This is a genomic window from Paenibacillus sp. Dod16 (assembly GCF_049893405.1).
GTDB lineage: Bacteria > Bacillota > Bacilli > Paenibacillales > Paenibacillaceae > Paenibacillus_AQ.
Genome location: NZ_JBNDYG010000007.1, coordinates 195,490 through 253,160, shown reverse-complemented (window position 1 = coordinate 253,160; position 57,671 = coordinate 195,490). Strand labels below are relative to the sequence as shown.

The following is a 57,671-nucleotide window of genomic DNA, read 5'->3' as shown; positions in this document are numbered from 1 at the left end:
GATAATGTCCAATGATTAACTGCTTCCATATGGACAGATATAATTTTCGCCTCAGGGGCGGCTTTATAAACCTGGTAGATATCCTCTTTCCCCATTACTAGAGATCCGCCTTGAAGGAATTGATTATCTCCTCCATTTACAACAATGATTTCCGGTTTGTGTGTTTCGATGGCTTCCCCAACAGCTTCATACCAAACCGTATCTCCAGCAATATACAATGTTTTCTCGCTTGGGTGCTTCAAGACAACACCGCACACGTGTCCGGCAAGTTGTAATATTTCTCCTCTGCCGTGTTCGCCTTTAGTTTTAACTAATCGAATATCTCCAAAGGCTGAATTTTCTTGCAGCACTTCTACATTTTGAAAACCGGCGTTTCTGACTTCTGCCGCGTCTTCTTCGTTTTGTACAAACATTTTAATATCTTTTGGCAGCGCCTCTTTAGCCGTATCGTCCCAATGGTCTAAATGTAGATGAGTGACTATCACAGCATCTAAGTTGCTGATAATATGGTCAACCGAGGTTGGCAAGCCAACCAAAGGATTGTTTTGATCTTGGCGTAACGAATTAGGGAAAGGCGGATACGCATCTTTTTCTCCCAAAAAAGGGTCGATTAAAAACTTCTTCCCTGCATATTGGACAACAAGTGTCGCATTTCGAATGAGTTGTATTTTCATGGCAATAGACTCCTTTTTGATTTGGGATATAGTTTACTCAGCGGCAAAGTAACCAATACAGGTTCCCTTTGTCAACTTTGGGATAAGGGTTGCTGTATAGTAAAATGATAAAGGACATCTTGAATTTAATCGATGCTTCGATGAGACGCTTTTACATTAAATCATTTCACGGTGAAAGGATTATGGTATGCAACTTGATCAAACGGATTATCAGATCCTTCGGTTACTAACCGAAAATTCAAGGATTCAATGGAAAGACTTAGGGAAACAAATTCATATGACTGGACAAGCAGTAGGCAATCGTATCAAAAAACTTGAGGAGAGCGGTGTAATTACAGCCTATTCCCTAATCATCGATGAAATGAAATTAGGGCTTGCTTATACAGCATTTGTTATCATTCATATGAAAACAGCCAATCACGATTCGTTTATTCGTTTTATTATGGATCAACATGAGATAGTGGAAGCACATCGAATCTCGGGAGAAGGCTGTTACCATTTAACGATAAAAGTTACATCCCAAGATCAGCTGAATCTTTTTCTTAATAAACTTCTCGATTATGGGAATTACAGCTTGAATCTGTCCATACAAAAAATCAAACAACGCAGTACGTTGACCGCTGCACCAAATGAATAGCAAAAGCTTCATTCGAGGATGCCGTCATCGAAAGCTTTACGCTTACTACAGAGAATAAAAGGATTGTGTTGCAATTTCAGATAGGAAGTATAAGAGTCATGTAGGTGTTGTTCACCTATATGACTCTTTTTGTGTTCATAATGCGAAGCGGGAGAAGCGGCGACAAAGACCCTTCTGAAGACCGATACGTAAATACATCGGCTGCAGGAAGAAATATCCATGAGGCTAGATATGATGGATATAGAATGTAACTTGCGGTTAGTGAGAAACGGTAGTTTCTTCACAAGTGACCGGGGATGGCAGGAAACCCATTTCCGGAAATTCCAATACGGGGAGATGTACGAAGTGACAACGTTAATCGAATTCAAAAACGTAACCAAGGCCTATCCAATCGGCGAAGTGACGATTCAAGCCCTTGCGGGTGTTGACTTCTCCATTTTAGAGGGGGAATTCGTCGTGATTCTAGGGGCAAGCGGGGCGGGGAAAAGCACGATTTTGAACATTCTCGGCGGGATGGATACCGCTACCTCGGGACAAGTGTTGGTTGGGGATCAAGAGATTACGGGATGGAGCGAGAAGAGATTAACCGAATACCGCGGCGAGCAGGTTGGCTTCGTCTTTCAATTCTATAACCTGATTCCGAATTTGAATGCGCTGGAGAACGTGGAATTTGCGACAGAGGTATGTAAGGACCATCTGGATGCACGAGATATTTTACATAAGGTTGGACTAACGGATCGGATGAAGAACTTCCCTTCCCAGCTCTCTGGCGGCGAACAGCAAAGAGTTGCGATCGCAAGAGCGGTTGCCAAGAATCCCGCGCTTCTCCTCTGCGACGAACCCACCGGTGCTCTGGATTATGTAACAGGGAAATCGGTCTTAAAGCTGCTTCAAGATTTGAACAGGGAAACGAAGACATGCGTCGTTCTGGTCACCCATAATTCGGCATCGCGCCGATGGCGGATAAAGTGATCCGCGTCAAGAGCGGGAAGATCGAGAGCATCACGATTAACGATCACAAACAAAGCGTTGAAGGGATCGAGTGGTGATGAAGATTTTAGCGTTGAAATTATTAAGGGACATGAGACAGTCGGTAGGACAATTCATAGCCATTGTATTGGTTATTGCGGTGGGAGCCTTTTTCTACACGGGGCTGGTTACCTTAAGTGACAATCTTAGCGGCTATACGAAGGGGTATTTTCAAGAACATAATCTAAGCGACTTGAACGTTTATTACAGTCAAATTTCCGCAGAGGATGTGGCCGGTTTACGAGGCGTTGAAGGCATTCAACATATCGAAGGGCGTTATATCGTCCAGGCCGAGCAGGCTTTTGAGGATGATAAAGCTGTTTTAACGGTGCACTCGATCCCCGTACCGAATGAAATCAACACATCCAGGATGATGGAGGGCAGGATGCCAGCTGGGCGGAATGAGATCCTGTTGGACTCCCACTATGCCGAGGCGCATCATTACCGTGTCGGTGATTCCATCAGCATTCGTGTGAATGACAAGGATATGACGTTCACGATCAGCGACTTGAATGAGAATGTGGAGCATGCCAAGAAGAACGAAACCCAGGACCATCAAGCTTATGGAATCGCTTATATCTCCGAAGGGACCATTCCTGAAATTGCAGGCAGCTTGTTCTACAATGAGATCCTGATTGATGCCAAGGATGGTTACGATATTGACCAGTTAGGCCAAGCCATTGAGGCACATTCCCAGTCACTCCCTTATATAAGCCAGGTCAGCAAAGAACGAACCTTCAACTATTCCCAAACCCAGCAAACGATTCATAACAATAAGCTGATGAGCAGGGTGATCCCGATCGTTCTCTTTTTGATTGAAGCGGTGATCCTGTTTCTGATCATGTCGAGGATTATCGATTCCCAGCGAAATCAAGTGGGCATTATGAAGGCCTTAGGGGTGAAAAAAAGAAGCATCATGCTGCATTACATGGGCTACCCCGTGCTGGCAGGCGTCATCGGCTCCATCTTGGGCTATGCCATCGCCGCCGCCCTGTTCATTCCACTCATTACAACGTCAATTGGAAGAAGCTACTCCCTGCCTGACCTGACGTTCACCCTCTCGTTCTTTACACTCCTACCTCCGATGATCTGCTCCAGTGCTTTTGGCATGCTGTCCTGTTATTTCAGCGGCAAAGCGATATTACAAGAACGTGCAGCCCAGGCGATGCGTCCGAAACCGCCGAAGAAGATGAAGAAGCTGCTCATCGAGAAAGTTCCGGGCATGTGGAGTCGGCTTCCCTACAGCTACAAGATCATTCTACGAAATATATTCTTAAATAAACAAAAAGCATTCGCGAGCTCCGTTGGCGTTGTGGTCAGTACGGTTTTGCTGATCACGGCTTTTGGCACGCAGACGGCCCTGCTCAAGGTAGCCGGCCAGATTGAAGAGGTGAATACGTATGATTTACGAGTCGATTATGCGATGGGATCGTTCTCCGATATGGCAGCACTGCCGTCCGGCATAGCAGACCATTATGGGTTGTCTACCTACCCTGTGGAACTCATCCGAGGGGAAAACAAAGAAAATGCTGAGCTCGTGGTTACGGAGCAGGATAATGAGCTGATTCGCTTTTATGATGAACAAGGCAACCGGCTATCGTTAGAAGATCATGGTGTGCTGGTACCGAAATCTTACGCGGATCAGTATCAAATTGCTGAAGGGGATACAATCCAGCTTAAATTTACAGCACCGGTGCTTAACCAAACCATCGTCGATATGAAGGTTCTGGATATCTCCACACAATACTCGAATCCGTCGTTCTACAGCACACCGAATTATATGAAGAGTGTGGGTATCGACTACGATCCGACCTCGCTGTTAGTGAGCGTCCATAGCGCTGCCGATCTGGCAGGCGTTCGCAGCTTCTTCGAACAAGACCCGCAGGTGGAGGCCATAGCGGACAAGGATGATCTCAAGAAATCTGCGCAGTATATGCTGAAGCAAAACAGCTTTATTTTCATCATGTTTATCATCTGTGCCGTCATTCTGTCTTTCGGTGCCATCTACACGATTTCTTCCATCAATATTTATGAAAGGAATCGTGAGCTTGCCACCCTGAAGGTATTAGGCTATCCCAAACGTAAAATCAACCGGTTGATCTTCTCTGAGAACATGCTGTTAACCGCTTTTGCGGTCATTGTCGCCCTGCCGATCAGCGGTTATGTCTATTCCATCATCATCCAGGCGCTTTCGAGTACGCATCAGCAAATTCCGGATCAATTAAACCTTGTGATTATGCTGGCATCGGTTGTGCTGGCGTTCATTCTGACCCTCCTCTCCAACCTCATGCTTCGGAAGAAAGTGAACCGGATTCATATGATTGAGTCGTTGAAGGGGGTGGAGTGAATGGAATGCCTGCAAGAAGTACTGAGTACCCCAGACCCAAAAAATATCGGTAGTAAGGTATAAAATTAAGGGATTGGTAGAGCGTCAGCATTTATTGATGACCAGAGAAAGCGCCATGCCTGTTTTCATGAGGCGTGGCGCTTTAATAATCTTTTAGCAGCGATAAGTTTAAGAATGACATCCCCAATAATCATCGCTTTAGTAGAAATAACTACTTTGGGTGAAGCATCATCTCTACCAGCAATGAGATCTTACTGGGGGATTAACCATCAACTACACTCATTTGCGCATATCCGGTTGTGCTGTAGGTACTCGCACGAGCTCCATAAGCAGTGTTACGTTTAGGGTTCGTAAGATATATTTTTCCGCCTTGCTTAACGTTATTTACATAACCGAGGTCTGCACCAGTGTMAATATTCGTGAAACCGCCATTATAGCTTGTCCCTGGCAAAGAGTCAGCTGTCATTGTAACTCTGCTGGCGCTGGTGAAAAAGGTGTAAAACGGCAGTGTCGCTGAAGAATCGGATGGTTCAAATAGGTAGACGAACCCTACATAATTCGCGGCTAGGATCTGAAAATCATAAGCTGTCAGCTTAGCTAACTGTTGTTTGCGCACGTCCTCTTTCAATCTAGGAACGTCCCAGTCCGGAAACAGGTCCGAAAATTCAGGAAGTTCTTCAATGGTTCCATCTGGCAGCTCATACGCAACCTGGCCATCAACGGTCCAAGAAGTGCTGTAAATGATAGAATTCCTTGCGTCCAAGATTTCATCCTTCCATTCCTCGGGCGCTACGTCAATATCTTGATACGCAAGTTCCTGTTGTGACAGGGAGTTGTAGTCCTGTTGATCATTCGCAAAAGCAAGGCTCGGTGTGAGAAGAAGGAAAAGAGTCAGTACCGATAAAAATAAGAGAGCGTTCTTTTTCATAGCCGATAGCCTCCATTCTAAAATTGGGGATTTGGATTTCAAAATGCTGTATTATCAAGTGAAGTATTATGCTGTTCCACGTGAAGATCTACGTTTATGTTAATTGTCCAACGGAATCACCTCCAATTCATGAAGTGTTACATTGTGGCTTTCATTACATATATGTTCTAATGCATCGATCTGGGGACAAGTTTTTCAATTATTCAATAGCATGTTTATATCAATCCAGATTTTATCTTGATTGTTTAGGTTTGACATGTATATAAGACAAATGTAGAATATTAGGTAGACAATTGTCTTAAAGGAGTTGATCCATAGAACGATGAAAAAGCTGCCTGATGCGGAGTTTGATATTATGAAAGTGGTTTGGGCCAATGATCCCCCTGTAACGACCCATATTATTATGCAACAGCTTGGAAACGAAAGGGGATGGAAAGCGCAGACGGTCATTTCCCTAATGTTACGGCTGATGGAACGAGGTTTCATTCGAACTGAGAAAAAGGGAAGAGAGCGTATTTATTTTCCGCTCATTAGCAAGGAGGACTACCTGAAATTTGAAACAGGTGACTTTATGGAGCGTTTTCATGCGAACTCCTTCTTCAGCCTGGTTGCTACGCTGTATGCCGGTAATAAGGTAAAGGACAGCGACCTAGACCAACTGGAAAAGTGGCTGAAAGAAAAGAGGGAGTGATATGCAGGGATTTTTAGTAACCCTGATTCAATGCTCTGTTTCGATGTCGTTGATAACGCTTGTGTATACGGCAGTACGGCCCATTTTATCAAAACGATATGCCGCAAAGTGGATGTATAGGGTTTGGCTGCTGATTGCGGCAGGCTGGATAATTCCCTTTCGTCCACAGATCGACCCGTTAATTTTCCATGTGCCCATACCGGATATTCCTGTAGCCTTTGCCCAATCAATGTCGTTCATGGCTGTAAGGGATATGGAGAACAATTGGGCAACAATCCCTTTGTGGTGGTTGCTTGCAGCAATTTGGGGATGTGGCGTTGTAAGCATTGTATTGTATCATGCTCTGCGGCATGGTCGTTTCATAAAGACGATACGCCGATGGAGTGAGCCTGTTCTCGATGTGAAGGTTTTGGGAATTTTGGACCGTGTGAGATCGGAACTGGGGATAAACAAACCTGTAGGGTTAAGCGTGTGTGAGAGTATTACAAATCCAATGCTCGTTGGCTTTTTCAGGCCTGTCATTTTACTTCCGCCTATGAAACTGTCAGATGATGCATTGTCACTGATTCTAAAGCATGAGTTGATTCATTACAAACGGCACGACCTCTGGTATAAGGCCATGATTCTGATGGCAACCGCGTTTCATTGGTTTAATCCGGTTGTCTATATTATGGCAAAAGCGGCTGCGAAACAATGTGAAATTTCCTGTGATGCATTGGTTTTACAGAATGCAGATCATCAACGGCGAATGCAATACGGGGAAACCATTATTGCTGTCGTCAGGAATGGAGCGAAGCTCCAAACAGGAGTATCAAGTAATTTTTATGGAGGGAAAAAAGACTTGAACAATCGGATATCTTTAATTATGGACCCGAAAGGGAAGAAGGCGGGCATTTTACTCTTTTGTTTGGCGCTGGTGGGGATTCTATGGACCGGCTCCGCGCTGACCGATGAAGCTAATGCAGATGACCCGCAAACATCTATTGCTACTGAGACTGTTACTTGGTCTTATGATAGCGATAGTCATATTGATAACGAAGTAACCCGCCTCAAGGAGTCGCTGCGCCGCTACGCAAATAATTTAGACTCAAGTCATAAATAAAGAGAAGGCAACTTTTTTGAACTGACTACCGTAAAGTAAACCGTCATTTAAAACCATCTTCAGCAACCTGAGTCCAGTTTCGTTCGGACTTAGGTTGCTTTCATTTTTTCCTTTCGCCACCGCTTAATTCCCCATCCTGCCATTCTTGGTCATCAGCCTTTTTTCAAATTTTGAAGAAATTGTTAAATGACCCCTTTTTATCCGCTTATCAAGTAAACTATAAATACCAAATATTATGAAATTTTAAAATATATCCCTTAATTGGAGAATTGGTATGCGGGGAAGGTGGTGAGAGGATGGTTCTAAATGATGACCAACGACGTGTTATTAAAACATTATATTTAGAAATGTATTTTTTATTGTTTTCATATGCACAAAACATGTTGAGCGACCGTTCACTAGCTGAAGAAGCCGTTCAGGACACATTTAGAATTGCGTGTACTAAAGCCGACAATCTTTTATATAGCCCCAATCCGAAAGGTTGGCTATTAAATACGCTAAAGTATGTTATTAAAAACAAAGGTCGCAGTCGGGCGTACCTCATTAATTCCTTAGAGTTAGATGAAAACATGATCCCTGGGGATCCTGATGTACTAGATATTGATTTTATGTACTCTGACTTAACCAATAGTGAGGACTATAAATTACTTAAAAAGATTGCTCTGGATAAGTACTCGATGTTGGAGGCGGCTAAAGAAATGGGGATTTCTGTGGAGGCTTGTAAAAAACGAGTTCAACGAGCGAAGAAGAAATTGAAAAAGGTTCTAAAAGAATGATTTAAACAACTACCAGCATACAAAAAAAGTGTTGTGTGCTTTGAGCTAAAGAAATAACGGAACAGTAACGTTCTATATATCTGAGTGTACGGCCAGCAGCACCTTGATCTATAATAGGTGACGTGGCATTCAATGGCAAAATGCAATCGCGAATGGAATAGGAGAACAGGATGATGAAACAAAAAATAGCCGTCATCGGCTTAGGGCATATGGGCCGGCATATGATTCACCGCTTATTGCCCCAATATACGGAGCAGATCGAATTGGTCGCCATTTGCGACAGTGATGAATCCAGTCTGCACCGGGAAGTCGCAGATGCCGGGATTCGTCCAAGGCTGTACACTGACTATCGCCTGCTGCTGGACGAGGTGTCGCTTGACCTGGTATATATTGCGGTTCCGCCGTCCCTGCACTATGATGTGGCCCGAATCGCATTTGAGAAAGGCGTCCACGTCTTCTGCGAGAAGCCGCTGGCCAACAGCTTGACCGAAGCCCGGAGTCTGGTGGAGCTGGCCGAGAAGGCCGATGTGCTCCATGCGGTTCATTTCTCGCTTCCGCTCGACCCGGCTGTTCTAAAGCTGCGGGGGTTGCTAGAGGAGCAAGCGATCGGCGGGATCAAAAGCATGGAGTTGTACCTGGAGTTTCCGCAGTGGCCGAGGGCTTGGCAGCAGAATCCATGGATCACGTCAAGGCAGCAGGGCGGATACCTGTTGGAGGTTGGCATTCACTGGATCCAGATGATCCAGCAGGTATTCGGGCCGATTACGCATGTGACGAGCGAGATCGAGTTTCCGCCGGATTCGAATCAGTCCGAAAGCCGAGTCCAGGCCGTGCTCCGATTACATAATGATATCGAGATTCGTCTGTCGGGAACCGACCAACGGGAAGGGGAGGAGCGTGTCTCTCTGGTGGTCCACGGTGAGGAAGGCACCTTGGCATTGGAGAACTGGTGCAATCTGTACCGAAGCGGCAAGGATGCCGATCCACAGCCCGTACCTGTGGATGATGTCGTCAGCCCGCTGCCGATCCTGAAACAAATCATTCAGATTTTGGACGGAGAGTCCGGTTTGATCTATGATTTCCATGACGGGTATAACGCGCAGGTTGTTTTGGAAGCCCTGCGAAAGCCGGGTGAGGGCTTTGTGGATGTAAGGCCTCAGTTGATGGGGGATAAAACGGAAGGGTTTATTGTAACGACCTGATGGGTGAATGTTCTGTACGGTGCATGTGGAAATTATGGCGAGTTGGTAAGAAAGTAATACAGGTTGAAATCACTACGCGTTGAGGTGATCCATGGTGTTCGTGCAACTTAGCAGTTTCATCACGCTCGGCCTGTAGAGGATGACATAACCCTCTTGGCTCCTTTGCAGGCTGGGCCTTTTCCCAAGGGGCGTGATGGAATGAAAAGCAAAGGGAACAATCGTACTCGTTCGTATTACCGTCATCATCGACGGAGAGTGGTCCAGCGTAAGAGCAGGCTTGCTAAACAGCTTGGTTGGCATGCCAAGTTTACAGGTGAGTTTTCTAAAGGGAAGATTCATTGCTCTTGCAAATATTGCAAGGCGAAATCGAGAGAAATCGGATGGCCTAAATCTAATCTTGTAAAACTTGCACGTATGAATGAGTTTAGTAGTTTGGAGTAGAGTGTTAGGTTGAATGTGGTAAAGGCCGTAGATGGTAAAGTCTACGGCCTTTTATTTTGCCCAACCATGTTCAATAAAAAAACGGTAGGGATATACCCTGCAGCTTGATCTACTTAAGATCCTCTAGAATGTATGTGAAATAATCGTCTACAAGCTTCACGATACTGCGTATTTCCTTATCAAACGTTGAGCTGGTGATTGTTCCTTTATTGTAAGAGTCGACATTCAGCTTGACTCCGGAAGTTTTGGCTAAAGAAATTTCTTTAACTTCTCCATTGAGTTCTTTTTTCGTTTCCGCTGTTTCCTTATTGCAGACTTTCTTTGCTTCATTAAGACTTTTCTTGGCCTTATCAAGTGTTGCCTTCATCTGACTCAGTTCCGTTTTGCTGGCTTTGGACTTCTTGAGGTTGTTGTACTTGGTTGTCAGCTGCTTGGATTGATTCGTGAGGGTGGTTACATCGGAGCACACAGGAGCTTTATATGTTCGTATAGCAGACTTAACCTCCTTTAACCTCTGGTTGTAATCCTCAAAGTATATCTTATTAACTTCGGAGATCGACATTTTTTCGGAAGGTGGGGCGGCATAGGCCTGTGACGGGAGAATTAAGATAGCGAACATCAACAAAAGTGCTAAAGTCTTTTTCATTTATGTATGAACACCTCTCTATAAGTAGTAACATTATCATACCTTAATTTGGGTCCTAATCAATAGATAGAGAAAAGGATATTCACAAGCTCCCACAGAATAACATGAAGCTGCAATCATTTTGGAGATTTGAAGGGGAGAGGCCCGGCTGGTAATAGAGGGAGATGCTGACCATCGGGCTGATTATGAGGGAACCGCGTGTCTGACGGAAGAGAAATTCGGGTAGTTCCTGGGAGTCGCAGGCCCTTTTAAAGAAATATTGATGGAACCGGCTGTCAAAAAAGGAAGCTGGAACCTCTTGCCCTACCAGAAGCTGAAGAACGATACCTGCTTACAAAAGGGTGAAAAACGAAAAGACATGGCATTTCTACGCTCTGATCATCCAACTTCTATTATTAAGTATAATTTTATAAAACTATACTTATCTTTTGATGGATTATCCGGCAAACCTTGATTCCGGATTTTCGTTTCTTATGACACATTCTGAATATATTGAATGATTTTGAGCAATTGTCTCATGTAGTTCCCGGTGGCTCTCCTTCTATACTTAAGGTACGAAAAAAGGAGAGTGAATTCATGGAACGAGCAACATCTTTAGCATCCGAAATACCTGTTCGCAAAAAGCCATTTCGCAAGCGCTGGGACTCTCCCCTTGCAGGTTATCTGTTTATTTCCCCTTGGCTGATTGGATTTCTGGCGTTGACAGCCTATCCGATGCTGTTGTCCCTGTACTATTCCTTCACAAATTACACCCTCATGAAGCCGATCGAGTGGGTCGGCTTGGACAATTACGAGCGCATTATTACGGCAGACGACAAATTTGCTCAATCGCTCAAGCTCACATTTTATTATGTACTCGCCTCGGTGCCGCTGAAGCTAATTGCCGCGCTGATGGTTGCGCTCCTGTTGAAAAAGGCAGTGCGCGGAATATCCGTCTATCGAACGGCCATTTATTTCCCTTCCTTGATTGGGGCGAGCATCGCGGTTTCCCTGTTATGGAAAAATATTTTCGGCGTGGACGGCTTCTTCAACAAAGTTCTTGGATTCTTCGGAATTCCCGGAACAGGCTGGGTAACGAACCCGGATACCGCATTATGGTCTCTGATTGGGTTGTCGGTATGGCAATTCGGCTCATCGATGGTTATTTTCCTTGCCGGCTTGAAGCAGATCCCGAATGATCTGTATGAAGCCTCCGCGGTGGATGGCGCGGGCAAGGTGAAGCAATTTTTCAAAATAACACTTCCCATGCTGTCGCCTACTTTATTCTTTAATCTCATTATGGGGGTCATTAACTCCTTCCAGATGTTTACGCCTGCTTACGTCATCACCGGCGGCGGGCCGATGAACTCTACCTATGTCTATGCGTTATACCTGTATGAACGGGCATTCAGCCGCTATCAGCTGGGTTATTCCTCTTCCTTGGCCTGGATCATGCTGATATTGATTGTGGCTGCCGCCGTGATCATTAACCTGACTTCGAAATACTGGGTATTCTACGAATCCGAGAGTCAAGGAGGGAAAGGAAAATGACCAGACACAAATGGAACCCCGTGATCCGCCATTCGGTCCTCATTATGTTCAGCTTGATTATGGTTTATCCGGTCATTTGGTGGATTGGCGCTTCTCTGAAAACGAACCAGGAGCTCAGTTCTCCGTCCATCTTCCCGTCTGTGCCTCAGTGGTCCAATTACACCAACGGATGGAACTCTGTTCCGGGATTCACCTTTACCGATTTCTATTTGAATACCTTTTATTTAATTACGGCGGTGATCATTGTAACGGTGATTTCCTGTACGCTTGTTGCCTTCGGATTTGCAAGACTGGACTTTCCGCTTCGAGGCTTCTGGTTTTCTCTGCTCATGCTCACCCTGATGCTGCCGGGCCAAGTGCTCATCATTCCGCAGTATGCGATGTTCCACCAATTTGGTTGGGTCAACACCTACCTGCCGTTTATCGTGCCCCATGCATTAGCGGGGGGGGCGGGAGGAACCTTCTTCGTCTTCCTGCTCGTTCAATTCATACGCGGGATCCCGCGGGAGCTGGATGAATCGGCCAAGATCGACGGATGCAGCTGGTTCGGGATTTACTGGAGAATTGTGATGCCCTTGATGAAGCCTTCTATCGTGACGGTCATCATCTTCTGCTTCCTATGGAACTGGGATGATTTCCTTGGTCATCTCCTGTACATTAATTCCGTCGACAAATATACGGTAGGCTTGGCTCTACGGATGATTAACGATTCGCAAGGCGGCGCGGAATGGGGACAATTGCTCGCAATGTCGCTCGTATCCATTCTGCCGGCTACATTGCTGTTTATCTTTGCCCAGAAATACTTTGTGGAGGGTGTGGCTACGACAGGGCTAAAAGGGTAGTAGCTAGCCCTACCGATATATTATAAAATGAGGAAACATTGAGGCAGCGGTACGCCGCACGGCTTCAATGTTTTTTCTGATAGGAATGTAAAGCATGGAGGATGAGAATTATGATCAATCCCTTCAAGAGATACCGGATCGATTCCCTGTTTATTATTTGCTTTGCAGGGCTGATCACGATTGTGCTGGCGATCACGGTATGGACCAGTTATGTCATGACTTCGCGGGAATTGGCCGATAACACGTCGTATTACCAAAAAAGACTGCTCGAGGAGCTGAACAACGAAATTACGGGTCGCCTGACTTCGATCGAGCAGATATCGCTGACAACGTCCAGGGACAACGATTTACTTACGTTTCTGTCGGGAAAAGAAGATGAGTTCAACCACTACCGGAGGTCCAAGGGCATACAGGAAGCGCTGGCTCATCTCACCTATTCGATTCCGCAAATTCAAGCCATCGATTTATACATGGAACAGCCGGAGTGGGGGGATCGGCAGAGCTATATTCAATTCCATGAATTAAAGGAGGCTGCGGCACAGCCATGGTATCCTTTGCTGCAGAATAATGACTTCTCCTGGTCAGAGCAGCATGATTTAACGACCTATAATGGGAATGTGCCTGTGCTCAGCTTTTCCCGCAAGGTGTACAACAACTCCCGGTACTTGGGCATTCTTGTCGTCCATTTGAAAGCCGATTGGATCCGCGGGATTCTCGAGGGATATTCCAAAGATTCCAACCGGATGCTGCTGGATCTGAACGGCAGGGAGCTGCTGAGCGTCGGGACATCGATGAAGGATGCCGGGTTACAGGAGCAGGATTTGCGGTTCGCGGACCAATCCGGGGTGCTTCGGCTGCATACGGAGCCGCATGGGGTCGAGTCACTGGTCGTCTATTCCAAAGTCGCGGACTCCAACTGGATGCTGGTGGAGATTACCCCGTGGGAGCGAATTACGTCAGGCAGCGTCAAGCTGGCCGGAGCCATTATTACCATCGGCATCGGAGCCTTATTGCTGGCTTTCTTGTTGACGCTATGGTTAAGCCGGCAATTGTTGAAGCCGATCGCCCAGTTAGTGAGAGCGATGAAGAATTACGATGTTGGAGGGAAGCAAGCGGAGCTGGCCGGCGATTACACGAATGAATTCGGCATTCTGTTTGCAGGGTTTCGCAGACTGAATGAGAGAATCCAGGCATTGTACGCATCCCTTGCGCAGCGTTACGAGCAACAGCGCAAGGCCGAAATCGAAGCACTACAAGCCAATATTAACCCGCATTTTCTATATAATACCTTGGATCAACTGAACTGGATGGCGATTGCGGAGGGACAGGAGAAGATGAGTCGCATTTTGGAGCTGATGGGCCGCATGTTCCGCATCGGATTATCGCATGGAGAAAGCTTTATTACGATTGAAGAAGAGCTGACTCACGTCGCATGCTATTTGGAAATCCAGCAGATCCGGTGGGAAGACGGTCTGGAATACGAGGTGCATGCCTCCCAGGAAGTACGCAACTTTTTCATTCCCAAAATGACGCTCCAGCCTTTCGTCGAAAATTCAATCATACACGGATTTAATTCAAGGCAAAACGGCCGAATTCATATTAAGGCTGAGGAAGAGGGCGGCCGGATCCGAATGACGATTATCGACGACGGAAGCGGGCTTGCTCCTCAGAGCAAAGAGAACCATCGCCGCAGAGGAGGATACGGGATCCGGAATGTAAGAGAGCGGTTCTCGGCGTTCTTTAACGATAATTATGAGATCCTCGTTAAAGATGGAGAGAATGGAGGAGTGGTTGTATCGATCGCCTTTCCAAGGCTTGAGGAAGCACAGCGTTAAAACATAATCAGACGATTTTATAATAAATTGTGCATCTCTCTTATACTCCAGTCATCTCGGAATTGATAGGATACATATTGACCACAATATATTGTTTTTAGGGGGAAGTCGGTATGAACAAATGGAAGCGATTGCATATTGTCGCGCTATTGATGGTGTTCTCCTTGCTGGCGGCGGCATGCGGCGGTAACGGAAGCACCAACTCAAGCACGGAAAGCACAACCTCAACCAAGAACAATACACAGGCCGAAAGCGGTTCGGCGGAAGAAAATGTCAAGCTGCGGATTATGTGGTGGGGTTCACAGCCGCGTCACGAAGCTACACTGAAGGCATTGGAGGTATATACGGAGAAAAATCCGCATGTTACCTTCGAGCCCGAATATTCCGGGATGGACGGTTACCTGGATAAACTCTCCACTCAGGCAGCAGCGCATAACGAGCCGGATGTTTTCCAAATGGACCCGGGCTGGGTTTCGGACTGGACTTCCCGCAACCAGCTGGAAGAGCTCGACACCAAGGTTAAACTGGATGAATTGACGCCGAGCCTGCTGCCGATCGGGCAGAGAGACGGCAAGCAATACGGCGTGCCGTTGGGATCGGTTGCTTTTGGAATGATATACGACAAGGCGGCTCTTGAGAAGCTGGGCGCAACGATGCCGAATGACGGCTGGACATGGGATGATTTCTTCGCATTGGCGGAAGAGGTAAAGCCTAAATTGGCGGAAGGCCAATATTTCACGCTGGATTATGCCGGCAACTACTTTATGTTCAGCGCTTATCACTATGCCAAGGGTAAAGGTACCTTGATTACGGAAGACGGCAAATTCAATATTGATGAAGCGACTTTCCTGGAATGGACCAAGAAGTTTGAACAGCTGCGAAAGGACGGACTTATACCTCCAGCTGATTTGAACGCATCCGACAAGGAAATGGATCCGACGGCAGACCTGCTGGTAAATGGCAAAATCTTATTCCGCTACTCCTTCTCCAATAACTACACCACATGGGACAGCATGAAGGAAGGGGCGTATGATCTGGTTACGATGCCGCGGGCCGAGGAAGCAGGGGGCTGGCTGAAGCCGTCCATGTACTTCAGTCTTTCGCCTAATTCCAAGCACAAGGAAGAAGCGGCAAAGTTCATCGACTGGTTCATCAATGATCCGGAGGCAGGGGCTATTCTTGGAACCGCTCGTGGCGTGCCTGCCAATGCCAAGATCGCCGAGTCGCTGATTCCGAATCTTCCGGAGGGTGAAAAGGTTGGCATGAAGCTGATCGACGCAACGACACCGGACGGACAGATATTTACGACAGGGCCGGAAGGCTGGGTGAACTTCATCGATAAAGACTTCCCGCTCGTCCGGGATGAGCTGAGCTTCGGCAGGACAACACCGGAGAAGGCTTATGAATCGTTGAAGAAGGCCGCGCAGGAATATGAATAACTCAATAATTCAGCTTATATAGTTTCCAGTTTATTCTCGGTTTACGTCATGCCTGAGCGGTTTTATAGCCTATCAGGCATGGCGTATTACCGTTAGGGTGAAGCATTGCCTTTTTGCAAATAAGAAGGAGGATCTTCAGATGTGGAAGATAGGAATCGTTGATGACGACCGTGCCATGCTGCAGGGAATCCGGAAAGCCATCCCTTGGGATGAACTGAATGCAGAGTGGGCGGGAGAAGCCTTGAACGGGGAAGAAGGGCTTGAGATGATTGAATCGGCCAGCCCCGACATCGTGATTACCGATTTATATATGCCTGTCATGAATGGTCTGGATATGATCGAGCAGCTTCGGAAGAACACTGGCTATTCGGGAAAAGTGATCATTCTGAGCGGTTACTCCGACTTCGAATATGCGCGTCAAGCCTTGCGTCTGAACGTGAGCGATTACTTATCCAAGCCGATCAGCCTTCCGACGTTGAAGTCTGTTTTAAATGAAGCCATATCCGATTTGGAGGAGCAGGAAGAGCAGCGCATGAAGCAGGATGAGCTGCTCCAAAAGCTGCAGCTTTACGAACCTTTTGTGGAGAAGGAGTGGGTCAAATCGGCCGCAGCTGGCGAACTGCTGCACTCAGGTCTCCCAACGGAAATCCCGGAGCCTTACCGGTATTGGTCCGATTTCGATCATACGGTCGTTGGCATCGAGCTCATCTACGATCAACGGGCAGCTAATCTAAGCTTGCCGGACTGGAGCCTCCTTCGATTTGCAATCAGCAATATGGTGTGCGAAATTACGCAGGCGGCATTCCCCCGCTTCGACCATACGGATCTCCACACCAACCGTTCGGTGGTCGTTATTCATCATGATCGAACGGAGTCAGCGGAGCGGGTGCGACAGCAGCTGGAGCAGCTGGGTGTCCGATTAATCGACTGCGTGCAGAACTATTTAAAGCTGAAGCTCCGGATCGGCATCGGTGATCGCAAGAGCAGTATAAGGGAAATTGGCATCTCGACGGAAGAAGCCTTTCGTGCGATCGATGTGAATTCGCAGCCGGCGGTTCCGGAGTATGAGCTGTATTTTTACTGTGCACAGGAGCCGGGCAATGCGGAGGCCAAGTCTCCCGTGCGTCCTGTTAAGCTTTACCTGGAGCTGGCCAGTTCGATTCGAACCTCGCAAGAACATCAGGCACAAACAATCATCAGAGATTATATGAAGCGATTGGAACAGCAAGGGGGCATCACCAAACCATATGTCAGTATGCTGGCAGGCGAGCTGTGGGGAATTATCGCCTTCGCTTTCTATGAGACGGGGACCGTCGTTGACGATTTCTTCCCGAATGATAGCATTACGCACGAAATGGCAAAGCTGCAGCGTCCATACGAGCTTGCGGAATGGCTGATCACCAAGATCGGGCTCGTGTTCGGCAGCCGCGAGTGGGGCGGGAACGGAAAGCATCGCCAGGCTGTCGACTTTATGATCGAGTACATTCACGAGCACTATGCCGAGGATCTCACGCTTGGGGGACTGGCGGATAAGGTGTATATCTCGAGAAACTACTTGTCGATGATTTTTAAGAATATTACGGGAGAAACGTTTAACAATTACTTGACCAGAGTACGGGTCGAGAAGGCCCGGGAGCTGCTGATGGAGAAAAATGCATTGGTTTACCAAGTGGCGGAAAAGGTCGGATATAAAAACGTTCCATATTTCAGCACGGTATTTAAGAAATTCACGGGCATGAACCCGACGGAGCTCGTGAAATGATCATGAGGAGGCATTATGAACAGCAGTTATGATCAAGCGTGGTTGCAGGTTAATGGGAGCTCGCTGAAGCAAGCTGCGGCAATAAAGCCGCTGGAAAGCTATTTGGGCAAGATCGTGACCGTGCAGGCGGTTTCTTCGCAAGTATTTCGTACGGCGATTGAAGAATTGACCACAGGCATTGCTCTGCTGACAGGTGAGCAGCCCTTACTTCGTGAAGAGATGGATGCCGGTCGCTGCTTGGTCGCAGGGACGCTGGGGAGCATTGAAAGGACTTTGCTTGACGGCTCGCCGGAAGCCGAGGAAGCCGGACGTGTGGGAGATGAAGGCTACATCATACGCCGCGTCGTAAGAGGAGACCAGGATTACATATTCATTGCAGGAGGATCGGACAGGGGACTTCTGTACGGGGTCTTTCATTTTATGCGTCTCCTGCAGACGGGCCAAGCGAACGAAGCACTTGATCTGATCGAACATCCGAAGTACCGGCTTCGCATGGTGAATCAGTGGGACAATATGGACGGAACCATTGAGCGCGGATATGCGGGCCGATCGATATTTTATAAGGACCATACCATCGTCTCCGATCTGACTCGCGTCCGGGCGTACGCCAGAATGCTGGCCTCGGTCGGGATTAACGGAATCACGATCAATAATGTGAATGTGCATCAGACCGAGACGAAGCTGATCACGCCGCAATTGCTACCGGATGTGGCACGTCTAGCGGATGTGTTCCGCGATTACGGCATCAGCCTCTACCTCAGCGTGAACTTTGCTGCACCGATCGAGCTGGGGGATATGTCCACGGCTGACCCGTTAGAACCGGCCGTTCAGAATTGGTGGAAACAGAAAGCGGCCGATATTTACCGAACCATTCCTGACTTTGGCGGATTTCTGGTCAAGGCCGACTCGGAGAACCGTCCCGGCCCGTTTACCTATGGACGCCATCATGCGGATGGAGCCAATATGCTGGCAGAAGCGCTGGAGCCTTACGGCGGACTCGTCTTATGGAGATGCTTCGTGTACGATTGCCATCAGGATTGGCGGGATCGCCAGACGGACCGCGCCCGCGCCGCATATGATCATTTCAAGCCGCTGGACGGCAAATTCAAGGACAATGTGATCCTGCAGATCAAGAACGGTCCGATGGATTTTCAGGTCAGAGAGCCGGTATCGCCATTGTTTGGAGCGATGGAGCAGACGAATCAGCTGTTGGAATTCCAGATTACGCAGGAATATACGGGACAGCAAAGGCATGTATGCTATTTGATCCCGCAATGGAAAGAGGTGCTGGAATTCGATACGCTCTGCCAAGGGGAGGGCAGCAAGGTCAAAGATATTGTAGCCGGACAAGTGTATCCTTATCAGCACAGCGGCATAACAGCCGTGTCCAATATTGGGGATGACTTCAACTGGACCGGTCACTACCTTGCCCAGTCCAACCTTTACGGCTATGGCCGCTTGCTGTGGAATCCGGAGCTGAGGGCGGAGGAAATTGGCGAAGAATGGACCCGGATGACCTTTGGACCCGATCCGGATGTGACGAGGAACGTGATGGACATGCTGATGGAATCGTGGCCGACCTACGAGAATTATACCTCCCCGCTTGGCGTGGGCTGGATGGTCGTGCCTCATGTTCACTACGGCCCTGACGTGGACGGATATGAATACTCCAAATGGGGAACGTATCATTTCGCGGACCGCGACGGGATCGGCGTTGACAGGACGCAGGCCACGGGAACGGGGTACGCCGGCCAATATGTTGGCGCCCATGCGTCGATGTATGAGCGATTGGAGACTTGCCCGGATGAATTGCTGCTGTTTTTCCACCATGTTTCTTATACCCATGTGTTAAAGTCCGGCAAGACGGTCATTCAGCATATTTATGACACTCATTTTGCAGGAGTCGAGCAGGTGGAGCAGTGGCTCGCACGCTGGGATGCCTTGGAGCATAAGCTTGATCAGCAACGCTTCCTGCATGTTAAACAGCGCTTGCTGGAACAACTAGAGAGTGCAAAGGAGTGGTGCGATGTCATCAATACGTATTTTTATCGAAAATCGGGTATCGCAGATCAGCATAATCGCGTGATCTATTCGTAGGGGGAAGGGCCTTGAATTTCAACCTAAGGTTGGAATTCGGGGTCTTTTTTTGTTGGGGGTGTAGGAGAGGGTGGGGAGCAGATTTTTAAACAAAATTGTATTCGTCGTATTTCTGTTTTCAGGAAAATAGTAGTCTTTGTTCGAGCGATTCTTTGATATGATACAAATATGAATACATAATTAGCGATGTAAAGGATGAGAATCTATGCCGGTTTACAATAAGCTAGTTCGGGATCTGATTCCCCAAGTCATTGAATCTACAGGCAAAGAATTTCGCACACGGGTCTTAGATAAGGAAGAGTATAAGAAAGAATTGATCATAAAGCTCAAAGAAGAGTCGGAGGAGTATTTTACCGCTCCAAATTCAAAGGAGTCGTTGGAAGAACTTGCAGATATGCTGGAGGTTATCCGGGCATTGGCGATTTTGTACATGGAGCGACATGGGAAGAGCTTTCTCAGACGATATCCTTACTTAAGACACCTTTAAAAGCCTTGTCCACTATCCTAGAAGTAGATGATTCCAGGCATTTAATCACTTTCCACCCAGATATAGCCGATCAACTAGATGATCCGGTTATTCAAGAGTTAAAACAATATGCTCTAATCGAATTGCAGAAGTATAACGATAGATTAAGCGCTCCCGTGTTCTCTCTTCATCATGCATTAAATGAAATTATGGAAAACTGCACTTCTGCAAGAAACTAAGACTTTGCAGTGAATCTGATCAAGAGAGCAGATGAACTCCTTCTCCAATATCCAGCCTGCTAGAATTGCTTTACCAATCATCCCACTCCGTTTTAAAATATAGGATCTAAAGACAAGTACAAATAATTCTTTTCTAAACATATTCAGTGCAAGCAAGCAGGGGAGAATGAAGGATAAATTAATCCATCTATCCCCTCCTTTTTTACAGTATGTAATATTCCGTGACTCCATTCATCCTCCAACACTTATAATAATGGTCATATTATTGTGAATCCCGCTCGTAATAAAGTCCCGTATCTAACTGAGAAAAAGATCCTAGTTTTAAGTGACATAGCAAGGCCTTGAGAACCTTTTCCATATAATTCAAGTGAAGTAAAATATTTAAGTTAGCTATGATCGGAGATCGGGTTCAATCCCGAAAGCAAGATGGAGAGGTTGTTATGAGTAGAATTTTGGTCACACCGGAGATGTTGGTGCACGTTGCAGAGCAATGCTCCAGGGCGCATGAACAGCTGGAAGCAATGATACACATGCTGAACCAGAACATCCATATGCTGGAGTCTGCCTGGGAAGGTACGACGAGATCCCGTTTTTACGCGGATTTTCAGCAGGCGCATCGGGAGATGACGCAGACCACGGAGCATATCCATCGGACAAGCCTGGAGCTTAGAGGAATTGCCCAACGATTTAAGTCAGCAGATGAGCGGGGACAACCGATCCAAGTTGCTGGGCATGTGCTGGGAACATTCCCTATGATGAGGGGACCCGCAGGCTATAGTGCCGTAGAGGATGCCGGGAGAAAAGCGGAGGAAGCCTGGAATTCGGTGCAGCAGGAAGCCGGGAAGGCATGGGACACCGTGAAGCAGGAAGCAGGGGAACTATGGGAGGGCGTAAAGATCGGGGCCGCCCAGTTAGGGAACTCGTTAAAGGATACGGCGATATCCTTGTACGAAGATCCGCTTGGAACCGGGAAAGACATGCTCTATAATGCAACCATCGGGACGGTCGAGGATATTTGGGACACAGCGGCATGGGCCGGCCGAATGGTTTTTAGTAACGAATATCGTGAAAAAATCGTGGCAGACACCATGAAAGAAGTCGATTCAGCAGGCGGCTGGTCCAATTACTTGGGTCAACAGTCGGCTATGATCCTTGGAGGCGCTATTCTCAACCGTGCTGGAATTAGGGGGAGAGGCCCGCTGAATAATAAGCATGATGATCTTGGTGGCGGTAATAGTGGCGGTAATGGTAGCGGCAATCGTGGCGTTGATGGTGACGGTAAGAAGTCGGGGGATGAGGGTTCGGGAAAAGCCATGGGCAACATGATCAACGACATACGAACAAAGACACCAGATCAATTGCTCAAAGAAGGCTGGCATGATGTAACTGATCCAAGGAAAGCCCAGAATACCATGTCTCGGGAATATTATAATCCTGAAACAGGTGTAAAAATCAGTTATGATCCAGGAAAGAAAGGTGGAACAGGATTTGAAGCGGTAGACCATTACCATATCCACAATCCGAATTATACCGATAAAAAAGTCGATTATTATTTTGATATTGACGGAAATCCTGTGGGGAAAGGTTCGAAGGCTTCTCATATTGTAATTAAGGACGGTGAGTAAGTATGAAAATAGCTACTTTTATTGAAGAATACGATCTGCATGACAGCCTATTAGAAAATATTAGTATTAACGGCGAGAAACTGGTTCTCGATATCGATCTCTGTAATTGGAGACAAAAAAATTACAGCCCCGAGGAAGATGAAATGAAATTAATTAAGGTTACTTTTGAAAATGTACAAAGTTATCGTTTAGATTCAACAACTGATACGGTAGATTCTGATTCAATCTTGGAGATCAGTTGTACGGATGTGGATTCTTCTTCAATGTCGAAAGACATAAAAATCGTCTTTGAAGGTGAAGAAGATATAAAAATAATGACATTTAGAAGTGATAATGTAACCGTAGAGTAATTAGTATAACCTTGATCGAGTGCTCGTCACTCAGTCAAGGTTTTTCTTTTGCCCTATATTACCCTCTTCAAGCTAGATATGTGAGGGAAGTTATTTTAGACTCTAACATAGGGATTGACAAGTTTAGTGGTTCTCCAACAAATATTATGACTGTATTAACCGATAAGTATGGAAATCTAGTTACTGCTACACCGGGAGTGATAAAATGAAACTCAAAGGAAGTAAACAAGAACAAGATTTCAGAAAGGAACTAGAGGGTTCGAATTTGGTTTTGGCTAAAGACGGAAAAGTCGAATTAATAATGAATGTGTTAAAAGATACTTTTGGAGAATTAAAAAGTGCGTATATTTTGAATTGGACACCTGAACAAGGCGAGGATATATACACTATTTTGGTTGACACTGATAAAATCGCTAAAGTTGAAATTAGTAGAGTCAATCAATCGGAAGTTCCTTTAATTGAAACTTACAATCTGAAGGATTTCCAAAAACAGTTGAGTAAAGTATTTCAAATTAAACTAGCCGTGGCGATTGATTTAGCGAAAACGGAACATCAGGAAGGTTAGAAAAAAATATTAAAGGTATAGAAGAAGCTCATATTAAAGAGAAAAATGTGAAGTAAGTGGCTAAGAGGACTGGCTACCAGTGCCGAGTGAGATGGGTAGTAATGTTCAATCAGATTTTACAACCTAAATATCACTATTCCGTTACATCAAACAGGTTATTATAGTCAGATGTACCATGATTGACCTGTTTTTTTTGTAATTCCTAGACTATACTTTTACTGCTGAATTTGGAAAAGGAGGGAGTTAATTCTGGTCGTTTCAGCAATAATTCTAGCACAACAAAACGAATTTGAACAACATTTCAGTATTCCAATAGCTACACAAAATTTCTTTGAAACATACTGGATACCTGCAATTGAGTCAATAAATATGGAGTGGATTGTGGGTATTAGGTATGGAATAGATGTCACAAAAGAAGATGCTGTTTGTTTGATACATGAACTTAGTTTACTTAAAGACTGGGCACGAAAAAACTTACAGGATGATGTGCAAAAACAGATGCTATCTAGAATTGAACTTCTTGAAACTAAGCTTCCTACGGCTTTTCAACGAGGAGATGCATTGGTTTTTATTGGGTAAATAAATGAATCCATAGTTCCCCTGGCCTGTCGAGTTCCGTGGTATGTTTCTACGAAAGATTTATGGTTTCTGGATAGGAAAATGCTAGCAGAGTTACTTAAATTAAAATCTTCTCACTGAATCAAATACATTTATAGTCCTTATCTCATTATATGTAAATGTCGATAAAAGAGAACTTTGAATTTTTGAGAATAATGGAGGGAAGAAATGAGTGATAATAAAATAACCATACTGTCTGAAAAGTTCGAGAATGAAAAAACTGGTGAACAAGTCGAAGGAATAACGATTATGATAGATGGCAAATTAAAAAATATGTTAGACATAATCATTGAAAAAGAGGGCGGATACAATAACTATACAGAGGTAATTAAAGATATAGTATTTGCTGGCATAAATCAATTTGTCGAAAAGCACAAGAGTTAGAACCCCGCTTAGGCACTGCACCTCTTATTATGAAATCTTGATAGGCTACGTGCCTTTCAAGGTTTTTTTCATTGTTGGCGGTGGATGACGAACGATGTCATCATTCAACCAACAGTGTAACCCATGTTACACCCGTTCAAAGGTTTCGCCATTTTATTTGTACGCACATCAAATGCTTTTAGTTTTATAATCTGAATATCGCTATTCCTTTACCTCAAACAGGTTGATCATAGTCTGTACAACCGTAATTGACCTGTTTCGGTTATGGTCGTTTCTTCAAATTTCTTAAATCAATCGCAACTGTCAGGTATTGAGGATATTGCCACAGTAGTGCCTTTGAGAAATCGTTCTACATGGAATCCAGATACAGAGGTATTCGATGTTACCCCGTCTAAAAATGCTTATGATAAAGTTATAGCTGACTGAAGACAAAAATTATTTCTGGGCAGCAGATATTGACAATATTAATCATGAGTATGAATTTATTTTTAGATTTGTAATAGAGTACTTTAAGGAAAATAGTGAGGATTACTTATGGTTTGATGATGCCGATTGGTATTATTCTGCTGCTGATATATTAAAATTAAGCCAAATGCCCTATAACTCTGAGTGGTGCAGTAAAAAATAGTGTGAAATAACCCATATCCAATAAGGTGGCGAATGACTTTGAAGAGACCCTGGAAGATCATAGCATCCGGTTTTATTGGCATCGTTTTTCTTGTCGTTATGTTGTAGGTGCCTATATCAATAATATCGGATTCCATAACTTAAAGCTCATGTACACGTTGAGTACTACGGAGAAATTAATAGTTCCAATGGATAAAGTGGGGCATTATCTGGCAAGAGAGGATCGTTCCGTTGGGCTTCTAAAAGAGCGACTGAACAGTAAAGGATGGAGCTATGTCGAGCAAGAAGGCTCTAATTATTTTTTTGAAAAGGGAAATGAAGAATCATTTGTTACCGTGCAGCAATGGAATCATAAATATGTCATTTATCAGGTTAAAAGGGGAATGAAAAACTAGATAAAATCGTAAGTGACTATTTTAACAGTTAAGAGTGACCAACACTTCTGATGAAACTCAGAGGTGTAAGGAATGACAGAATCAATAAAATAGGTCGTTCTACTCCACCGGACGGAATATGCCTCATACATACCGAAAAGCCGCGGTATTTCGCAGCTTTGATTGTTAGCTCTCTTTGCTGCATGAATTGATGTTCCGCCAACTGCTAACGATAACGTTTCTTGTTATTTCACGAATGTGTCCGGCAGCTTCAGCTTCAGGGAAATGATCGCCTTGTCAGTTTCCTGCAACCCCGAATCACTTAGAAATTGCTCTCGAAGCTCTTTTTTACTCTTACCTAATGCATACTTCACGCTAATATCAACGACATTGCCGTGCGAATGAAATGCGGGGAATTGGTCCAACGAAAAAACAATCGCATTCGCTTTATAAGTCTTCGAATCCTCAGCCCCGCAAGGAGATTTGGAATCATCTTGGCATAGGTTTACGGTAATGGGAAGATGCCGCGGGTTGTTCTTAACTATTTCCCCATTGATGGAGCCGTCGATGTACTGGACGCTGATTTCCCGATCCTTCCTCGTATTCTCGACCGCAGAAACAACATACAGCCGATCCGGAACGGCTTGATTATTCTGATTGACGGCATCTTTCACCAAGAAAACGTATTGGTAGCGGATGCTGATATTTTCTTCGATCTCCGAGATTTCGGTCAAAGGTTCCGTGTTCACGGACCCAGCGGATTTGATCCCTTCTAAATCATAGATTACGCTTAACATCGATTCAGGGTCCGTGTTCTGCGGGACGGTTTGTTTGACGGACGTGCTGCAGCCGGTAAAAAGGGCAGCGAAGGCCATGAAGATGGCTATGATATATCGGTTCCTTTTGCGATTCAAGCCTTTCCCAATCCTCCTTTAACTGCATGTATGACATGTTTAATAAATGAAGCTATCAAAAATAAGTTAATGGAATTCATGGCATAATGCAAGCTAGGACGATACTTAGGGACGGGTGAAGGTGAGGACGGAATGCTAAGACAATTGTTACGACCAATCCGACCAATCCGACCAGCGTGACAAGCAGCGATAGGTAGAACGAAAATTTTGTGAGATTCTATTCGACTTTACTACAATTACAAGGTATCAATATTTCCTGTGGTCTTCCGGTTATAGGATCGATGTTGAATTTATCAATGTACATCCTGCGGAGAGTGGCTAGTTGTGTAGACAATTCTCATCCAAACCGTTGGAACACTTCTTGCTCTTGCTTATCAGTATCATTTGTTTCATCGCTAGATATACATTTAGAATATGCTCTGACTGTTACATGTACAGCTTGGATGCTTTTGATCAAATGATCTCGACAAACCACTTTTATCGCCCCCATATAGATTGATTAATTCCATTCGTTACTATTTTTTTAAATATAAAATGACATATTATCAACTTTTTGGTTTGTGAATCATGTATACTGATCTATATTAAATTCAACAATGAATCGAAAGAAGGGAAATAAAATTATTAAGAAGCCTATCTTGATGTTAAATGCCGTTATTTTGTGTGGTACCTTGCTGACTGCTTGTGGAAATGAGCAGCCCTCAGTATCTCAAGACACTCCGACTCCGAATACTCAGAGCCAGGGGACTAATAATAAAGAATTAACCTCTCAATTTCCCGATAATGGATACAGTATTAAACTGGATTCCATTGCGGAGAACCAAACTGTCCGAGCTCGAGTGAGTACTGAGCATGGAGAACTCCAGGTTGTATCCAACGGCAAGGAGGAAATTGGACACATTGAGGTGCCTAGCGTTTTTGGAGCAGAAGGCGACTTCACTTTTAGAGGAAATTATAATGTAATATTTAAACATGATGGTTCCGAAAAAGTGATTAAGGAATTAAATGATTTCATATTTGTACAGAAAACCGATAAAACCGTTTCTTTTGAGAAAATCAGTTTTGATAAAGTTGATATTTATCTTCTTACTCCGGAATATACCGCTTCTAGAGGATATAACTCATATGCATTTGGTATAGATAAAGAGAATGGAGACGCTTTTCCATTAACATTCAAAACAGGAAATAACGACCGAGAAACTGTTAATTATGCAATTGATACCTTCCCACATAATGAAGATGGCAAGTTGGTTGTGTCTACTAGAAATACTGAAGGAGAAAACGATGAACAAGATATTGAAAAAATAGTCTACTCATTGGATATTTCCAAGAAGCAGTTCGTATCAGAATAGATTGATTGGAAATGCACTATCAACCTTGACAGTGCATTTTCAATAAGATAATTAATACAAATTCGGAAGTCCGTATACATTAGGATCTGTTTTTTGGATGTACATTAGACTATTCAGACATGTATTATTGCTGTTAGTAATCGTTGTGTCCATGCCAGGGTAAGGATGTTCTGCCCAAATTCGTCTTGTTGCATAGCTGTTAAGAGCAAATACTTGAGTATGACAGAAACCAGAGGCTGGTCCAGTGTAATTCGGATCATAACCATCTTGCAGAGCTTTTACAGCAGCACGAATGCCAGGTGCGTTACCTCCAGCTCTAGAGTAAGCATAGCGAACGTGGATATAACCTTCTATCATCAGTTTGGCGTAAGCAGAAATTCCATCTCGAAGAGTAGAAAAAATCAAATTACGTCCAGATGGTCTGGAATTATCATAAGTTCCACTGTATCCGCAAGCTGAACGTTGGAAGGCGAAATTAAGTGTCGCTTGAATATCTGCGAGTCCAGCTGTTCCCCATCCATGCTCGAATCCCCATTGTGTTATGATCATTGCAACGGGCATTCCGTTAAGTCCACCGCTTTTCCTCCAACTTTGATAAGATACCCATTTAGCTAATGCAAGAATATCGTAACGTGTTCCATTGTAAGTGATCGATCCATTGACAGTATTACTAATGTTTGCTGCACAAGCCATTTTAAATGACCTCCTTGAGTTTTTTATTGAACGCTTTTATTGTTGGCGTTCTACTATATAAAGAGAAATGAACATCTGATTTTACAACCGTTCTCGAATTTTATTTCAATTCACTAATATCAAGAGTTTGCATAACCTCGATCATTTTTACATAGAGTTCTTGTTTTAAATCTTCTCGATGATTGGATGGGACCTGTGACAAGGAGGCTTTTATCTTTGAAGTGAAAGATTCTAGAATTTGATGTTGCATTCTGATCGTCATGTTGCTGAGTTTTACTAAAATCACTTCTTCACGTTTTTTTGTATTTCATTCTTCAATCCATTAATAGCCTCGCTTAAATCAGATATTTTTTTTTCAAAACGAATAAGTAGATACGAAGTAATTGCAATGGGAAACCCTAAATTAGCTATAAAAGTAGCAAAATCAACCTCCGACATCATTCCTCACCCTTTCGTTATTAACCGACTTAAATTAGCTAGTACTTTTAAGTGGTGTTTCGAGAGATTCTGTTGGGATACTCCGAAATTTATTTAGTTTTTGCATTTAAGCGTAAGATAGAATCAGTTGTTGTTGGTTGGGAAGGATTCATAAGCTTAATAAAGTAAATGATCGGTAATATGATCTGAAGAGATCACGCCTGCCTAATAAAGAGAGAGGAAGCCCCATTTTCACAACCATTTCTCAAAATAGAATATGAATTCGCCTTTGCCTTGGAATGATCTGTTCAAATGGCCGTATTACTTGAAGTGATGATAGAGGTTTGTTAACATAAATTTAACTTTATTATTAAATATTGTTATTATTATGTAATTCCTCTTCTTATTTGCTTTGATATAATTTCTGCTAGGTACGATGAAAGGGGCACAAGGAGATTGAAAAAAGAAATTGGTGTATTTATGTTGGTGAGTGCTGTTTTGCTTTCGGGGTGTGGTTCAGATGATAGTGGTAGTGCTAATCAAGGGTTGACGGGTGAGTCTCCCAGTAAACAGGTAACAACGCAGCCGGTACAAAACACTAATGAAAAAGAAAAACTGATTACAGCTTCGGAAAATAAGAACGTAAAACTTTATGCTGTCAACGAAACAGACGGTGAAGTTCAAGGGGTTAGGGTTGATATTAACGGGAAACAGAAAGAATTCGATTGGAACATCGTAGATACAGGAACTAAACCACAGCTACTCTATACTGATCTAACGGGTGACGGTAAGGAAGAAGCTGTAATCCTGATCCAGACCGGTCGAGGGACAGAGTTTAATACTTATGACATTCATGTACTTCATGCGGAAGACTTGTCCGAAATTAAAGTACCTAATGCGTTGGATGTTGCTAAAGAAGAAGTGGATTCTAAAGTAATTCAAAAAGCGGATGCGCTGGACATAACAGTTAACATTCAAGGTAAAGAATATAAAACAACTTATCCTACACAAGATGATAACTATTCCGATAAGCTTATTTTTGGGGCTATAAATATTTATTCAATAGAGAATCAAAAAATTGTTGCCACTGTTGCTGGGAATGTTAAACAAATAGAATTTGTCGGTTCCGTTATAATCACTTATAGCTACGATAGTACAAGCAACGAATTTAAAGCTGAGAAAATAGAATTTGATTCTGAAAAGTAAAAAAAGAAGCTGGCAACCACCAGCTCCTTTTTTTACTTAAGGCTCGACGATGTTGAAGAACATGTGGTCACCAACTTGTATTTTCGAAGTAACCTCTACCACATCTACTCTGGCACCAGGCATTTTATACCAGAGTTTCCCTCCAGAAGTATAAGAGAGTGAATTAAAGAGCTTGGCTACTGTGTAATAACGTTTATCGTTAATAGGGTTCCTAAAGCTGCTTAGGTTTTGAGCAACGTTAACACAGTTTCTCCATATGGCACTGCTTGTGTCTGGCGCAAGACATTTAGCTAAGTTATGATCCCAAAAACAACTAAAAGCACCTTGTTGGAGCACAACTGCTTCGATCGTATTTAGGTTACCAAAAGGCTTCCCCGTATAATTTTTACGGTTCATAATGACGTAAGCAACACCTACACGTGAATCTGAGTCATTTTCCGTTTCACCATACAGTGTTCTTGCCAACAAATCGACACTGTCACGTCCGTAAAGCTGGTCTCTCGAAGTTAGTTTGTCACCAATCGCCATAAATTGTTACCTCCATAAAGTTTTTGTAGATCACCGGCGTCTCACTATATAAAGTGAAATGAGCATCTGATTTTACAACCACTCTCGAATTTTATATCAATTCACTAATATCAAAAGTTTGCATAACCTCGATCATTTTTACATAGAGTTCTTGTTTTAAATCTTCTCGATGATCGGGAGGAACTTGTAACAAGGAGGCTTTAATCTTTGGTGTGAAAGATTCCAGAATATGTAGTGTTGCATCTTGGTCATGAAGTTGCTGAGCCTGTACTAACAATTCGGCCATCATAAAATCACTTCTTTACGTTTTTTTAATTTCATTCTTCAATATCAAATCAGTAACGAAATCAACCTCCGACATCGTTCCTCACCCTTGCGTAATTAACCGGCGCAATTTAGCTAGCGCTTTTAATCGGTGTTTCGAGATATTCTGTTGGGATACTCCCAATCTCCGGGCTATTTCCTTGTCAGTTAGTTTTTGTACGTAAGCGTAAGATAGAATCATTTGTTGTTGTGCTGGGAGGGATTCATATGCTTGATGAAGTAGATAATCTGTAATGTGATCTTTTAAATTTGGTGGTACAGATTCTGAATCGTAAACTGTAAATAATGCTGAATCTTGATTTTCGTTGTTGTCTAGCATCAGAGGAAATCGGTTTTCCTTCATTCGTCTCTTTTTGTCGTAATTAATAGAGTTGTAGTAAATAAGATTGGCCATATACGTGATAAACCGACGATTTATTTCCTCTTTCTTTTTCAAAATAAGACCCCCTTCCTTTTTTGAAGAGAACATTCCTACTTAATAAAGAGAGATGAAATCCCATATTTACAACCATTTCCCAAAAGAAGAACAAAAGTTGCTATATTTTATCATTAAATACAATATGATCAATGAAATAAAACACATATCTTATTTGCAAATACAAAAATCTTCTATTAAATTACAATATTTTTCTCTTCTCGATTAATGAAGGTCTCTTAATTTTGGAAAGTAAACTGAGCTACTGCAGGGGGGGGAATATGGATTACTTAACTGAGGAAATACGTACTTGAAAAATCGAATACTGTTTATGACTACCGCCTAATATCAGCTAATCCAAAATACACATATATAAAAGACTGCCCCCAAAGTCTACGATGAACGTAGTCTATTTGAAGGCAGCCCTGTTAAACTTACATAAGGCTTCAATTACATCGCTCTACAAATACTACTTTGCACTTGGCAGCAATTTATTCAACAGAATCGCTGCAAGTGAAGCTGCTAGAATCGGTGAACCGAAACTGCATTCCCCAACTCATTTTAGAGTGGTATCGTCATGGATAGAACAAATGATTTATTAGAGTTGGATAAGCGCCTTATTTCTTTTTGTTTTGGTTCATTGCTAGGCCAATCGTAAAAACAAAAAAAAAGGACACCAAGTCCTAAACAGACCTAGTGTCCTCAAATGGTTGGATACTGGAATTTTTACCGAACAATGTCTGACGCTCACCGCTCCTCACAGCTTGCCTCAAGCGGCCTCACTTCAACGTCCTCACATCCACCGTATTGGATAGGACATCCACTTCATTCGGAATAATCCCTTTTTCAAACATATAATCGGCCACCTCTTGCCAACGTTGGCGGACGGTGTCATCAATCGGGTCAAACGGGTATAAAGAGCCTTCCAGCTGCTGACGCGCGACGGGTTCGGAGACGCCTTGGATGTCCTGAATTAATTGGACGGTGTGATCGACGTCGTCGGATAGAAGCGCGGACTCTTCATTCAAGCCTTCGAACACTTCATGGACGAGCTCAGGATGCTCCTTCAGGAAGCCGTTTCGCACAATATACACCGTATCGTTCTCGGATTCGATGTCGCCTGCGGAAATGACCAGCTCTGCACCGAAGTCGACGAGCGCCACGGCCGTAAACGAACCCCATGTCGCCCAAGCGTCGACTTGCCTGCTTTCAAAAGCGGGTCCCGCCTCCGTTGGCGGAAGATAGACGATCTCCACTTCGCTTGCATCGAGTCCGCCTTTCTCCAGCGCTTTATATAGTAGGTATTCGCCCGTGCCGCCGCGGTTAACAGCGATTCTTTTACCTCGAAGGTCGGAAGGACCTGTAATTCCGGCTTCCGGCTTGGCCACAATGCCTTGATTATCTTGATCGCCTTGCTGCTTTGTAAAAATCGTAAATTCGGAGGAGCCTCCGACAAGGGCGCTGATGGCTGCCGTAATCGAGCCGATCGTGATGTCGATCGAACCGGCGTTTAACGCCTCGATCGCTGGAGACATGGCGGCGAAACCGCCGGTTTTTTCAACCTTCGCTCCGACTGCTTCCAGCCTTTTATAGAGGGGCCCGCCTTCATCGGATAAACTTAATGGCTGGGCACTGCGCAGTATGCCAAGACGAACGGGTACGGCCTCATTCTCAGCATTGGCTTGTTTCGCTTGACCGGCTTTACCGCAAGCCGCTAACGTAACTAACAGAAATATGAATAGTAAATATAAGCTTATTTTTCGCATAGGACACTTCCCTTTTTGCCGGATATTTAGTGGATTTGATGAGCCCAAGTGAAAACCTTCTCCTGTTCTTCTTGCTTCTGTATGGTTGCGGCCTGACGGTCAACGCGTAGATGGGGCAGGATGTATTCTCCTACACGGTAAGCTTCTTCAAGCAATGGAACACCGGAGAAAATAAACGTTGAAATGCCCGCATCCTGATACTCTCTTATGCGTGCCAGAACGGTTGCCGGACTGCCTACGATCGTTGTGCCCGGACCTGGTCGTACCAGACTCATCCCGGCCCACAAATCCGGATAAATCTCGAGCTCCCGCGCGTCTTTCGGGATCTGACCGTTGTGATTGCGAAGCATGCGCTGCTGCCCCACCGAATCGCTATTTCGAAGAATCGCCTGCATATTTTCCACKGTTTGCGGATCCATCGTCTTGAGCAGCCGATCCGCTTCTTGCCAAGCTTCTTCGTCCGTATCGCGAACGATCAGATATAGCCGGATGCCATATCGCATGGTACGGCCTTGCTCTGCCGCTAAAGCTTGAAGATCTTGAATCTTCTCGGCGACTTGCGGTGGCGTTTCCCCCCAGCTCAGATACGTATCGATATGCTTGGCTGCCGTGACATGAGCAGCTTGCGACGATCCGCCGAACCACAGGGGCGGCGTTGGTTTCTGCGTGGAGGAGAGCTGTAAGGCTTTGCCTTCGGCGGTAATATATTTGCCATGGTAATCCAGGTTTTCCCCGGCCACCGCTTGTTTCCACACCTGAATCCATTCATCCGTGTAGGCATAACGCTCATCATGCCCAAGCGTTGAACCATAGGCACGCATTTGCGCCGTGTTTCCGTTCACGATGTTTAATAATACGCGTCCTCCGGAAAAATCATCGAAGGTTTGCGCCATTTTCGCAGCGAGCACGGGCGAGATCAACGGCGGATGCACAGCGATCAGAAAGCGCATGTTGTTCGTGCTGGAAATGAGGGATGATCCAAGCACCCACGTATCATGCGGGCCCGTTGCCAGCAATGCGCCGGTAAACCCCAATTGGTCGACAGCCGAGGCAATCTGCCTTAGGTAAGGCAAATCGATTTTGCGCGCCCCCTCCGTTGACCAAGGACTTCGGCCATCCGGTGCCGTTAAATACCAATACACTTCAACGTTCTCTTTGTGTACAGCCATGCTACTCCCCTCCAATTTCTACGGGGACAGGTAAAACCGCCTCTGAAACGACTATTTCTTTGGGCAAAATATGCTGTCGTGCTAACAGATCTGCAACCCGCTGCTGTTCAGTTATAAATTCTTCGGTAATCGGCTGCAGCCCCCAAGGTCTCCGCTGAAGCGCGGCTTCCCATGAATCCACGGAAGGCCAATGGGGCAGGTCCCGGGCAAACAGCTCTGCCGCTTCGCGCGTATTTTCCTGAATCCAACCATCGGCCTGCTGCAGCGCTTCGACAACGGCCTTGAGCAATTGCGGCCGATTCGTCGCAAAATCTCGGCTGGCAAACCATACGGAACGATGGGAGATATGGGATTCAAGCGGCACCAGCGTACGAATGAGTCCTTTGTTATGCAGCTCCGTCAGCTGCGGATCGTTGCCGACCCAAGCCTCCACTTTCCCGGCCAGCAATGCATTCGCCCCATCATTGCCTATATCAACTCGAGCGACATCATCATAAAGAAGGCCTTCTTTATCTAGCGCGGTTGCCAGAAAACTCGTATGCCATGACCCTTCGGAAAGCGCAATGCGCAACCCTTTCAAATCTGCAACGGATTGCACCGGCGTTGCTTTGCGAACGACCAATGCTCCGCTAGCTGTACGAGGATTAGAGACCGCAACGTACACAATATCGATATCCGAAGCCTGCGCGGTTAACGGCGGCGTAGACCCTGTACCTCCAAAGTCGATCTCTCCGGAAGCAATACGCAGTGGCGTCTTTGCTCCATCGTTGTAGTCGACCCAGGCAACGGATGCGTTATAGTCTTTAAGAATCTCTTCTAAAAAGCCCAAGCGGCGCAATACGAATAACGAATGATTATTGGGATGAACGCCGATGGTTACGTCTGCTTTACTTTGAGTCATGAGAGGGACACTCCTTTGGCAATGTTATATTCAGCCGCGGCTAACGGTTCTGGAAGAATCCAGTCCCATACGTTTACGGGATTCGGGAGGAAACCATGCTCGAACAGGAAACTGCTCTGGGCATCAAGCGCTGTTAAATAGTCTTCGCGTAGTGCCGGTCGAAGCGAAATATTGCGATAAGCGGAGGCTACATATTCGGATGAAGCGCCGGTTTCTTTTGTAACGACTCGAATGAAATCATCGGGATGATCTTTGGACCAATCGGCGGCGCGAAGCAGAGAAGTGAGAATTTGTTCCACGATATGCTCCTGCTCCGTCAAGGCCGTATCGACCGTCACGGTTCGGGGCACGCCATTGTTGACTCGCACCAGCGGATCCGGATGGAACCCGAGCTCGATCACTTCCTTTAGGGCGGCCGTACGAGCGGCTTCAAGCCCGGTAGCTCCTTTGACAAAAACGGCATCGATTTCACGCCGCTGCAGCGCCTCGATTTCGGTATTCCATGAATCCCTTCTTCCTTCAGGAACCGCCTCAAGATGAACGATGTTGACATCATCCAGCGTAAGATTCGCAAGTGAGAGCGCATTATGAAAACCGCGAAGCGCTTGGGCCGCTCGAAAATCAATCTCTAACTAACGATGACGAGGAATCCCAATTCGTTTTCCACGCAAATCGCCAGGCTCCTGAATATCCGAGTCAGGAAGGGTAAGGATCGCTTGATATTCATCGACCCAGCTTAGTCCGATCAGCCGCGTATCGCTCCCGGTGGAGCGCGCCCATAAAGCCGGAATGTTCCCTCCTTCTCGCACCAGGAAAGGCAAGGTGTGATTAAAATGCGCATGAGGCAAAGCGTGATTGGTGGCGTTTCTCGTTAGTTCCGCCGTCGTACATCCGGACTTTTCAAGCTCCTGTTGAAGAAGTCCGAGGTCAAGAGCCAAACTGGCTGCTGTCGGAACCGGGCAGCGTGTAATCCTGATTTCCTTAACGATTTCTTGCGGGTTATCGATGGTAGGCATGCTTCAGGGCTCCTTTCTTTTTTCGGTTTCACATCCGGTCATACGCTCGCTTGTGATCCACCTCCTTCAAGAAATGGTGTTTTGGCAATCCCCTCCCAAGCGGGATGGTGTTAGAAACCTATGACCCTTTCTTTAAGGGATAGGGGAGGTCTTCTGCTTCATGTCGGCTTGCCGTTTCGGTTATGCCCATGACCCGTTTCAGGATGTGATCGATGAATGCTGCCACTTCGGCATTTCCCCGTTGACGGGGGCGCGGGAAAGGAACGGCTCGATCCATCGCGATACGGCCTTCTTCAATGAGCACCACGCGGTCGGCCAAAACGACAGCCTCTTCGACATCGTGCGTAATCAAGACGGTCGTGAATTGCTGCTGCTGCCACAGCGATTCGATTAATTGCTGCATTTCAATGCGGGTCAATGCATCCAGCGCTCCTAAAGGTTCATCGAGCAGCAATAATTTGGGCTGGCTGGCGAGCGCTCTTGCTAAGGCGACTCGTTGTTTCTGGCCGCCGGACAGCACGGACGGCCATTCATTGGCCCGCGCACTCAGCCCAACCTGCTCTAAAGCGGCTTCGGCTTTATGACGGTCTTCTTTTCGAAGTCCGATCGCTACATTATCGATGACCTTATTCCAAGGCAGCAGCCTCGCATCTTGAAACATCATCCGAGTTTCGGGATGTACTTGCTGAACCGGATGGTCATTGATCCATATGTCTCCCGACGTGGATGTTTCCAATCCGGCGATCACGCGCAATAGCGTGCTTTTCCCGCAGCCGCTTCGCCCGATGATGGCAATGAACTCTCCTGGCTTCACGTCCAGCTCAATGCCTTGAAGTACAGGTTGTTCGCCGAAGCTTTTCTGTAATCTTGTTGTACGAAGATGTACACCATGGGTAGAGGAATTCAAGGTCGACACATCCTTTCAGAGCTTACTTTTGATAGTTCGGGTTCCATTGTAAGAACCGCTTCTCTAAGAGCTTCGCGATGGAATCGGCCAGCTTTCCAAATAAGGCATAAAGCAAAATGGTAAGCAGAATGATATCGGTTTGCATGTATTCTCTTGCGTTCATGGCCAGAAAGCCGATGCCCGAATTCGTAGCGATCGTTTCGGATACGATTAGGGTCAACCACATGATGCCTAAAGCGTAGCGTAGTCCGACTAGAATGGAAGGCAGTGCGCCAGGCAGAACGACTCTCCAAAAGAGCGAAGCGGAGCGCAGCCTGTATACGTTCCCCATTTCGATCAACCCGTTGTCCACGGAGCGGATGCCGTGCAGGGTATTGATGTAGACCGGGAATAACACGCCGATCGCGACCAAAAATATTTTCGACTCCTCGCCAATGCCAAACCATAGAACGACTAGCGGAATCATCGCCAGATGAGGAACATTGCGTACCATTTGAATCGTGGTATCTAACAATTTTTCAGCAATGGAGGATAAGCCGTTCATAAAGCCCAGTACAAGACCGATCCCCCCGCCGATTAGGAAACCAATGAACGCTCTTTGAAAGCTGATCGAGATATGTTCGATTAATTCTCCTGACAACAGCAACTCCCTGAAGGAAAATAAAACGTCTTGAGGCAGGGGGAGGATTTTCCTCGATATCACATCAAGATTGGATAAGATGGACCACAGAACGATTAGTAAGATGGGGAGAACCCAAGGCAAACATTTTCCGATCGATGGGTTGGAAAGGAACTTTCTCATTACTTCAACTTCACCTAGCTTTCAAAAAGAGGATGATCAAAAATAAAAAGGCCACAACGCCAGCAGAATATCCTGCTGAGGCTGTGACCTCCATTTGAATGGTCGGTATCTTTTTAATTTTTGATAATTCCTATAAGTTTAATATGGATTTGATTATACTTCCCGATTTTGGTTTCGTCAACCGGAATTTCGAACGTATTCACGCTATGAAAGTGGAAAGAGCTTGAGCTACTAAAGCGGGGCTCGGTACCATTTGTAATAGGCCCGAAATGACGTTCTATTCCTGGGCACAACCTCAAATCTGCAGTATATTTAGAGAAGTAGATGATACCCAGACGCATCACGAGGAGGTTCACGCAATTAATGGAAGCAAATATAGAAACACTTCTCCGTATATTGGGAGAGCATCATAAAGAGGCCCACGGCATTTCGGAAGCGGGCATTCAGGCTAAAGAACAAAGCCTGGGCTTTTCGTTGCCGACAGCATTGCGGGATTATTATATGGTTTTGGGACGTTCCCCATATATCACCCAAGGGTGCAATAACCAATATGAACCGCTCCCGCTGCAGGACGTGTTCATTCCGGATGATACTTTTTTTACGACAGACAAGGCGTTTCTGGTCTTCTATCAAGTGGAGGAGTCCGTGATCTATTGCGGGATTCGCATTCAGGATTTGGAGCAGGAAGATCCACCGGTTTACCTGTGCGCGTGGAATTCCCCCGATTGGCAACTGGAAAATCGATCGCTTCAACGCTTTCTCGCTGGCAAGGCACTCGTTCAGTTGGGAGTTGAGGATCGGCTGCCCTATTGGGCCATTTTTGATGAGAGCATGTGGGGCTTGTCCGATTACTGCAGCAGTATGCATTTGGAGCGAGAGCATGAGCTAGAAGAAGGGTCGGAGCTGAACGCATGGAAAATCTACGTAAAGGACGATGTGCTGATCGTATTTGAACTCGACGTATCCGAAGAAGAGACGGATGAACTGTTGGCCGTATATCTGGTCTCGTTTCAGCGAGCAAGTATGGAGAAGCTGCTGAGCGAGATGGGGAAAGTAACCAACTTGCCTTCATATCGTACGAATTTGTCAGCACAGTGACAGGTTGAGGGAGCGAGTACCACAAAGTAACTGCGAATGGTTGATATGGTTATGGTCCAATAGATTGAACGGGGGAGAAATATATTGTAGATTCGTTTGCATCTCGATAGAGGTGCTTTTTTTCGTTATAAGGTTCCTTACGATTTCTTCACTAATTACAGCAAGATCTGAAAAGTAAGGGCAGGCTATATTTGTTAAGTTATATTCGACAAACAGATTAAGGAAGGGGCTGTAGCAAAGAATTTTCAAAATATCCTCGTTGGATGGTTAGAGTCGAAAACCTGTCATGTCGAGAAAGATGTGGCGATCATGTGATTAATATCTAGAAGTGGAGGAATCAACGTGAATATAGAGCTCAATACAGAGGTAAGTAAATCAATAATAACGGCACATGTTCTCAACCGGTGGTCAGGATTCATGGCAATAATAGCGGGGATTCTATATATCGTCATTCAATTTATCCATCCGACAGATGATATCTCTTCTGTGCACACAAACTCTTGGGTAGTGGTGGCATGCCTGACTATGGCTATGTCGTTCTTTAACCTGATCGGAATTACGGGATTCTATGTACGCCAAGCGAAAGAAGCGGGGTGGCTTGGCCTGATCGGTTTCCTTTTGTTCAATCTGTTCTGGTTAATCTCATTAATCTTTAGTTTCATCGAAGCATTCGTTTTGCCGTTGTTGACAAGTGATGCTGATAAGTTTGTGGCAGGAATGGTTGGGCTCTTTGGAGGAACAGTCAGCGAGGTTCATCTGGGGATCTTCCCAATATTAGCACCGCTCGCGGGCGTATTGTATATGCTAGGAGGTCTCCTGCTAGGCATCGCCGCATTACGTGCCAGAGTCTTCCCTCGCCCAGCAGCAATTCTGCTGGCTTTCGCTGCTGTAGTGACCTTTGCCGCTGCAATTATCCCCCATCCGTTTGATCGGGCATTGGCGATACCGATGGGAGCTGCTCTGATATGGATCGGATATATTATTTGGTCGGAACGTAAGTAAGCATCGAATTAGAGATGTGCAACATTAAATGTCCAGATCGTCAGGAAGTTTCTTGATGGGTGCATAGATATGGTAGGCTGAATCCAGATTGTGGACGTCATTAAAAACCTGGATAAGCTCAATATCCGATTGATCGGACTCTTGCTTGGAAATCTTTAAGAATCTTGCATAGTCTGTTTTAAGCACTTCTCCAATATCAAGCAGGTCACCAAAATAGTTGAACCTCGCACAAAAAATAGTCGGTACTTCAACCGTAAAATAAAAGGGTTTATGAATTTGAATGTCACTTGGGATTCCGAACAGCACTTTGAACCGGGTTGAATTGGGTTGACAGTTTGAATAAATGACAAAACAAGAACCATTTATGTTTTCATCAATATGATCCAGCAGCATTTTTGAATGGGAGTGAATCTTCTGCTTGTAATCATCGGTGGCTAGGTCTACTTCAAAGGCAATCCCGCTTATTCGGGTCTCTTTGAACTCTGTCAGTGTGAAGTCCGTGACGATATCACCATTAATATTTTTAAATGGTCTTTTAACTACAGTAGGTATTTGAGTCGGAGTGATTGGTTTGAACCCTGCTCTTAGCGAGCTTGGAGCTACGCCGTAATGTTGTTTGAATGCCCGGGTGAATGAGGCTTGCGTACCAAAGGCTAACTGGTAAGCAATATCGGTTAATGATAAGTTGTTGTTATAAATGAGTGATAAAGTGGCATTCAATCTTCTAGATAGGATGTACTGATTTAACGAAGAGCCCATCATGGCAGAAAAAAGCCTATGAAAATAATATTTGGACATATTGAAAGTAAGAGCAACGGATGACACGGATAAAGGCTGTTCTAAATTTTCCTCGATATGAATCAATGCTTGTTCTATTATCCTATGATGGTTCATACTAACCCCTTCGTCACGCGCTCTAATTTTTTGTGCTAAGTATACCACACGTGTTATACCGCTTAGAAGGCAATTCGCAATCTACTAACCAAGTATGTCACTACTGCTGGGACACATTAGTTGGTATAATGGAAAATTGATTAAGCTAACTGGAAACGTAGTTTAGTAAAAATAGCGGCCGACCAAGATTTATTTCTGACATCTTAGTAGCCGCTTTTTCATTAATTTGTCTTCAAATGCTCCTCAAGATATAACGATGAATCATCTATCTAAGCAAGTACTCTCTCCCAAAATGAATAAGCAGCCCAGACCCTACCGCCCACAAGATAATACTAATGGTCTGCCAAATGATGATATTTTTCTTATCCGCATTGGCCATCGTGCAAATTAATGCGCCTATATGGTTAGCCCCAATGATTGGCCCTAATAGGGAAATGCCAGGAACGCCATATCGATTGAAATACACTTTTCCTTTTTGAAAACGTCGATAAACAAAACTATCGCTTCTATCATTGAAAAATCTGGATTTGATCCATGAAGAGGAAATGATTACGGTCAAGACCGAAAGCCAGTTGCCCAAGATGGCCAGAACAGCAATTGGAATGAACGGGAGCTTCAGCAGCACTCCCACAGGCACCGCTACATGAGCCTCGAGGAAAGGGATGAACGAGATTACGAACACAGCTATAAATTGATAAAGAACTGGAATATGCTCTACTTTTTGCAAAATATCTTGTATCAATGTATTCCCACCTTAATGATGATATGGATGTTTTACTCCGACTCCGACATCATGCGCATGGCATCCTTGATGAAGACTTTTTCCTCATCGGTAAATGGATCCAATATATTGAATGTTTCAGCCTCGGGAGCATCTTCTTGAAGCTTTGCCATCTTGATTAGTGTTTGTTTATGGAGAAACATCAATCTCCTCATACATTCTAGCGCTTCTTCAGATTCAGGGCTTGTCTTGGACATGACTAAGTGTCTAATTCTTGAGAATAAGCTATAGTACTCTTGGTCGAGCTTGAATCGCTCTGGATCTCGAAAGTTATAGATTTTATACAGGTTCCGTTTGTTTTCATCCAGATTCTCTTCTTCCCAAAGGATGGAGTGCATAATAAAGCAAAAGGATCTGATATCCACTGAGTTTTCATTCGAAATGATCATATCCATATGATTTAATTGGTCGATCATATCCTGTATTCTTTCTAGCTCCGCAGTGAGCTGTTTTCTTTTGAATTGTATCGTGCTTTTGATCTGCTCTTGTTCGATATGGGCATACTGCAATATGTTCGCAATATCCTTCAGCGAAAAACCTATGAATTTCAATGCCTGAATCTGTTGGAGACGTACCAAGTCATCCCTACTGTACAGCCGGTGTCCGCCATCCTTGTAATCGCTGGGTGTTAACAAGCCGATTTTGTCGTAGTATCTTAACGTTCTGACCGATTCGCCAGTGTGGTTCGATAATTGTCCGATAGTCATCATTTGATCTAACATTTTAGCGCCTCATTTCGATGGATCTCTTTATTTTTGATGTAAGGTATTGCCGGATAATGATAAGGTTTCTGAAGAGCGATGCAAAACATAGCATACAATATGATGAAGGTTTCAATCATTAAAAACGTATACTTAAACCACTGGGGCAACCCTAGAACCAGAGAAGTCCCAAGCATGATTTGTACCGTCATTTTTTCTTTTCTTGTGGTTAATTTCATTCTCGTCACCTTTCGTATAAGAAGTCTGAATCATATCTTAAAAGGTGACGCGGGTAGAGGTTCAAGCATTTTTTTAATGGGGGGAATAAGAAAAGACGGCGATAATGACTGACCGATTCTGTCAGGGATAGAGGGTTATAATTAGTTTTAAATAAGTCGATGTGTTATGAGCGGTGCTATATATATTGGTTTAGGAGGAACGATAATGGATTGGAATTACTATGATACGTTTATTACCGTTGCAACAGATTGCCCTGTTGAGACCGGAACGCAGCCGCCGGACAAGAAAGACGGAAAAACCAAGCCGGGCATCGAGTTTGAGTTAATCACGAGTAATCCGTACGCCTATACCCAGGAGGAGCTCTTGTACGAAGTGCATATCCGGCACAAAAACATTCCGGAGACGGAGTTAGCCGAGAGAGGGAGCCAGATTCGAGACGAGTTTTTTAGGAAGCCGCAACCATGCTTGAGAGCATCGATGCTCCCGAAGAAATACGGGTGGGGGATTCATTTCAATGCGAAGGGGCAAATCGCGATCGTTCCGGTGGAATCCCCCGACTATCGGCGCTTCGTGGAAGGAGCCAACGGGAAGGTGAAGCTGCTCGCCGCCATGAGAAACAAGAAGAAGTGAGTGCAATCATAGGTTCAGTAGACACAATTACGCTAATGTGAACAATCGTTGCATCAAAAAAAGCAGGCAAAACTGGAATCCAGTTTTGGACTGCTTTTTTTGGACTTTTATGATTTTGATCCGTGTAAATGAATTATTCGAAATGTTCGATAACAACTTTCCCAACCATTTTCCCGGATTCAACCATTCCATGGGCTTTTTTTAGATTTTCAGCATTAATCGGTCTAAGTACGTCGGTTAGGGTCGTTACTATTCTTTTTTGATCGATAAATTCTGATAAGGCAGAAAGTAATTGATGTTGTTCTTGCATGTCTTCTGTTTGAAACATGGCTCTCGTAAACATAAATTCCCAAACAAAGGTAGCACTTTTACTCTTGAGTACATTTAAATCTTGTTTCTCAGCTGTTTCAACAATCGAACAAATTTTGCCTTGTGGAAGTATAGAAGCCGCAATTTGATCCCAGTGTTGATCCGTATTATTTAAACAAAAGATATAATCAACACCTTTCAAGTTGATTTCTTCCAACTGTTCAACAAAAGGTTTATAGTGATTAATCACATAGTCCGAACCAAGTTTTTTGCACCAATTTATTGATTCTTGTCGGGAAGCTGTTGAGATAACCGTTAATCCTGCTAACTTTGCCAGTTGAATAGCTATAGAACCTACTCCACCTGCGCCACCTATAATTAAAATAGAACGTTCTTTATTTTTTTGTGTATTGTTCAAGTCGATACCTAATCGTTCAAATAATCCTTCCCAAGCGGTTATGGCGGTTAAAGGTAATGCAGCTGCTTGTGCATCATTAAGTGTTTCAGGTTTCTTACCAACGATTCTTTCATCTACTAAATGATATTCGCTATATGTTCCTGGTCTAGTTATACTTCCTGCATAATAAACCTGGTCACCTGGTTTGAATAATTTACAATCTTCCCCAACTTCTTCTACAATACCTGAGGCGTCCCATCCAAGAATCTTTGGTGTTTCCTCTTGTTTATCTTTAGGCGCCCTTACTTTCACATCAACCGGATTAATCGAGATGGCATTGACTTTAACTAAAATATCGCGTCCTTCCGCTTTTGGCTTCGGTATTGTAATATCGATCAGACTTTCTGAATGATGAATGGGAAGGTATTTATACAATCCTACGGCTTTCATTTCCACCATATGATATCTCTCCTTTATTTTAAGATCATTTCAAAATGATAAGTACAGTTATAATATAGGTGATAATAATAAAAAAAATAAGTACGCACATTAATGTTGTATAGTAACATTATATATACTGTAAAAAGAGGTGTGTCATGATGCGCAATCGAAAAAGTGGTTACGGAAAGTGTACGGATGGTCTTCAGCATGCTTGCCCCGTAGAGGTTACGTTAGATGTAATTGGGGGTAAATGGAAGGGTGTCATTATTTATCATTTACTTAACGATACGCGTAGATTTAATGAGTTTAGACGATTGGTTCCAGGGATTTCTCAGCGGATGTTGACTTTACAATTGAGAGAGCTTGAAAATGATGGGATTATTCATAGAGAAGTGTATAATGTCATTCCTCCAAAAGTAGAATATTCCTTAACACAATTTGGCCAGACATTGTCCAACATCATTATCCAGATGAGAGAATGGGGTGAAATATACGCTGAGCAAGTACAAACGCAAAAAACGATAACATCAATATAGTTACAGTCGAGGTATCTAGCAAAGTTAAAATCATACTCTCAAAATAGAAAAAACGCTGTGCTTATCGTAAGAAGCTTACGAGAAGCATAGCGTTTTTCATGAATTCTATTATTTCAAATGTAAGGCTCAGTCAAAAAGTGCCCTGCCTCGCTCTACAACTTACTTCGCACTAGGCAGCAATTTATTCAACAAGATCGCTGCAAGTGAAGCAGCCAGAATCGGTGATCCGAGTAAATACTGCACGAACGTAGGCAGTGTGTACAAGAAATCTTTAGGAATGAGCACTAACGCTAACGTCAAAATCATCGGGATGGCGATAATGTACATTTCTTTTTCCCCGATTTTCACGTTCTTCATGACCTGGATCCCGTTAATCGAGATGATGCCGCAGACGATGGCGAATACGCCGCCGATGACCGCGGTTGGGATCGAGGAGATCAGCGCGGCCAATTTGCCGGAACAGCCGAAGAGGACAAACCATCCGCCTACCGCCAGGAAGACTCGGCGACTAGCCACACCCGTGATGGAGATAATCCCTGCATTCGTGGAATAGCCGGTAACCGGCGTCGAGCCGAGTCCTGAAGCAATCAGGCAGCTGATCCCTTCGCCAATCACCCCCCGGTTAATGTTCTTATCCGTTAACGGTTTATCGATGACGTTACTGATGGCAAACCATGTACCCGTTGTTTCCGCCAGCAGTACGAGGTAAATGATGACCATGGTGATGATCGCCGAGAAGTCGAACGAAAAGCCAAAATCCTTAAACGGAATCTGCGGCATGCTGAACCACTTGGCGTTTGCAACAGCGCTGAAATCCAGCACACCCATAAAGTTGGCGGAGATACATCCGATAATTAATGCGACCATCACGGACGTAACGCGGAATATCGCACCTCTTGTTCGGAACAGAGAACCCAGGATGACGAACAGGATGAGTGCAGCCGCTGAGATCAGGGCCAGCAGCACATTCTGATTGATGGTGGCGTCCGCGGCGCCGTAGATATTGTCTCGAATCGCAACAGGCAATAACGACAGACCGACGATGAAGATGATCGTGCCCCCGACAATGGGCGGGATGAAGGATTTAACGATTTTATTGAAAACTCCCGTATATCCCAAAATAATGACGAGGATCGCGCCAATCAAGCTCGCGCCCAGCACGGAACTCCAACCCATCTCTCCACCGCCGCTGGCGGCATAGATGGCGACAATCGCGCCGAGTGGAACATAGGAAGGGCCTTGCGCCATCGGCAGCTTCATACAGAAATACGTTTGCACGATCGTGGCAAGCCCGGCCGCAATAAACGTGGATTGGATCAATGCGCTGGACTGATTAGGCGCCAAGCCGATTAACATGGCAATCAGGAAAGGGACGACATAGACGTCCATCGCGACGACATGCTGTAAACCGAGAATGGCGGATTTCCCGAATGATATTTTGCCGTCGGGAGGTACCGTTAAATGCTGAGACTTCGTTTGCTCGTCATTTTGCTTGTCTGCTTGTGTATTCACTCCGCTGGACACCTCGAATGTTAGGATGAATTGCTTTTTGAACAACCTCTATCTTTCTTAACGCGTATGAACCTTTTCCCCTTGTACCCACACCTCGCGGATATGCTCAGGACGTGCCAGATACATGATCTTCTGAAAAATATCTTGTGCGTCTTCATTCTCATCAAAAATCGGCAGCTTGGCGGATGGAAGTCTCGTATCGATCACCTGCACATCCCATGCGTAGTTTTCTTGAATGCGGCCAATCGGCAAGCTCAGACATTCGCCGCCTCCGGCCGTGGCCAGATAGAATGCCTCATGGACCGTAATCCGCGACTCGGGCACGCCGCGAGCTTCCGCAGGAAGGGAGGTGTTCACGCCATCTTCCAGCATCCTCGAGGACATTACGGCCTGTCTTATATTATCGAAGAGACTCGGTGAGAAGCCGCCGGATAGATCCGAGCCTAAACCGATCTCGACATTGTTGGCGTGGAAGCGGGCGACCGGGATGACGCTGTTGGCGAAATACGCGTTGGATATCGGGCAATGCGCGATCGCGGTGCCGGTGTCAGCGAACAATTCGGCATCCTGGTCATCGAGAAAATTACAATGAGCCATGACCGATTTATCGCGCAGCAGGCCAAAATCATGCAGGGCAAACGCATCGTTTTTCTGGAACCGATCCTTCACATATCCGTGCGCCCAATCGCTTTCGCTGCAGTGGGACTGCACATACGTGTCGTATTTGGCTGCCAGTTCGCCTAGCCCCTTCAACCCCTCATCGGTGCAGCTTGGAATAAAGCGTGGGGTCACGACGGGATACACGCCTTGTTTGGTGGTCTTGGCGAGTTCCTGTACAGCGATAATAAATTCCTCTGTATCTGCCAGTGCCGTGGATGTGTCCGCATCGCGGTAGTAATCCGGATTCTGCTCAGGATCGTCCATGACAACCTTTCCGACAAGTCCGCGCTGGCCTTTGCTCGCACAGATTTGGGCTAACAACAAGCTGGCTTCTTTATGCACCGTGGCAAAATAAAGGGCCGTCGTTGTTCCGTTGGCCAGCAGGGTACTTACCACATCGTCGTAAACCTGTTGCGCAAACGCCAGATCGGAGAATTTGGATTCCAGCGGGAACGTATACGTATTCAGCCAATCGTAGAGTGGAATGTCCAATGCGGTTCCGGATTGAGCCCATTGCGGGGCATGAACGTGCAAATCGACAAAGCCAGGCAGGAAATACTGTCCTTCCTCTAGTCGGTGAAAGCTGTCAGTGCCTTGATACGTATCCAGCAAGGATTGATAGTCGGCGTCTTCCGGTGCCACGACTCGCTCAATCATGCCGTCCGTGTTAATGCAGTAAAGATAGTCTCTCAATACTTGAATTTCTTTGGGAGACTTGCCTGAAAAAGAAGTCCCTTGAAATAATAACATATATTTACTCATTTTTACCGCCTTAATGTTCGTTTTTTGGAGCGCTTTTGTCATTATAGTCCGTTAAAAAAGAGATGTCCATAGTTTAAAGGCGAATAGATATGAGCCTGAGTTATTAATGAAGACTCCATAGTGATGACAGGTCAGGAACACGATTGAGATCATTCGGAGTTGCCCGGGGGATACAGGGGGCTTCTTCATGAGAGATAACGTCCGCAGCCTTTTTTATAGAGGGGATATTACGTTGGTAAAACTAGTTGAGTGGAGGGGATTCAATTGACAAAACGTATAAAACAGGAGGGGAATGGGCTATGGGAGTTCAGCCGAAAGATATGCTAGAGCATACGAGGTGGGGGAATTTTCCAGAAGCTCGTAGAATGGCGAAAGGATAATTCTGTTCTTGACCCACAGGAAATGGCTTTTAATACTCATCGCAAGATTAAGATGGGTTTGTTCGATGAATATGAGGATCAGGAATTGACTTTGAACAGTCTCGGTGATTCACGTCATTTTACAGACATGATTCAAGCTGACAACCGGAATAGGAGGATGGAAATGGATCAATATAGATGATATAGTTTCAGTTTATTAATCAGAAGATTCTGCCGGCGTTATGTCCTACAGACTTTCTTTGTTTCTCAATATTCAATTCGTTATATAATACCCTAACTTCATTAAGTTCTTGTTTTTTCATCTTAGCGGCAAACGTTATATCTCGTTTAACTCGCTCAAAAAGGTTCGAAAAAACCCTTGAGGGGGATTCCCCCTTAAGGGTTTTACATAATTGGTGATATAAATCTTTCAAGTTTTCATTCTTGAATCCAGAATGTTGATCTATCCCTGTGTGAAACTTGCTTCCGTAGAAATGGTAACTGAATTACTTGTATAGTCTCTAATGATAAAGGATGCATTTCCATCCCAACTCTCAGAGTGAAGTCCTATTCCGTTATATCCTGCAAAGGTAATGTTGAAATTACCGCTTGTTCTTGCTTTAGTTGATTTAGTGGCAAAGTTATGATCTATTTTCGCAGAAGCAGTTACGCTGACAAGGGGCAACTGTCCACGCGTGCCGGCATTAGTGGCATTATACACCTTCAGATGCGGTGATGTTGTATGAGTAGAGTAATAGGTTTTAATCGTAAAGTGACTGTTAGGGTAGACTAAATGTCTATATTCGAAATCCCAAAGAAAGTCATAATCGCCAATACCATTGGTATATGCCATTGTTCCGATACTATCTTCATCTTCGGTTTCATGTTCTGTAAGAGTACCGGATAAAACGCTAAAACTTCCGTCGGAATGTTCAACTATCTTCTCGATGAAGTAATCTTCTGTTGGAGCGGCAACATCTTGAGTGCTTAAAATGGTTTCCGACTCTAAATCTATTTTATTGAGATGACTTACTCCTAGTTGCTGAATGTAGGCTTTTTCAAGTTCGATGTCGCCGATTACGGCATCTCTAAAGTCATTTTGCAAGCTTTTTACTGCTTCTGAGTTATAAAATTCATCTAACTTTTGTTTACGCTCATCACCTTTGTATGTCTTATAAATATTTAGTTCTTCTTTACTTAGCTCAGCAGTACGACTATCGAATTTTGTCTTGAGATTTTGTAGTTTTCCCTCTGTGTTTTCTGCTGGTGAAGCAAAAGAGGTTCCAGTTACGACGGCAAACATTAGGATAAACGACAATAAGGCCTTAAAGTTCTTCATGTTTAATTCCTCCTAAGTAATTTTTTGGGACCCAGTTTTATGGTACACTATTAATGTGGGTAAAACAACCAGAAAAGGAGACGATAGGAAATGAAGATGATAAAATTAAGGATTCCGTTGTTTGTATTTGCGCTAGGAATTTCTATGTTTTTATCTAATTTGGTTAGAGGTGCTGAAAATATAGCATATTTAGTTATTCTTATATCGTTGGTGGCTGTATTCGAAAAAACAAAAATAAGTGAAAAAAAAGTTAATATTCTATATGGTGTTTTAATAGCGATTACTGGTTTAGCCATTGAATTTTTAACCGAACCTGGAGACTACCTACAATTTTTCAGTTGATATAATGCGTAGGATGACAACATATTAGGGGGTTCAGAACGAAAAACCCACTGGAGGTTAATTGGTCAAGATCCTATTTAGTAGACAATAAAAAAACACCTAGGCTGCAAACTGGCGTTGGTACTGTACCGGTGTCAGTTTGTTTAATTTACGTTGCGGGTCGTCTTTGGTTATAAAATCTTATGTATTTCTCGATTTTCTGTGTGACTCTGCTAGAGTTCGGATATTATAAGGGTAGAGTCCTTCCGTTTTGAGATGCGAGAAGAAGCTCTCCATGGAGGCGTTGTCTAGGCAATTGCCCCGACGTGATATGCTGATTCGGGCGCCAACATTTGGCAGCATGTCGTGGTAAGCATGGGACGTGTATTGGAACCCTTGGTCGCTGTGAACGACCAATCCTGTCACGTCTTTTTGTTTGGCAAACCCTTTGGCGAACGTTTGGAGAACCAGTTCGTTGTCATTACGTTCGCTGAGTTGGTAGGCCACAATCTCGTTATTAAAATAAGTCTTTCACCGCCGAAAGATAAATCCAACGCTCGCCCACACGGTATTGGGTCACATCCGTCACCTATTTCTGGTTTGGTTTTTCGGCCGCGAAAGCACGCTTAAGCAGATTCTCCGCAACACGCTCTGCTGCCTGGTACGTCATCTTAAACCGACGGTTTCGGCGAATGCTGGCTTGGATGCCGAGCTTTTGCATGAGGCGCAGTACCTTCTTGTGTTTCATCCATACGCCGTCATCCTGCCACAAGAACAATTGGAGCTGCCGGTAGCCGTACTTTCCTTCGTAGCGTTTGTAAAACGATGCGGATGAGTCGTTTGGCCTCTGCATCCCGGTCGTTCTTCTTCCGCTTCAAATATGCGTAGTAGCCGCTTCTAGAAACACCAAAGAGTTGGCAAAGTTCGGTTACTCGTCCTAGTTCCACCGCTTGCTCGATGAGCTTGAAGCGCTCTTCCTTACCTCCTGCATCCAGATTTCCAAACACTTTTTTAGCACATCGTTTCATTCGGTCTTAGTCTTGGATGCCGAAGTGAAAGTTCAATCGATACAGATTTCAACTTCGATGGCCAATAAAAAAACATAGGCATTTGTATCGGTAAGAATATAACAGCAAAGGATATTCAAGCAGGTTCTACTGTATATACCCTTAAGTGAGTGATCTACGGTTCAATCGCCATAGAGATGCGTGGGTCTTCATGAAAGATGGCTGTTGACGTAAAACGTCCGCAGCCTTTTTTGTAAAGAGAAAAGGATATCAGTCGGCCCCCACAGAATAACTTGAAGCTGCAATCATTTTTGAGACTTGAAGGGGATATGAAATGAAGACGAAATTGATCATGGTCGAAGGTCTGCCGGGTTTCGGCAAATCGACGACGTCCCGTATGATTTATGATATTTTAACCGAACGAAACATGGAGGCCCGGCTTGTGATGGAAGGGGATGTTGACCACCCGGCGGATTATGAGGGAACGGCGTGTTTGACTGAAGAAGACTTCGGGCGGTTGCTGCAAGACGCAGGCTCTTTTAAAGAAATATTGATCGAACGGGCCGCCAAAAAAGGCAGCTGGAATCTCATACCCTATCAGAAGCTGAAGAACGAATACGGCACGTCTTTTCCGGATGATCTATACATTCCTTGTCCAAGCAGGATATTTACGAGCTTCGGCTGGATCTCATTGAACAGGACAACCTGGAATACGCATTCCGCAAGGCCATCCGGGAACGCCCGGAGGCATGGTCCACAGGATTCGTCCATTATTACACGCAGCAGGGATACGGCAAACATCGCGGTCTGGAGGGTGTCGAAGGGACGCTGGAAGTATTGAAGGCCCGGCGCAGGCTGGAGTACCGGATCTTGGACAGTCTTGGACTGAACAAGGAACGAATGAACAACTCCCATTATGATCAAGAGACGTGCAGAACCATGCTGATAGACAAGCTGAAGCTGCATAAGGTCATCCAATAATACTATTTTGTGAATAAGGAAGGACGATTTGATGAAGCACTTTTTAACGATCATGCTGCTCTATATGACGGCTCTATTAACAGGCTGCGAGAACGAACCCGGCTGGGAAACGATGCAGCTGCTGGACGAGAAGGTTGTCGAAATTCGGATTTCGGCATTTGAGTCATGGGACGAGATGAACGGGGATACACTGGTTTCTTTCAAGGAGGCGAAGGCTGTAAGCGCATTTGAGGAAGCGATCCGTACGGCTCGCAAGCAACCAGATGCTGCCAAACGAACAGACCCGGATTACGACGTGATGGTTATCTATGATCAGCAATCCCCGATTCACGCCATTAAGCTGTGGTTGGGGGAAGAGGGTCAGGAAAGTGTGTTTAGCTACGGTTTCAAAGATTGGGGAGAAGATGTATATGTGGTTTCCGCCAAACATACGGATCGGATGAGAGAACTCATTTTGCAAGAGGGGCATTAACGCCGTAGCGGAGGGAATCTCTTTTTTATGTTCAGTAGCTGGAGATGATATAAAAGCCAGTTTAGTAGGTTATTCAATCCGTATATCTGTCTTGGGGAACAATAAATAACGCCGAACGCCTCATATCCCATAAAATAACGACTTAGACGTATAAAATCAGGGGATTGGGAGATGAATGAATATCATCATTCAGGAGGCGATGAAGTGAAGAAGAAGACCAACAAATTAAAATATATGGCTGGAGCATTTCTTGCCGGAGCCCTGCTGTTCACAGGAATTTTGTTCGCTGCTGCGAATCCCGAAGGAACTTTAGCTGCGATTAAATACACGATGTCTAAAATAAGCTACTACGTGAACGGCAAGGATAACTCCACCACTGATGGACCATTTGCGCAGCAAGGGACGGCGGCCTCGGATTCCGAGACTCCTACCGGCAGCAGCGATGCACCTGCTCGCATGGTTTCGGATCCGGTTAATCAACCCGTGTTCTGGGACCAGGCTTTCAGGAAGGAATCTCTGGGGCATCTTGAAGTCCAGCTGTACAATGCGGCGGGGGAGTCTGCCGGTTCCGCTATCTTGGAGCAGATCAATGACGGGGTGAAGGTGAATATCATCGCATCCGGCCTTACACCAGGCAAGCATGGGTTCCATGTACATGAGAACACGATCAAAGATAGGGATTTCAAGTCTGCCGGTGGGCATTTTAATCCGACCGACAAGCATCATGGACTCAAGCATCCACAAGGAAGCCATGTTGGCGATATGCCGAATCTGGTCGTAGGCGCAGACGGCACCGTGGAAGCGGAGACGATCATTCAGCATGGCACCCTTAAAAAGAACCAGCCAAACTCGGTGCTCGGACGCTCGCTGATCATTCATGCCGACGAAGATGACGGCGTAACCGATCCATCGGGCAATTCCGGCGACCGGGTGGCCGGGGGGAATATCCCCGAGTAATCCTGCAAGCTACAGGTAACATGTGGTTTGTAGCATATGAATGTCAGTGAAAGACGCATCTCTTTAGGAGGTGCGTTTTTTTGTGATGGTTGTGTGGCGGGACATGGAAGAAGAACCTGGTTGGGAATATCTTATAAAAGGTATGGTCTGGCCAATTTTATTTATCAGCTTTTGAAGCAAAATATACAACCATAGATATGAGTGCTATAGATATAAGAACTTTTACTATATTGAATATTGAACCAACACTAAAACTAAATATGGAAAGGAATGTTGTATCATTACCCAAGCCAGCGAACACAGCCAAATTAACAAGTAATATGCTTAAACTAATAGAAACTATGACCACAAATAATGAAAAACCGGTTATGAATTTTTCGTTATCATTTCGCATTATCAAAAGTATAGAGAAAAGACAAATAACTAAAAGAAATATAAGAAACATAATTAACCCCCTATGAATTAAAATAAAGAGGATATAATCCTCTCTATTTTAATTGTAAATTACTTAGATGCGTACGAGAAGTACATGCTTTTAGTCTGTGGACCAAACGCATATAAATCCTGAGAATTAAATAGATTGTAAGACCAACGAACATTAAGCTTTTTTTGTGCTGGAGTATTATAATGCCCTACAGCAAATATTACATCAAATGATTGGCCTGTTTTTTCAAGTTTCTTCCCTTTTGCGAATTCAGCACTAGCCTTTCTAACTTTAGTAGAACCAGAATTATCATATGTTTTCATCGAGTGGTTATTTACAGTTTGCGAACTATTATAAGCGGTGGAAAAAGAAATAGGAGTCAATGGAAGTTGAAACGAGGCAGAAATATCCACCTTTATAGAGCCACCATTCGTATAATAACCATCCCACTGAATATATCTAAATACATCACCAGGATCAGTGTATGCTTCGATTTTTGTTGGCCCTTGCGATCCTATTCTAAAATTAGTATTGCTTGAGTTTGCACTTGGATAACTGGTAGATCTTGTTTTTTGAGAAAGAATATAAATCTTTGTAGTAAAAGTTCCGCCAGAGTTATCTAATGCAGTAGGCCCTTCAATAAGTGTTCTTACGGTAATGTCTTCATAAATAATATAGCCACCAATATTATATGAAACGGTATGTGTAACGTCAGATTTCCCACTTGTAATTGCCATTGGTGTAGGTTCATTTTTAGTTGTAAATGAAGTAGGTTTAATCAATTTACCATACCAAAATTCGTTTATATGTTCAGTGGAATTAAGTGAATCGCTAATAGAAAAAATGTTTTCTAAATCGATACCCAGTGTTTCCAGATTATTTATTTCAAATATAGTAAAATTCCTAGTTCGTTTCTCTAATAGATATATTTTCAATGCTGGTTGAGAGTTTTTTGTATCTTCTAACAAGGAGATATTATCATCAGATTTTTTCTCAATTCCAAAATAAATTACTTCAAAGTTATTCGATTTATCTTCCAGTTCGCCGATTAATTTACCAGGATACTCAGCCTTAGTTAGTGCACCATTGAGATCAAGTGGCACGAGATCACTACTCTCGGTTTTTATTGTACCAGATAAGTGTACATTGTTATTAATCGAGAGATTCGAAACTTGTAAAGAAGCGTTCACATGATCATTTTTTATAAGTTTTTCACCTTTTTCATCGAGTTGAAGATATGTCTTCCCTTCTAAATCTATTTGGCTTTCAGCTCTTACATCCAAAATAGAAAAGTTAATGAATATCAGCGAAAACAAAATAGGTATAAATACTACTTTTTTCACTACAACACACTCCTTAAAATCAAATTAATGAATCATACCAGTTAACAAACAGTAGCTCATGAGTGAAATATACTGTCACTTTTACACATTTACAGTCGGTTAGATCATTTATGTATGTCTTGAAGATTTACAACGATAATATAAACTCAGTATATTTTACGAGAACAAAGTGTTAATTGTTTTACAAATGCTTGAATAGATAGGATTGATTCACATATCAATGGTATCTCTTCCTGATTATTGCGGTCAAATTATAAATATTGGAAATTATATTATTTAAAGTAAAATTTGATTTGCGTTTCACTAATAATAACTCGATGAATTAACTGTCAAACAATTAAATGCATCATGTGGCTTGTAATATATGAATGCCAGAGAAAAACGCATAAAACTAAAACTTAACTTGGAGCGCCCTTGCTAATGCTGTAATTGTTAGCGATAAAGGCGCTTTTTTGCGTACGCTCTGAAAACCATTAGTGAAAATAATAACAACAAAACGATGGAATTGGATGAATATTAATTTTTAGGGTTATATATCCATTTAGTTGATGAGTGTAATACTCAAAGGAAGTACATGTTGAAAGTTTGATTTTTATAAGGGGAGAGATATTGGTGTGAGGAGAGTTTTCGGTTTTTTTATATTAAATTATTACTATTCGAAAAAGTGGCGTTTGTTTGGTCTGTGGTTTTTCCTCTTTTTACTACATTGGTTATGCAGAAGAATATCTTGGATTCTACTAGCCACAATCTGGATATGATTAAATACATTTTTTGGTTTTGGGCCTTTATTATCAGTACGTTTTTAAATGGAATAGGACTACAAACAGCAAGGCTTAAAGGAAGTGGTTCATTAAAGACTATACTTTAATTAGTTTAGTGCTTTTCACAATGATTGTGACGCTTATTTACAGTGTGTTTTCATTGAAAATATTAATGTTAATGGTCATCATTGTTATCATTTCAATACCATTAGCTTTTGCAACTTTTAGCGTAGCACTTTTACCTGTTCAGTTTTCCAGCATATCCACCATATTGAATATTTTGATGTATCCCTTTTTTAAGTTGCCATTAATGTTGATATGAAAAATGTGTGGTTATTGGAAATATGGGCTCTGGATTGTTCGATCACGAATTTCTATATGTTCAATTTATAATTCCGTTATTATTTTTTGGTTTCGTAGGATGCATAGCCATGAGAAAAATAGACTTATTATCGATGCTGCAAAGATAGAATTACAATAATATCATGTGATTAAAATTAGGCTATTCGTACTTTAGTATGAATACATAAGTGAGGAATTTTGCTAAGAATATCAAAAATCTTAAATTTAAATATCCAAGAGGAAAAGATTTTGTGTTACAGGATGTAAAATTCTCATTACATACAAAAAAGTTAAATGCAATTGTTGGTGTAAATGGTTCTGGTAAAACAACAATGTTTGATTGCGTAACTAATGTTCTAAAACCGGAGTCTGGAGAGATCAATTTACCTTCTGTACAGGATATGTGACCCAGAATCTGAATCTCTTCTTCACCTGTTAAACCTGAAGTTGAAGGAACGGATTTTTACACTGAAAAAATGTCGCAACTTGAAAAAGAATTGTTTGAACATTTGTGGGATTTACGAATCGGGAATATGTCTATCGGTGAAAGAAGATGGTTTTTTATCAACTTATTAATTAGAATTGACCGTTCTTTATATATCTTTGATGAGCCAACAAGCGGAGTAGACCCCGTATCTAGAAAAAGAATACACGAGTTAATTGGGAAGCTTATAGAAGAGGGGAAAACTTGTATTATATCTACACATCAACTTCAAGACTTAATGTACTTAGATTCCCACCTAATCATACTAAATAGAGGAAAGATTACATATAAAGGGGATTTCAAAGAATGGTTACATCTAAATAAATCAAATAATCCAGATGAAGCTTTTGAAAATATGCTAATCTCGAATATGTAAAGGTTGCTGAATCAGGGGTTCGCTCTTAAACTCCCCCCATCATAAGTGCTAAAATAGAACCATCATACGCTGTTATTGGAGGTATCTTCTTTGATCATTCAACTGGGCAATTTTGAAGTGAATTCCGGACAATTAGTTGTTGCGGATCCTTGTTATGAATTGAATACGAACATTATCATCATGGGCGTGTTGGAAGCTGTATTAAATGGAACGTGGGTTGGGGAAGTGCAGAAGGTAGAGATCCCGGATTGGGGCGAAGCCAACGCCAAGCTAACGGCATACCATCACTCGGCAGCTGAACAGGGGGCATTCCTGGAATGGATCAAGTGTCCTTTTATAGCTGGGGTGGATAGCGGGCAGGCCGGGATTTTTGATATTCAAAAGTACCGAATTCCTGACGCTGATGCGACATCGGATAGCTCGGATACGGATACGAAATGGTACTATGCCTGCTGCGACATCACCGACAGCGGAGAAGAGGCGGGTGTCCTGGATGGAGGCGTCGTATCCCGGACCGGCATTGGCGATGGTGCATATGGCGTGTATAAGGCCGTGAATGAGCAGGATCAGGTGGTTGGCGTAAAAATTGTGTTTATTAAGAGCTAGTTGAGTGTCAGTGTAACGAAATACGAGCAAGCGCGAACAGCCATGGAAGGCATCCTTTTATGCTATATGAATTTTGTATACTATAAAGTATGGTTAGCTATGAATCAAGACTTTTAATAAGTAAATCTCTTTGGTAGCAAAAACAGAAGAGTGGCCCTCTGTTCATGCTGTAAGACTATTAAGGCGCCTCTAGTAAAGCTAACTGGAAAACAGGAGGTTTACTGTGAAAATAAAGATTGAACCGCCTCTAGTAAAGCTAACTGGAAAACAGGAGGTTTACTGTGAAAATAAAGATTGAAC

At 44.1% G+C, this 57,671-nt stretch carries 57 protein-coding genes and 3 pseudogenes (2 of these 60 only partly in view); 34 read left to right on the top strand and 26 right to left on the bottom strand.

The annotated features are described in order from the left end of the window. Positions 1 to 674: the 5' portion of an MBL fold metallo-hydrolase gene (locus ACPV3A_RS08895; RefSeq protein WP_426199015.1), read on the bottom strand. 88 nt of this gene lie to the left of the window's left edge; 674 of the gene's 762 nt are visible here — the first part of the coding sequence; it begins with the start codon at positions 672 to 674; its stop codon lies off the left edge, out of view. Between the two features lie 187 nt (positions 675 to 861). Here ACPV3A_RS08895 and ACPV3A_RS08890 point away from each other — a divergent pair, with 187 nt between their 5' ends. The 3 genes and pseudogenes from ACPV3A_RS08890 (at position 862) to ACPV3A_RS08880 (ending at position 4,687) form a co-directional block, all read left to right on the top strand. Next, complete coding sequence (locus tag ACPV3A_RS08890; protein ID WP_426199013.1) at positions 862 to 1,311, top strand: Lrp/AsnC family transcriptional regulator; 450 nt, start codon at positions 862 to 864, stop codon at positions 1,309 to 1,311. 345 nt (positions 1,312 to 1,656) lie between these two features. Continuing rightward, a pseudogene (locus ACPV3A_RS08885) lies at positions 1,657 to 2,360 on the top strand (ABC transporter ATP-binding protein). Next, positions 2,360 to 4,687, top strand: coding sequence for an ABC transporter permease (locus ACPV3A_RS08880; RefSeq protein ID WP_426199085.1), 2,328 nt, complete (start codon positions 2,360 to 2,362; stop codon positions 4,685 to 4,687). Before ACPV3A_RS08885 ends, ACPV3A_RS08880 begins: the two are co-directional and overlap by 1 nt. 262 nt (positions 4,688 to 4,949) lie before the next feature. On the opposite strand, the gene ACPV3A_RS08875 is transcribed toward ACPV3A_RS08880, so the two are convergent. Further along, positions 4,950 to 5,615 carry a hypothetical protein gene (locus tag ACPV3A_RS08875; protein WP_426199011.1) on the bottom strand — a complete coding sequence of 222 codons (666 nt, stop codon included), beginning with the start codon at positions 5,613 to 5,615 and terminating at the stop codon, positions 4,950 to 4,952. Between the two features lie 322 nt (positions 5,616 to 5,937). Between ACPV3A_RS08875 and ACPV3A_RS08870 the strand changes: the two genes are divergently transcribed. The 4 genes from ACPV3A_RS08870 (at position 5,938) to ACPV3A_RS08855 (ending at position 9,386) form a co-directional block, all read left to right on the top strand. Further along, positions 5,938 to 6,306, top strand: a complete 369-nt coding sequence (locus tag ACPV3A_RS08870) for a BlaI/MecI/CopY family transcriptional regulator (protein ID WP_194541060.1) — start codon at positions 5,938 to 5,940, stop codon at positions 6,304 to 6,306. Position 6,307: 1 nt separating this feature from the next. Then, positions 6,308 to 7,408, top strand: coding sequence for a M56 family metallopeptidase (locus tag ACPV3A_RS08865; RefSeq protein WP_426199008.1), 1,101 nt, complete (start codon positions 6,308 to 6,310; stop codon positions 7,406 to 7,408). A gap of 296 nt (positions 7,409 to 7,704) precedes the next feature. Next, positions 7,705 to 8,184: an RNA polymerase sigma factor gene (locus tag ACPV3A_RS08860; RefSeq protein WP_426199006.1), complete on the top strand. Its 480-nt coding sequence runs from the start codon at positions 7,705 to 7,707 to the stop codon at positions 8,182 to 8,184. A 170-nt stretch (positions 8,185 to 8,354) separates the two neighbouring features. Then, positions 8,355 to 9,386, top strand: coding sequence for a Gfo/Idh/MocA family protein (locus ACPV3A_RS08855; protein WP_426199004.1), 1,032 nt, complete (start codon positions 8,355 to 8,357; stop codon positions 9,384 to 9,386). A gap of 550 nt (positions 9,387 to 9,936) precedes the next feature. Here ACPV3A_RS08855 and ACPV3A_RS08850 read toward each other — a convergent pair. Further along, complete coding sequence (locus tag ACPV3A_RS08850; RefSeq protein ID WP_426199002.1) at positions 9,937 to 10,473, bottom strand: hypothetical protein; 537 nt, start codon at positions 10,471 to 10,473, stop codon at positions 9,937 to 9,939. Between the two features lie 576 nt (positions 10,474 to 11,049). Between ACPV3A_RS08850 and ACPV3A_RS08845 the strand changes: the two genes are divergently transcribed. The 13 genes and pseudogenes from ACPV3A_RS08845 to ACPV3A_RS08785 all read left to right on the top strand — a co-directional run bounded on the left by ACPV3A_RS08845 (position 11,050) and on the right by ACPV3A_RS08785 (position 25,247). After that, positions 11,050 to 12,003 carry a carbohydrate ABC transporter permease gene (locus ACPV3A_RS08845; RefSeq protein WP_426199000.1) on the top strand — a complete coding sequence of 318 codons (954 nt, stop codon included), beginning with the start codon at positions 11,050 to 11,052 and terminating at the stop codon, positions 12,001 to 12,003. Further along, on the top strand, positions 12,000 to 12,845 hold the full coding sequence (locus tag ACPV3A_RS08840) for a carbohydrate ABC transporter permease (protein ID WP_426198998.1): 846 nt from the start codon (positions 12,000 to 12,002) through the stop codon (positions 12,843 to 12,845). Before ACPV3A_RS08845 ends, ACPV3A_RS08840 begins: the two co-directional genes overlap by 4 nt. Positions 12,846 to 12,955: 110 nt before the next feature. Then, a complete protein-coding gene (locus ACPV3A_RS08835) occupies positions 12,956 to 14,680 on the top strand; it encodes a sensor histidine kinase (RefSeq protein WP_426198996.1) in 1,725 nt (574 codons plus the stop codon). A 113-nt stretch (positions 14,681 to 14,793) separates the two neighbouring features. Next, positions 14,794 to 16,119, top strand: coding sequence for an ABC transporter substrate-binding protein (locus ACPV3A_RS08830; protein ID WP_426198994.1), 1,326 nt, complete (start codon positions 14,794 to 14,796; stop codon positions 16,117 to 16,119). Positions 16,120 to 16,258: 139 nt separating this feature from the next. Beyond that, the gene (locus ACPV3A_RS08825; protein ID WP_426198992.1) at positions 16,259 to 17,881 is read left to right on the top strand and encodes a response regulator transcription factor; all 1,623 of its coding nucleotides are present in this window, start codon (positions 16,259 to 16,261) and stop codon (positions 17,879 to 17,881) included. A gap of 15 nt (positions 17,882 to 17,896) precedes the next feature. Beyond that, positions 17,897 to 19,978 carry an alpha-glucuronidase family glycosyl hydrolase gene (locus ACPV3A_RS08820; protein ID WP_426198990.1) on the top strand — a complete coding sequence of 694 codons (2,082 nt, stop codon included), beginning with the start codon at positions 17,897 to 17,899 and terminating at the stop codon, positions 19,976 to 19,978. Positions 19,979 to 20,183: 205 nt separating this feature from the next. Next, positions 20,184 to 20,437: pseudogene (locus tag ACPV3A_RS08815) on the top strand (nucleoside triphosphate pyrophosphohydrolase); the annotation flags it as partial. Positions 20,438 to 21,123: 686 nt separating this feature from the next. Further along, entirely contained in the window at positions 21,124 to 22,308 is a 1,185-nt protein-coding gene (locus tag ACPV3A_RS08810) for a WXG100 family type VII secretion target (protein ID WP_426198988.1), read from the top strand. 2 nt (positions 22,309 to 22,310) lie between these two features. Then, positions 22,311 to 22,658: a hypothetical protein gene (locus tag ACPV3A_RS08805; RefSeq protein ID WP_426198986.1), complete on the top strand. Its 348-nt coding sequence runs from the start codon at positions 22,311 to 22,313 to the stop codon at positions 22,656 to 22,658. Between the two features lie 205 nt (positions 22,659 to 22,863). Continuing rightward, entirely contained in the window at positions 22,864 to 23,223 is a 360-nt protein-coding gene (locus ACPV3A_RS08800; protein WP_426198984.1) for a hypothetical protein, read from the top strand. 369 nt (positions 23,224 to 23,592) lie between these two features. Then, positions 23,593 to 23,802 carry a hypothetical protein gene (locus tag ACPV3A_RS08795; RefSeq protein ID WP_233354758.1) on the top strand — a complete coding sequence of 70 codons (210 nt, stop codon included), beginning with the start codon at positions 23,593 to 23,595 and terminating at the stop codon, positions 23,800 to 23,802. Positions 23,803 to 24,009: 207 nt separating this feature from the next. Further along, entirely contained in the window at positions 24,010 to 24,225 is a 216-nt protein-coding gene (locus ACPV3A_RS08790; RefSeq protein ID WP_194541077.1) for a hypothetical protein, read from the top strand. 815 nt (positions 24,226 to 25,040) lie between these two features. Continuing rightward, positions 25,041 to 25,247 (top strand): hypothetical protein, encoded by a 207-nt coding sequence (locus ACPV3A_RS08785; protein ID WP_426198982.1) that lies wholly within the window; start codon positions 25,041 to 25,043, stop codon positions 25,245 to 25,247. A 224-nt stretch (positions 25,248 to 25,471) separates the two neighbouring features. Here the strand turns inward: ACPV3A_RS08785 and ACPV3A_RS08780 are convergent, their stop codons facing one another. Then, entirely contained in the window at positions 25,472 to 26,140 is a 669-nt protein-coding gene (locus ACPV3A_RS08780) for a hypothetical protein (protein WP_426198980.1), read from the bottom strand. Between the two features lie 641 nt (positions 26,141 to 26,781). On the opposite strand from ACPV3A_RS08780, the gene ACPV3A_RS08775 reads away from it, so the two are divergent. Beyond that, complete coding sequence (locus ACPV3A_RS08775; RefSeq protein ID WP_426198978.1) at positions 26,782 to 27,492, top strand: hypothetical protein; 711 nt, start codon at positions 26,782 to 26,784, stop codon at positions 27,490 to 27,492. A gap of 51 nt (positions 27,493 to 27,543) precedes the next feature. Here the strand turns inward: ACPV3A_RS08775 and ACPV3A_RS08770 are convergent, their stop codons facing one another. Together ACPV3A_RS08770 and ACPV3A_RS08765 are read right to left on the bottom strand one after the other, a co-directional pair. After that, positions 27,544 to 28,185 carry a hypothetical protein gene (locus ACPV3A_RS08770; RefSeq protein ID WP_339295683.1) on the bottom strand — a complete coding sequence of 214 codons (642 nt, stop codon included), beginning with the start codon at positions 28,183 to 28,185 and terminating at the stop codon, positions 27,544 to 27,546. A gap of 282 nt (positions 28,186 to 28,467) precedes the next feature. Next, positions 28,468 to 28,623: a YvrJ family protein gene (locus ACPV3A_RS08765; protein WP_194545055.1), complete on the bottom strand. Its 156-nt coding sequence runs from the start codon at positions 28,621 to 28,623 to the stop codon at positions 28,468 to 28,470. A 435-nt stretch (positions 28,624 to 29,058) separates the two neighbouring features. On the opposite strand from ACPV3A_RS08765, the gene ACPV3A_RS08760 reads away from it, so the two are divergent. Beyond that, entirely contained in the window at positions 29,059 to 29,808 is a 750-nt protein-coding gene (locus ACPV3A_RS08760; protein ID WP_194541082.1) for a hypothetical protein, read from the top strand. Between the two features lie 36 nt (positions 29,809 to 29,844). Here ACPV3A_RS08760 and ACPV3A_RS08755 read toward each other — a convergent pair whose 3' ends face one another. The 10 genes from ACPV3A_RS08755 to ACPV3A_RS08710 form a co-directional block, all read right to left on the bottom strand. Continuing rightward, a complete protein-coding gene (locus tag ACPV3A_RS08755) occupies positions 29,845 to 30,336 on the bottom strand; it encodes a cell wall hydrolase (protein WP_194541083.1) in 492 nt (163 codons plus the stop codon). Positions 30,337 to 30,427: 91 nt separating this feature from the next. Then, the gene (locus ACPV3A_RS08750; RefSeq protein ID WP_426198975.1) at positions 30,428 to 30,625 is read right to left on the bottom strand and encodes a helix-turn-helix domain-containing protein; all 198 of its coding nucleotides are present in this window, start codon (positions 30,623 to 30,625) and stop codon (positions 30,428 to 30,430) included. 78 nt (positions 30,626 to 30,703) lie between these two features. Then, entirely contained in the window at positions 30,704 to 31,096 is a 393-nt protein-coding gene (locus tag ACPV3A_RS08745) for a sigma-70 family RNA polymerase sigma factor (protein ID WP_426198973.1), read from the bottom strand. A 758-nt stretch (positions 31,097 to 31,854) separates the two neighbouring features. After that, positions 31,855 to 32,841 carry an ABC transporter substrate-binding protein gene (locus ACPV3A_RS08740; RefSeq protein ID WP_426198971.1) on the bottom strand — a complete coding sequence of 329 codons (987 nt, stop codon included), beginning with the start codon at positions 32,839 to 32,841 and terminating at the stop codon, positions 31,855 to 31,857. Positions 32,842 to 32,867: 26 nt separating this feature from the next. Continuing rightward, positions 32,868 to 34,010: an LLM class flavin-dependent oxidoreductase gene (locus ACPV3A_RS08735; protein WP_220686441.1), complete on the bottom strand. Its 1,143-nt coding sequence runs from the start codon at positions 34,008 to 34,010 to the stop codon at positions 32,868 to 32,870. 1 nt (position 34,011) lies between these two features. Then, positions 34,012 to 34,911, bottom strand: coding sequence for an aliphatic sulfonate ABC transporter substrate-binding protein (locus ACPV3A_RS08730; RefSeq protein WP_426198968.1), 900 nt, complete (start codon positions 34,909 to 34,911; stop codon positions 34,012 to 34,014). Then, the gene (locus ACPV3A_RS08725) at positions 34,908 to 35,312 is read right to left on the bottom strand and encodes a hypothetical protein (protein WP_426198966.1); all 405 of its coding nucleotides are present in this window, start codon (positions 35,310 to 35,312) and stop codon (positions 34,908 to 34,910) included. The genes ACPV3A_RS08730 and ACPV3A_RS08725 overlap by 4 nt, the downstream gene beginning before the upstream one ends. A gap of 231 nt (positions 35,313 to 35,543) precedes the next feature. Further along, entirely contained in the window at positions 35,544 to 35,927 is a 384-nt protein-coding gene (locus ACPV3A_RS08720; protein WP_426198964.1) for a hypothetical protein, read from the bottom strand. A 118-nt stretch (positions 35,928 to 36,045) separates the two neighbouring features. After that, positions 36,046 to 36,843 carry an ATP-binding cassette domain-containing protein gene (locus tag ACPV3A_RS08715; RefSeq protein ID WP_220686438.1) on the bottom strand — a complete coding sequence of 266 codons (798 nt, stop codon included), beginning with the start codon at positions 36,841 to 36,843 and terminating at the stop codon, positions 36,046 to 36,048. A gap of 13 nt (positions 36,844 to 36,856) precedes the next feature. Next, complete coding sequence (locus ACPV3A_RS08710) at positions 36,857 to 37,636, bottom strand: ABC transporter permease subunit (RefSeq protein WP_426198962.1); 780 nt, start codon at positions 37,634 to 37,636, stop codon at positions 36,857 to 36,859. 363 nt (positions 37,637 to 37,999) lie between these two features. Between ACPV3A_RS08710 and ACPV3A_RS08705 the strand changes: the two genes are divergently transcribed. Together ACPV3A_RS08705 and ACPV3A_RS08700 are read left to right on the top strand one after the other, a co-directional pair. Continuing rightward, a complete protein-coding gene (locus ACPV3A_RS08705; protein WP_426198960.1) occupies positions 38,000 to 38,734 on the top strand; it encodes an SMI1/KNR4 family protein in 735 nt (244 codons plus the stop codon). A gap of 417 nt (positions 38,735 to 39,151) precedes the next feature. Further along, complete coding sequence (locus ACPV3A_RS08700; protein ID WP_426198958.1) at positions 39,152 to 39,736, top strand: hypothetical protein; 585 nt, start codon at positions 39,152 to 39,154, stop codon at positions 39,734 to 39,736. 24 nt (positions 39,737 to 39,760) lie between these two features. Here ACPV3A_RS08700 and ACPV3A_RS08695 read toward each other — a convergent pair whose 3' ends face one another. The 3 genes from ACPV3A_RS08695 to ACPV3A_RS08685 form a co-directional block, all read right to left on the bottom strand. Beyond that, on the bottom strand, positions 39,761 to 40,630 hold the full coding sequence (locus ACPV3A_RS08695; RefSeq protein WP_426198956.1) for a helix-turn-helix transcriptional regulator: 870 nt from the start codon (positions 40,628 to 40,630) through the stop codon (positions 39,761 to 39,763). Positions 40,631 to 40,895: 265 nt separating this feature from the next. Continuing rightward, positions 40,896 to 41,372: a small multi-drug export protein gene (locus ACPV3A_RS08690; protein WP_426198954.1), complete on the bottom strand. Its 477-nt coding sequence runs from the start codon at positions 41,370 to 41,372 to the stop codon at positions 40,896 to 40,898. 32 nt (positions 41,373 to 41,404) lie between these two features. Beyond that, on the bottom strand, positions 41,405 to 42,133 hold the full coding sequence (locus ACPV3A_RS08685) for a MerR family transcriptional regulator (RefSeq protein ID WP_194541096.1): 729 nt from the start codon (positions 42,131 to 42,133) through the stop codon (positions 41,405 to 41,407). Positions 42,134 to 42,556: 423 nt separating this feature from the next. Between ACPV3A_RS08685 and ACPV3A_RS08680 the strand changes: the two genes are divergently transcribed. Next, positions 42,557 to 42,982: a DUF6157 family protein gene (locus ACPV3A_RS08680; RefSeq protein WP_426198952.1), complete on the top strand. Its 426-nt coding sequence runs from the start codon at positions 42,557 to 42,559 to the stop codon at positions 42,980 to 42,982. A 133-nt stretch (positions 42,983 to 43,115) separates the two neighbouring features. Here ACPV3A_RS08680 and ACPV3A_RS08675 read toward each other — a convergent pair whose 3' ends face one another. Beyond that, entirely contained in the window at positions 43,116 to 44,138 is a 1,023-nt protein-coding gene (locus tag ACPV3A_RS08675) for a zinc-binding alcohol dehydrogenase family protein (protein ID WP_194545056.1), read from the bottom strand. Positions 44,139 to 44,287: 149 nt separating this feature from the next. Here ACPV3A_RS08675 and ACPV3A_RS08670 point away from each other — a divergent pair, with 149 nt between their 5' ends. Continuing rightward, the gene (locus tag ACPV3A_RS08670; protein ID WP_426199082.1) at positions 44,288 to 44,665 is read left to right on the top strand and encodes a winged helix-turn-helix transcriptional regulator; all 378 of its coding nucleotides are present in this window, start codon (positions 44,288 to 44,290) and stop codon (positions 44,663 to 44,665) included. Positions 44,666 to 44,824: 159 nt separating this feature from the next. Here ACPV3A_RS08670 and ACPV3A_RS08665 read toward each other — a convergent pair whose 3' ends face one another. From ACPV3A_RS08665 to ACPV3A_RS08655, 3 genes are all read right to left on the bottom strand, one after another. Next, positions 44,825 to 46,177, bottom strand: coding sequence for a uracil-xanthine permease family protein (locus ACPV3A_RS08665; RefSeq protein ID WP_426198950.1), 1,353 nt, complete (start codon positions 46,175 to 46,177; stop codon positions 44,825 to 44,827). Between the two features lie 57 nt (positions 46,178 to 46,234). Continuing rightward, complete coding sequence (gene guaD / locus ACPV3A_RS08660) at positions 46,235 to 47,599, bottom strand: guanine deaminase (protein ID WP_426198948.1); 1,365 nt, start codon at positions 47,597 to 47,599, stop codon at positions 46,235 to 46,237. Between the two features lie 822 nt (positions 47,600 to 48,421). Beyond that, positions 48,422 to 49,297 carry a hypothetical protein gene (locus ACPV3A_RS08655; protein WP_220686431.1) on the bottom strand — a complete coding sequence of 292 codons (876 nt, stop codon included), beginning with the start codon at positions 49,295 to 49,297 and terminating at the stop codon, positions 48,422 to 48,424. 90 nt (positions 49,298 to 49,387) lie between these two features. On the opposite strand from ACPV3A_RS08655, the gene ACPV3A_RS08650 reads away from it, so the two are divergent. Continuing rightward, complete coding sequence (locus tag ACPV3A_RS08650) at positions 49,388 to 49,639, top strand: hypothetical protein (RefSeq protein ID WP_220686430.1); 252 nt, start codon at positions 49,388 to 49,390, stop codon at positions 49,637 to 49,639. Between the two features lie 180 nt (positions 49,640 to 49,819). Here ACPV3A_RS08650 and ACPV3A_RS08645 read toward each other — a convergent pair whose 3' ends face one another. Further along, positions 49,820 to 50,125 carry a transposase gene (locus tag ACPV3A_RS08645; RefSeq protein WP_426198946.1) on the bottom strand — a complete coding sequence of 102 codons (306 nt, stop codon included), beginning with the start codon at positions 50,123 to 50,125 and terminating at the stop codon, positions 49,820 to 49,822. Positions 50,126 to 50,207: 82 nt separating this feature from the next. Further along, on the bottom strand, positions 50,208 to 50,471 hold the full coding sequence (locus tag ACPV3A_RS08640) for an IS3 family transposase (RefSeq protein WP_426198944.1): 264 nt from the start codon (positions 50,469 to 50,471) through the stop codon (positions 50,208 to 50,210). Positions 50,472 to 50,959: 488 nt separating this feature from the next. Between ACPV3A_RS08640 and ACPV3A_RS08635 the strand changes: the two are divergent. The 3 genes and pseudogenes from ACPV3A_RS08635 (at position 50,960) to ACPV3A_RS08625 (ending at position 53,035) form a co-directional block, all read left to right on the top strand. Then, positions 50,960 to 51,606: pseudogene (locus ACPV3A_RS08635) on the top strand (hypothetical protein). Between the two features lie 31 nt (positions 51,607 to 51,637). Further along, entirely contained in the window at positions 51,638 to 52,078 is a 441-nt protein-coding gene (locus tag ACPV3A_RS08630; RefSeq protein WP_220686428.1) for a hypothetical protein, read from the top strand. 171 nt (positions 52,079 to 52,249) lie between these two features. Then, the gene (locus ACPV3A_RS08625) at positions 52,250 to 53,035 is read left to right on the top strand and encodes a superoxide dismutase family protein (protein WP_426198941.1); all 786 of its coding nucleotides are present in this window, start codon (positions 52,250 to 52,252) and stop codon (positions 53,033 to 53,035) included. Between the two features lie 504 nt (positions 53,036 to 53,539). On the opposite strand, the gene ACPV3A_RS08620 is transcribed toward ACPV3A_RS08625, so the two are convergent. After that, positions 53,540 to 54,802, bottom strand: a complete 1,263-nt coding sequence (locus ACPV3A_RS08620) for a hypothetical protein (RefSeq protein ID WP_426198939.1) — start codon at positions 54,800 to 54,802, stop codon at positions 53,540 to 53,542. A gap of 1,291 nt (positions 54,803 to 56,093) precedes the next feature. Between ACPV3A_RS08620 and ACPV3A_RS08615 the strand changes: the two genes are divergently transcribed. From ACPV3A_RS08615 to ACPV3A_RS08600, 4 genes are all read left to right on the top strand, one after another. Then, positions 56,094 to 56,312 carry an ATP-binding cassette domain-containing protein gene (locus ACPV3A_RS08615; protein WP_426198937.1) on the top strand — a complete coding sequence of 73 codons (219 nt, stop codon included), beginning with the start codon at positions 56,094 to 56,096 and terminating at the stop codon, positions 56,310 to 56,312. Positions 56,313 to 56,381: 69 nt separating this feature from the next. Continuing rightward, complete coding sequence (locus ACPV3A_RS08610; RefSeq protein ID WP_339295694.1) at positions 56,382 to 56,765, top strand: AAA family ATPase; 384 nt, start codon at positions 56,382 to 56,384, stop codon at positions 56,763 to 56,765. 90 nt (positions 56,766 to 56,855) lie between these two features. Further along, on the top strand, positions 56,856 to 57,371 hold the full coding sequence (locus ACPV3A_RS08605; RefSeq protein WP_426198935.1) for a DUF4241 domain-containing protein: 516 nt from the start codon (positions 56,856 to 56,858) through the stop codon (positions 57,369 to 57,371). Between the two features lie 281 nt (positions 57,372 to 57,652). Next, on the top strand, positions 57,653 to 57,671 hold the 5' portion of the coding sequence (locus ACPV3A_RS08600) for a DUF2207 domain-containing protein (protein WP_426198933.1). 1,910 nt of this gene lie beyond the right edge of the window; only the first 19 of its 1,929 coding nucleotides appear in the window; it begins with the start codon at positions 57,653 to 57,655; the stop codon falls past the right edge of the window.

Coding starts and splice junctions, on each gene's coding strand:
- ACPV3A_RS08890 (WP_426199013.1), top strand. CDS start 862: ATGCAACTTGATCAAACGGATTATCAGATCCTTCGGTTACTAACCGAA.
- ACPV3A_RS08880 (WP_426199085.1), top strand. CDS start 2,360: ATGAAGATTTTAGCGTTGAAATTATTAAGGGACATGAGACAGTCGGTA.
- ACPV3A_RS08870 (WP_194541060.1), top strand. CDS start 5,938: ATGAAAAAGCTGCCTGATGCGGAGTTTGATATTATGAAAGTGGTTTGG.
- ACPV3A_RS08865 (WP_426199008.1), top strand. CDS start 6,308: ATGCAGGGATTTTTAGTAACCCTGATTCAATGCTCTGTTTCGATGTCG.
- ACPV3A_RS08860 (WP_426199006.1), top strand. CDS start 7,705: ATGGTTCTAAATGATGACCAACGACGTGTTATTAAAACATTATATTTA.
- ACPV3A_RS08855 (WP_426199004.1), top strand. CDS start 8,355: ATGATGAAACAAAAAATAGCCGTCATCGGCTTAGGGCATATGGGCCGG.
- ACPV3A_RS08850 (WP_426199002.1), bottom strand. CDS start 10,473: ATGAAAAAGACTTTAGCACTTTTGTTGATGTTCGCTATCTTAATTCTC.
- ACPV3A_RS08845 (WP_426199000.1), top strand. CDS start 11,050: ATGGAACGAGCAACATCTTTAGCATCCGAAATACCTGTTCGCAAAAAG.
- ACPV3A_RS08840 (WP_426198998.1), top strand. CDS start 12,000: ATGACCAGACACAAATGGAACCCCGTGATCCGCCATTCGGTCCTCATT.
- ACPV3A_RS08835 (WP_426198996.1), top strand. CDS start 12,956: ATGATCAATCCCTTCAAGAGATACCGGATCGATTCCCTGTTTATTATT.
- ACPV3A_RS08830 (WP_426198994.1), top strand. CDS start 14,794: ATGAACAAATGGAAGCGATTGCATATTGTCGCGCTATTGATGGTGTTC.
- ACPV3A_RS08825 (WP_426198992.1), top strand. CDS start 16,259: ATGTGGAAGATAGGAATCGTTGATGACGACCGTGCCATGCTGCAGGGA.
- ACPV3A_RS08820 (WP_426198990.1), top strand. CDS start 17,897: ATGAACAGCAGTTATGATCAAGCGTGGTTGCAGGTTAATGGGAGCTCG.
- ACPV3A_RS08810 (WP_426198988.1), top strand. CDS start 21,124: ATGAGTAGAATTTTGGTCACACCGGAGATGTTGGTGCACGTTGCAGAG.
- ACPV3A_RS08805 (WP_426198986.1), top strand. CDS start 22,311: ATGAAAATAGCTACTTTTATTGAAGAATACGATCTGCATGACAGCCTA.
- ACPV3A_RS08800 (WP_426198984.1), top strand. CDS start 22,864: ATGAAACTCAAAGGAAGTAAACAAGAACAAGATTTCAGAAAGGAACTA.
- ACPV3A_RS08795 (WP_233354758.1), top strand. CDS start 23,593: ATGGAGTGGATTGTGGGTATTAGGTATGGAATAGATGTCACAAAAGAA.
- ACPV3A_RS08790 (WP_194541077.1), top strand. CDS start 24,010: ATGAGTGATAATAAAATAACCATACTGTCTGAAAAGTTCGAGAATGAA.
- ACPV3A_RS08785 (WP_426198982.1), top strand. CDS start 25,041: ATGGATAAAGTGGGGCATTATCTGGCAAGAGAGGATCGTTCCGTTGGG.
- ACPV3A_RS08775 (WP_426198978.1), top strand. CDS start 26,782: ATGTTAAATGCCGTTATTTTGTGTGGTACCTTGCTGACTGCTTGTGGA.
- ACPV3A_RS08770 (WP_339295683.1), bottom strand. CDS start 28,185: ATGGCTTGTGCAGCAAACATTAGTAATACTGTCAATGGATCGATCACT.
- ACPV3A_RS08765 (WP_194545055.1), bottom strand. CDS start 28,623: ATGTCGGAGGTTGATTTTGCTACTTTTATAGCTAATTTAGGGTTTCCC.
- ACPV3A_RS08755 (WP_194541083.1), bottom strand. CDS start 30,336: ATGGCGATTGGTGACAAACTAACTTCGAGAGACCAGCTTTACGGACGT.
- ACPV3A_RS08750 (WP_426198975.1), bottom strand. CDS start 30,625: ATGATGGCCGAATTGTTAGTACAGGCTCAGCAACTTCATGACCAAGAT.
- ACPV3A_RS08740 (WP_426198971.1), bottom strand. CDS start 32,841: ATGCGAAAAATAAGCTTATATTTACTATTCATATTTCTGTTAGTTACG.
- ACPV3A_RS08730 (WP_426198968.1), bottom strand. CDS start 34,911: ATGACTCAAAGTAAAGCAGACGTAACCATCGGCGTTCATCCCAATAAT.
- ACPV3A_RS08720 (WP_426198964.1), bottom strand. CDS start 35,927: ATGCCTACCATCGATAACCCGCAAGAAATCGTTAAGGAAATCAGGATT.
- ACPV3A_RS08710 (WP_426198962.1), bottom strand. CDS start 37,636: ATGAGAAAGTTCCTTTCCAACCCATCGATCGGAAAATGTTTGCCTTGG.
- ACPV3A_RS08705 (WP_426198960.1), top strand. CDS start 38,000: ATGGAAGCAAATATAGAAACACTTCTCCGTATATTGGGAGAGCATCAT.
- ACPV3A_RS08700 (WP_426198958.1), top strand. CDS start 39,152: ATGGCAATAATAGCGGGGATTCTATATATCGTCATTCAATTTATCCAT.
- ACPV3A_RS08695 (WP_426198956.1), bottom strand. CDS start 40,630: ATGAACCATCATAGGATAATAGAACAAGCATTGATTCATATCGAGGAA.
- ACPV3A_RS08685 (WP_194541096.1), bottom strand. CDS start 42,133: ATGTTAGATCAAATGATGACTATCGGACAATTATCGAACCACACTGGC.
- ACPV3A_RS08680 (WP_426198952.1), top strand. CDS start 42,557: ATGGATTGGAATTACTATGATACGTTTATTACCGTTGCAACAGATTGC.
- ACPV3A_RS08675 (WP_194545056.1), bottom strand. CDS start 44,138: ATGAAAGCCGTAGGATTGTATAAATACCTTCCCATTCATCATTCAGAA.
- ACPV3A_RS08670 (WP_426199082.1), top strand. CDS start 44,288: ATGCGCAATCGAAAAAGTGGTTACGGAAAGTGTACGGATGGTCTTCAG.
- guaD (WP_426198948.1), bottom strand. CDS start 47,599: ATGAGTAAATATATGTTATTATTTCAAGGGACTTCTTTTTCAGGCAAG.
- ACPV3A_RS08655 (WP_220686431.1), bottom strand. CDS start 49,297: ATGAAGAACTTTAAGGCCTTATTGTCGTTTATCCTAATGTTTGCCGTC.
- ACPV3A_RS08650 (WP_220686430.1), top strand. CDS start 49,388: ATGAAGATGATAAAATTAAGGATTCCGTTGTTTGTATTTGCGCTAGGA.
- ACPV3A_RS08640 (WP_426198944.1), bottom strand. CDS start 50,471: ATGCAGAGGCCAAACGACTCATCCGCATCGTTTTACAAACGCTACGAA.
- ACPV3A_RS08630 (WP_220686428.1), top strand. CDS start 51,638: ATGAAGCACTTTTTAACGATCATGCTGCTCTATATGACGGCTCTATTA.
- ACPV3A_RS08625 (WP_426198941.1), top strand. CDS start 52,250: ATGAATGAATATCATCATTCAGGAGGCGATGAAGTGAAGAAGAAGACC.
- ACPV3A_RS08610 (WP_339295694.1), top strand. CDS start 56,382: ATGTCGCAACTTGAAAAAGAATTGTTTGAACATTTGTGGGATTTACGA.